This is a genomic window from Nocardia gamkensis NBRC 108242, from assembly GCF_001612985.1.
GTDB classification, from domain to species: Bacteria; Actinomycetota; Actinomycetes; order Mycobacteriales; family Mycobacteriaceae; genus Nocardia; species Nocardia gamkensis.
In genome coordinates this window covers 1-57,671 of the sequence record NZ_BDBM01000044.1, presented here as the reverse complement: position 1 = coordinate 57,671, position 57,671 = coordinate 1, and the positions used below count along the sequence as shown (strand labels likewise).

The following is a 57,671-nucleotide window of genomic DNA, read 5'->3' as shown; positions in this document are numbered from 1 at the left end:
CGGCGAGCATGCGCGGAGTTTCGTGATCGAAGATCGCGAACTGGTCCAGCGCAATTGCGAACTCTTCCCGCAACCGGTTCAGGACTTGCAGTCCGCTGATCGAATCACCGCCGATGTCGAAGAACGACTCGTCGGGATCGACGGTTTCCAGTCCCAGGACCAGCCGCCAGCTCTCATGCACGGCCTCCTCAACGGTACGCGATGGTGAGACGAGTTCCTGCGGCTCCACCGGCCCTGGCCAGTCGTCCGACTGCCCGGTGTCATCGATCCAGCAGCGGATCTGCTGGAACTGGTAGGGCGGCAACTCGATTCGCTGGCCGGCGGGCGCGCTGGGCGACCACTCCCAGTCAATTCCGCGCCGATAGAGGTCGGCGAGCAGGTGGGAGTACCCGTCGGGTCGGTCCGCTACATCGAGGACGGTGATGCCGGGGGTGGTGCGGGCCACGATCTCCGCGGAGACCGCAGCCTGCGGCCCGGCTTCTACGAACACGATGTGCTCACCGGCGATCTGGTCCAGTAGGCGGTCGACGCGGTAACTGAGGCTCGCGGGGGCCGGTGCGGCGCCGTTGCGATGCAGGGAGGTGTCTCTCAGGGCTGCCTCGAGTGTCACCCGCCCGCTGTCAGCGGCGGCGACATGCTTTCCGGCGCCATCGGGCACGATGTGACGGATCGGCAGCCCGATGGAACGGAACAAACCCACGATCGCGTATTGGAAGGCGAAGCCCGTGTCCAATTCGATTCCTGCGGTCAGGCTCGTGTGCTCGCACTCGCGGTACCGTTCGTCGAACACCGGGTGCTGGGCGCGCAGGGTGACGACGAGTTCCGCCGAGGCCAGGCATCGGTCCGACAAGATCGCCCCGACCGACGCCGTTGTCAGCTGCGCAGCAACGGTTTCCGGCGGCAAAGCCAGCGCGGCCCGCAGTTCGCCGACGTCACCCGCGACGACGCTGTACCGATACCGGTGGTGATCGCGGCCCGCGACGAGGGTGTGACTCAGATCGTCGAGACGGAGGTCTGGCCGCTCGTCGATCCAGCGGCAAAGCGCGTCGATGTTCGCCATGAGCGACGCCGGGCTCGCAGCCGAGATCGGCACCCACAACCGCCCCGGCCGCGGTGCGGCGGACCTGGCTCGTTCCGGGGCCTGCTCGAGAACCGCGTGGGCGTTGGTGCCCATCACCCCGAACGAGCTGACACCTGCGCGGCGCGGATGCCCGGCGGGCGGCCATGGGGTGAGATCGCGGGTGACCACCACCGCCGAGTTGTCGAAGTCGATCAACGGATTGAGCTGGTCCGAATGCACATTCGGGAACAGCTCTCCGCCGCGCAGCGCCAGGGTTGCCTTGACGATACCGACGAGCCCGGAAGCACTCCACGTATGACCGATGTTGGTCTTCACTGACGAAAGCGCGCAGAACCGCTTCCGATCGGTCGACCTGCCGAAGGCGCTGTCGATGGCCTCCACTTCGATCGGGTCGCCCAGCCGGGTCGCGGTGCCATGCGCTTCGAGATATCCAATAGTGGCTGGGTCGATCCCCGCCTTGCGCCAGGCGCGTTCGAGAACCTCGGCCTCGGCTTCGACGTCGGGCGCGGTCAGCGTGCTCGACCGTCCGCCTACGTTATTGACGGCGACGCTTTTGAGTACCGCGTGGACGTTGTCGCCGTCGCGGACAGCGTCGGCGAGGCGTTTGAGCACCACGACGACCACCGCTTCGCCGGATCCGGTGCCATCGGACTCCGCGGCGAAGGATCGGGCTTTGCCGTCGCGGGACCGGATGCCGATGTCGGTGCTGGTGTCGTCGAGACGATCGGCGAAGAGGTTGAGGCTCGCCGCACCGGCCAGTGCGATGTCGGCGTCCCCACCGACCAGGTCGTTGACCGCGAAATGGACCGCGACCAAGCCCGAGGAGCACGAGGTGTCGACCATCGCTGAGGGACCGGTCAGGCCGAGGAAGCGCGATAGCCTCCCCGCCGTCGCCGCGACGTGGCTGCCCATCACCATCGTCGCCTCCCGACGCGCGGCAAGCAGGTCGTATCCGATTCGGGTGTCGGCCATATACACCGAGCCACGTCGGCCGCGCATTGTGCTCAGCGGGTAACCCGCGTTGTCCACGGCTTGGACCGCCGCCTGCAGCAGGAGCCGGTGATGGGGCGACATGTTGTCGGCTTCGCCCTTCGAGTAGCCGAAGAAGGCGTGGTCGAACAAGTCGATCTCCTCGATATAGCCGCAGAGCTGGTAGCGCTCATCCGGCGGCAGCGAGGTACGACGCTTGCGGTCCTGGGACAGTTCCCGGACGCTGTCGCGCCCGGTTCGCAGGTTGTGGAGGAACTGTCCTAGGTCGTCGGCTTCCGGCAGGCTGGCCGCCATGCCGATGATGGCGACGTCGGTGGGGGCGATCTCCGCGTGGGCATCCGCGGCGCGGGAGTTGTCAGAAGTCATATTCGACCATCTCCGGAGTCGGCGAGAGTACTGGCGTGACGAGCGCGGCTTGACCGGCGATCGTTGGGCGCGAGAAGAGATGGGTGACGTTGAAGACACCCGGGAAGCGTTCCGAGAGCTTGGAATACAAGTGCAGCAGCTTCAGCGAAGTGCCGCCTAGCTCGAAGAAGTCGTCGGTTACGCCCGGGGCGGCCAGGTTCAGCACCGCAGCCCAGACCTCCTGGATCGCCGCTTCGGTGGCCGATCGCGGCTGCTGGTGGGTCGGGGTGACTGTCGCCTCCGCGGCGGGCAGCGCGGCTCGGTCGGGCTTGCCGTTCGGGGTCGTCGGGATCCGGTCGACCGCGACGAACGACCGTGGCAACATGGCCAAGGGGAGTCGGTCGGCGAGATGATCGCGCAACACGTCGGCGACCGAGTCGTGTGGCAGCCGCGAGACGACGTATGCGGTGAGCGCCGGCGCGGTAGCCAAGCGGTCGACGCGCACGACGCACTGCTCGACCGCAGGGTGCGTCGATACTGCGGATTCGACCTCGGCGGGCTGGATACGCACCCCGTTGATCTTGATTTGATCGTCGGCGCGACCGATGATCTCGAGGCGTCCGTCGGGCCGCAGCCGTCCGAGGTCGCCAGTGTGGTAAAGCAGGTCCTCGGGGTCGTCGCGGTGCGGATTCACGACGAAGGCCGCAGCGGTCGCTGCAGGATCGCGATAGTAGCCGTGGCTGCGCAACGGCGTCCGGATCAGCACCTCACCTGGCTCCCCGACACCGCAGTCGGTCGCCGCGCGCCGGATCAGGACCTGGGTATCGGGCAACGGTGTCCCCACCGGAAGTAGCGTGGGAAGGGGCGAGTCGTCGACCACGTGGGCCAGTTTGGCCAGGGTGGTCTCTGTCGGACCGTACAGGTTGACGATCCGCGAGACCCCCGCACATCTCGCCCGGAATGCCTCGACGACATGCGCTTTCAGCGGCTCGCCCGCCAGAAACACCCAGCGCAGCGCAGGCAGCGACACTGCCGACTGGAGGTCGCTGAGCCACGACTGCAAGACTGTCGGGACAGCGTGGAATGTGGTAATACGCTGCTCGGCGAACCAGGCGAGCATCGCACGCCCGTCGTAGCGATCCGATTCCCGTGGCACCACCAGAGTCGCCCCGCTGACCAGCGGCAGCAGGATGTCGCGGAGCACCACATCGAATGAAGCCCCGGTGAGTTGTGCACACCGATCACCCGGGCCCACCTCGAAAGTGCTGCTCTGCCACGAGAGGAAGTGATCGAGCCCGCGGTGCCCGCCGAGCACGGCCCGGGGTGTGCCGGTGGTGCCCGAGGTGAAGAAGATGTACGCCGGTGCGTCGGGCGGCGGCCATGCCAACGCCGCATCGGCCGCTGAGGCGGGCGGCGAGATCAGCAGGCCGGTCCGAGCATCGACACGATGCGTTGCCTGAGTGGGAGCCGGGCCATTGCCTGCGACGACACTCACTGCAGGCCGCGCGATAGCGATCAGGTGATCACGGCGTCGCAGAGGGAGTTCCGGATCCAGCGGCAGCACGATCGCGCCGGCGCGCAGTGCGGCGAGCAGACCGACGACGAAACCGATGCCGGGCGGTCCGGTCACGACGACGACCCGGCCACCACCAACACCGGACTCAACCAGGTGACGGGTAAGGGTCGCGACCCGGTTGGACAATTCGTAGTAGGCCACCGAATCCGTGCCGTGCTCGATCGCGATCAGATTCGGACGTGCCCGCGCGTGCCCGGCGATTGCATCGAGCGCGCGGCGCGGCGTCGGCACGGGCAGCGGCACGGCGAGGTCGACGTCGCACCCGGCGGATCCGGGTACACGCAGCGAGTAGTCCGCCAGTTCACGGTCGGGATCGGCGGCAATCTGATCGAGAAGGAACATCAGCTGTCCGACGATCGCCTCGGCGCGCACGGCGGCGAACAGGTCGCGCCGGTAAGCGAGTTCGACGTGCACATGCTCTCCGTCGTCCACGAAATAGAAGACCATGGCGAACTTCGCGTCGACGGCGAACTCGTGGCTGCGGAACTCGACGTCGACGCCGTGAAAGGACATGTCGGCCCGCATGTCGTTTTGGAAATTGACCAGCACATCGAAGATCGGTGTGCGGCCGACATTGCGTGGCGGGTTGAGCCGTTCGACGATCAGTTCGAACGGCGCGCTTTGGTGGTCGTAGGCCTCATGGATGTCCGTGCTGACCCTCGCGAGCAATTCGGCGAAGGTGCGCGCGGCGGTGAGGTCGGCGCGCAGGACCAGCGTGTTGAGGAACAGGCCGACGATCGAATCGAGTTCGGATTCATGGCGATTGCTGATCGGGAACCCAAGCGCTATGTCGTCCTGGCCGCTCAGCCGCGACAGCAGCAGATCCAGTGCCGACATCGCGATCTCGAACAGGGTGACCGACCGCGCGGTGGCCAGTTCGCGCAACGCCTGCGATGTCTGTGTCCCCATTGTCGCGTAGGTGCGGCCAGCGCCCCCGGGAGCCTGCGGGGCTGGGTCGGTGGCGAGTTCGAGCTGCGGGACACCGGATAGTCGCACCGTCCAGTACTCCAGATCGCGTTCAGTGCGTTCCGAACTATGTGCGATCCGCTCGGATTCGACATAGTCGATGTACTGCAGGCCGGGCTCGGCGGGGCGCTCGGTGACCGCACCGGTGTGGAACCCGTACAGCGCGGATAGTTCCTGGGCGAGCAGCTGCATCGATGAGCCGTCCCCGGCCAGGTGGTGCAGGACCACGAGCAAGTGATGCTCACGTGGGTTCTGCCGCAGCAGCCGGACCCGCAGGGGCAACTCTGTGGCGACATCGAATGGGGACGCGGCGATCGCGCGAGCGGTAACGGCGGGGTCGCCGTCGTCGAGTACGGCGAAGGGAACGGTGCAGTCGGTGCACACAGTCTGGAAAACTTGATCACCGACACGGGTGTAGGTGGTACGGAGGATCTCGTGGCGGGCGACTAGATCGACAACCGCGCGTTCGAATGCGGCGAGGTTCAGGCTCCCTGACAGATGGCAGAGCAGACTGATGTTGTAGGCGGCGCTCTCGGGTGCCAGCTGTTGCAGGAACCACACTCGCTCTTGCGCTGCGGACAGAGGATGGCGGTCTCGGCGCGGATAGCGGCACAGGGTGCGTCGCGCCACCTGGCCGGAGCGCCGCAGCTCGTCGATGTGGTCGGCTTGATCGGCGACGGTGCGCCTGGTGAACAGCGCCGACAGCCGCACCGTGACACCGAATCGTTCGGTGATTCGCGAGCGTAGCCGAAGGGCGCTGATCGAGTCCCCGCCTTTGGTGAAGAAGTCGTCGTCGGTGTCGAGGTCTCCTTCTGGCAGGATCGTCCGCCACAGGGCGAGCAGTTCACGCTCGACCGGCAGCACCGGGTCCGCGCGCCGATCGGCCCGGGGGGCCGATAGGGTCGCGAGCGCGCGGCGATCGGCCTTGCCGTTCGCGGTTACCGGGATGGCATCGATCACCAGCAGCTGGGCGGGAATCATGTGCGCAGGTAGCAAGCGGGCCACTAGCCGACGCAGCCGCTCGCCGTCAATGCCGGCCTCAGCGGTGACGAAAGCCTTCAAAAATTCTGTCCCTTCGGCGGTGCGGTCGAGCAGAACGACGGCGGCACCGACGCCGTCGACGTCGCGTAGGACCTGCTCGATTTCGCCGAGTTCGATCCGAAAGCCCCGCAGCTTGATCTGGTCGTCCCGGCGCCCGAGGTACTGCAGTCGGCCGTCGGCGGTCCATCTCGCGCTGTCGCCGGTGCGATAGAGCGTCCGGCCGTCGGCGAACGGGTCGGCGACGAAGCTCACCGCGGTTCGGCCTGGGCTGCCCAGGTAGCCGCGGGCCAACTGGACACCGGAGATGCACAGTTCGCCCGTGATCCCAATCGGCGCAGGCTGCCCCGCGCTGTCGAGTACGTATAGGCGGGTGTTGGGTGTGGGCCGCCCGATGGTGACGGGCGTGTCCGACTCGATCCGCGCCCAGCTCACATCGATGGTGGCCTCGGTGGGTCCGTAGAAGTTGTGCAGGTCGGTGGTCGGGGCGGAGGCGCAGAACGTCGCTGCAAGGTCGTCTGGCAGCGCTTCACCGCTGGTGACGCAGTGCCGGACGCCGTCGAATCCGCCCCCGGACACGGCGGTGAGGTATTCGGCGAGCATCGAAGGTACGAAATGGACGACAGTCACAGCGTGGTCGTCCATCGCGGTCCGGATGGTCTCCGGGTCACGTTCGCCGCCGGGGTCGAGCACTATCTGCCGAGCGCCGACCGTACCGGGCAGAAGGATCTCCCACACCGATACGTCGAAGTTGTAGGGCGTTTTCACCAGGAAGGTATCCGCAGCGCAGAGAGCCAGCCCCTCGCGCATCCATGCGAGCCGATTGAACAGTGCGGCGTGTTCGACCACTACGCCCTTGGGTCTGCCGGTGGAGCCGGAAGTGAAGATGCAGTACGCGGCGTCGGCAAGGGACACCTCCGGGCGATCCCAGCCGCGCTCCACACGCGGCAGCGACACACTTGGGCCCACGTCCAACGTCGGCGGTGCGCCCGGGCCGAGTTTCACCATCGCGACCTCCGGATCGTCGACGAGCACCACACCGGGCACGCCGTCCTCGATCAGCGACCGCACGCGTTCAGCCGGATCGGTGGTGCTCACCGGCATGTATGTCGCGCCTGCCTCGAGCACGCCGAGGACCGCCGCCACCATCCGGGCGGAGCGGTCCAGCATCAGCGCCACCCGGTCACCGCGGCGGACCCCGTAGCGGTGCACGAGCAACCAGGCGATGGCCTCGGCCTCGGCCGCGAGTTCACCATAGGTGCGCGCACCGAGACGGTCGACGACAGCCGTGCGGTCCGGGAACATGTCCGCTTGCTGCGCGAAGAGGCGGTGGACGGGCACCGGCGGCCCGAAATCGACTGCGGTGTCATTGAACTCGGCCAACACGCGGCGACGCTCCTCGACTGCCAGCAGCGCCAGACCTGCCACCGCGACGTCCGGCCGTGCGACGGCGTCGGCGAGCATCGTCGTGAAGTGGGTGAGCATCCGGTCGATGCGGTCGGCGTCGAAGATGTCGGCCGAATACTCCGCCAACACCCGGAGCCCCTTGTCGGTTTCTTTCAGGAAGAGGGTGAGATCCATCTTGCTGTGGGCGTTCGGGGCGAGTTGCTGTTCGATACGCAGGCCCTCAGGCGGGGACCCGGGATCTCCCCAGCCTGGGTCGATCATCACCATCACGTCGAACAGTGGATTGCGGTCGTGGGGTGTGTTGCCCCGCAGATCGTCGACCACGCGGTCGAAGGGGTAATCACCATGCCGCAACGCTTCAGTTACTGTGGACCGGGTCAAGCCCAGCAAGTCCTGGAAAGTAGTGGTCGAGGTGATGTTGTCGCGCAAGGCCACCGCATTGACGAAGTAGCCGATCTGGCTGTCCAGTTCGCCGCGCGGCCGGCCGAGGACCGAGGTGCCAATCGCGAAATCGCGCTGTCCGGTGTAGCGGTACAGCAATACCCGGACTGCGGCGAGCAGCCCGGCGAACAGTGTGGCGCTTGATTCTCGGCAGCGGAGGCGAAGCAGATCCAGCACCTGCTGCGGGACGATCGCCTGCGCGGTGGCTCCGCGAAAGCTACGTTCGAGCGGGCGAGGGCGGTCGGTCGGCAGCTCGAGGCGTTCGAGGTCGCCGCCGAGCTTGCTGAGCCAGTACTCGCGTGCCGTGCGCGCGCTCGATCCGGTCAGCAGGCTACGTTGCTGCCACACCGCGAAGTCCTTGTATTGCAGCGCAATCGGCTCCTCGGCTGGCTCGATGCCGACGCGCAGCCTGGAGTAGCGGCTGAGGATCTCCTCGATCAGCACGGTCAACGACCACCCGTCGGTCGCGATGTGATGCATAGCGACGGCGAGAACGTGCTGATGGGTATCCAGCCGGACCAATGCGGCCCGGAACAACTCGCCGCGTTCGAGATCGAAATCGCGAGTGACGAACTCGGCCAGGAAATCGTCGAGTTCGTCGGCGCCGCCGAATTGCCGCTCGGTCCAGTCCAATCGGTAGTCGAGCACAGGTCGCTGCATCGGTTGGTGGTCGATCGCGACGATGGCGGTGCGCAATGCCTCGTGCCGATCGAGCACACCCTGCAGCGCGCCGCGCAACGAAGTCGCATCCAGTTGTCCGCTGATCTGGTAGACCAACGGTTCGACGAACGCGGCGTGCGGCGCACCACCCTGTGCGAGCATCCACAACGATCGCTGCCCGGAAGACAGCGGGTACCACGGCGCCACGGGTACCGCCGCTATCGGAGACGACTCCCCCGCTGTACCGTGCATGGCGGCCTCATCGACCAAGGCCCGGATTGTGGTGTCCGCCAGCAGATGCGCGATCTCGACCGGCCTGCCCAGCACGTCACGCACACGGCGGGCGAGCACGGCGGCCTTGAGGCTGTCACCCCCGAGATCGAGAAAGGAATCATCGATGCCGACCCGGGTCCGCCCCAGGCATTGCTCGAATAGCGCGCATAGCGCCCGGTCGGTGTCGTCGCGCGGGGGCGTGTGGGGGCCATCGGTCTCCGTGCCGGTTCCTGGCGCGGGCAGCGCGTTCCGGTCGATCTTGCCGCTGCCGGTGAGTGGGAACTCGGACATGTGGATGTAATGGGTCGGGATCATGTATCCGGGCAGCGTTCGCCGCAGATTCTCCGTGATCGACCGCGCGTCGCCGTTGCCGATCCAGTACGCGGCCAGCTCCGGGCTACCGTCCAGATCGGCCACGACCACGACGCCGTCGGTGACGCCAGGCGTCGTGGTCAGGGCGTTCTCCACTTCACCCAGTTCGATCCGGAATCCGCGAATCTTCACCTGGTGGTCGAGGCGGCCGCGCAGGTCGATCTGCCCATCGGCCAGCCGGATGCCCAGGTCACCGGAGCGGAATACATCCGATACGAACCGCTGTGCGGTCAGCTCGTCCTTGTTGAGATAGCCGCGGGCCACGCCGACACCACCGATCCACAACTCCCCCGGCTCGCCGGGGGCACAGGTCGCCCCGCTTTCGCTGCGGATGTCGATCCAGGTGTTCGGCAGCGGGACACCGACCGAGATCGGGCCGCTGCGTGGGACCTCGCAGGCCGTGGCGTAGATGCTCGTTTCGGTTGGGCCGTACAGGTTGTACAGGGTGCAATCGCCGGTGATTCGGTAGAAGTCGTCGCGTAGCGCCGTTTTGAGCGGCTCGCCCGCGACCAGGCAACGCGCCACGCCCGGCAGCGGGTCGCCGTCCAGCGCCGAGATGTGGGTAGCCAGGGCAGACGGAGTGAACTGCACGAGGCCGACACCGTGCGCGACGATGGACTCACGGACGGCCTCCGGTGAAAGCTGGGCCTGCGGCGCGAGCAGCACCACGGTGGCGCCGGCGATCAGCGGCGCGAACAGCTCGAGCAGTGAAATGTCGAAGGTGAAGGTCGTCCGCTGCAGCACCACGTCGCCAGGACCGATGCCGAAGTATTCCTGGGCCCAGAACATGACGTTGAGGACGCCATGCTGGGTGAGCATTACCCCCTTCGGCCGACCGGTCGAACCGGATGTGTACAGGTAGTACATCAGCGGGTCGGCGACGATTTCCGGTCTTTGTACACTTGCACCGCCCACCTGGTGCGGCGGCGAAATGCGGATGTCGAGGACGGTCAGCTCCGGGGTCGTGGCCAGCTCGCTGTCGACGTTGGTGATCAGGAAACGGGCCCCGCAGTCGGACAAGATGAATCGGCCGCGTTCCACCGGGTGATGTGGGTCCAGCGGCACGCACACCCCGCCCACCGCCAGCACTGCCAGCAGGCAGGCGGGCAGGTCGGCGCTGCGTTCCATCAGGACCGCGACCGGCATCCCCGGTCGCATTCCGAAGCCGCGCAAGGTGGCGGCGATGTCGTCGACGCGATCGGCGAGTTCGCCGTAGCTGAAGCGCCGATCGGCGGCGATAATCGCCGTGTGGTCCGGACTGGCGTGGCAGCGGGCGAGTACCAACTCCGGCAGGGTCGGTGCGGTTGTGGCCAGAATCGTCGTTTCGTTCATGGGGTCTCACGACCTTTCGCATCGGAGGTTGTGGTCGATCGCCGGGCATCCGCGAGGTCCGCGGTGGCGATCGGGAACCATCCGGTCGTGGTCAGGCAAGCAAGCTGGAGATGGCTGTAGCGCTGCCAGTCGGGCAGCGATTGACGGACGAATGGGAGCACGCCGGTGAGGAATCGGTTCCCCGGATAGCCGGGCGCGTCGTCGTCGGGGCGATCCGGGGGTTTGGCCGACAGGTCGTCGATGGCTACCTCGCGTACGACTTTCGCGAACTGGGACCAGCGGACGAACGGAGTGTCGTGGGCGGACACGGCGTCGAACAGCGAGATCGCCGGGCCGCTGTCGGCCGGGACGATCTCGATATCGTCCAGCGACTCGGCGGGCACCCACGGCCGGTGCCAGCTGCACAGCTCGCCGCGGGCGGCCAGGCGGGCGCGCTCAGTCAGCTGCTCAGGCCGGGGCAGATCGAACTGCTCGGGCACGAGCCCGTTGGAGTACATGGGGACACTGGTGAATGGCCACTGTTCGCTCTGGCGAAGTAGCGCGATAAGCAGCACGACACAGATGGCGGTGCCGACCGCCGCCAGCACGTGCGCACCGAGGCCGGGCGCGGCCACGTACGAATCGGAATGCAGCAAAACCCCGGGCAGGGCCGCCCAGCTCATCAGGAGCATGTAGCACCACATCTGCACCCAGTAGGCGGGCATCATCACCAAAAGGATGCCGATGTGCAGGCAGATCCAGGCAAGCACGAAGATATTGCGCTGCCCGGGCAGCAGCAAGATCAGCGGCGCCGCGAGCTCGATCGCAACCGTGAGCCAGGCCAGTATCCGGCACAGCGCCGCCGATCCGGCGACTGCGCCGGCAATGCGTGGGGCGCGGGCAAAGGCAAGCGACTGGGTGATGTAGAACCTCAGCGACCGACCTGACAGCCAGGCCCGCCCGCCGTAGCGCAGTTTGGCCACGCCGCCCGCGAACATGATGTAGGCCACGAACACCATCAGCAGTAGGGCCGCGAAGCCCGAAGCCAGGACGGAATCTTGGCCCAGTAGCAGTGACCATCCGAATCGATCGGCCAGGTAGGTGTCCAACGACAGCGTGTCGTGGGATACACAGAAGGAGAGACTCAACAGGGCGAACAGCGCGGCGTGGGTGGAGTGATTAGCGCCGAGTGCCCCTGCGTTGACGGCGTGCAGGAACGCGAAGCCCACGAAGGTGAGCAGCCCGGCGACTGGTTGCCCGAATCCAGCGGCGGCGGCGACCCAGCACACGATCGTCGCCCAGCGCACGATCGTCAGTACAGGCGGTCGCACGTGCTCGAGGCCGAGGATCCGCAACACCGCGACCGGCGTGTAGAACTCAGGGGCGGTCCGGGCGACGAGTTTCGGAGCGTCCAGCGGGGATGGGTGATCGATCAGGCATAGGACGAGCAGCCCGCCGTAGAACACGGCCCGCACCGCGCCTGGGATCGGTGGCAGGGTGGTGATCCACCAGGAAGTCATGATCGCCCGCTCACCATCGCCCGGCTGCGGCGAAGAATTCGGGGACGCGAATCGATCGCCCGGCCGAGCGGGCACGCTCGTACACGAACGATCCGACAGCGATATCGAGCACACCCATGCCGAAGGGCGAGAAGATCAGTGGCTTGCCCGGCGGGACGGCAATCGCGTCGACCAGTACATCAGCCAGTGTCCCGGTAACGAAATCTCTAGAGCCGCAGAGCTGTTCGGCCAAATGCGGTGAGGTATTCGCTTTCAAGCAATGATCGATATCGTCGAGGATATTCGCCGAACCGAGAACCACCTCGGGCGCGATGTCGCGCAACGAGATGTTCAGCACGAGTTGCCCAGGCCGGAACGCTGTGCTGACATACGGTGTGGCCGCGGTGGTGGCGAAGACTACCGTGTCGGCGGCTAGCGCACCGTCGAGGTCGGTGGTCGTAGCTTGCTCGGACAGCCGTTCGGTCAGGTGCTGGACCAGCGCCTGACCCGACTGCGGGTTCAAATCGTGAACCAGGAACTTCTGTGGGCGGCAGCCGGCCGCGACCAGATGGTCGCAGATGGTGCGTGCGATGACACCGGCGCCGATCACTGCGATGGTGGATTCCCGATAGCCTTCGGGACGAAGCGTTTTCGCTGCCAGCGCCGCCGAAGCCGCGGTTCGCGCGGCACTGATTCCGGCTGCCTCCAGGCACGCGGCTGGGTACCCTGTCTCGTAGTCGTTGAGCACTAGAACTGCAGAGGCCCGCGGGACATCGTTGTCGATGTTCTCCGGGAAGCTCGATATCCACTTGATTCCAGCAGCGCGGATGTCGCCGCCGATGAACGCCGGTAACGCGATGATCCTTGCCGACTTCTTCTCCGGGAATTTCAAAAAAAGACTGTCAGGATTCACTGTCAGTCCATCACGATGTTGCACATATGTATTGCGGACTATTTCGAGAACCGCTCCTACATTATCGCGAAGCAATTCGCTCACGACAGAACTGGTGACAAGTTCGAAGTCAAAAATGATGCAATCCTTCTGTCTAATACGAAGATCGCCCGGGGATCGTCAGGGGATCGTCACGGACCGAGTCGAGAGCGGCTCCAGCGCCGCGGGACAGAAGTTCTCGAGCACCCATGCGTCGTTGTAAATGGTATCCAGATAGCGGTCACCGAAGTCGGGGGCGATTGCCACCGCTAGCAGTTCGCCAGCCGGATCGTTGTCTTCGAGCCATTGTTGTGCGCCGTGAACGACCGTTCCGGTGGATCCACCGAACAGCAGTCCGCGCGACGCCAGCGTCCGGCACATACGAACAGTGTCGGCTTCAGCGACCCGCACCACATCATCGATGAGGTCGCGGTCCAGCAGGGGCGGCACGATCCCTGCCCCGAGTCCTGGGATGAGCCGCCGCTGCGGGGGGTGACCGAAGGCGACCGACCCGACCGGGTCCACAGCCACGACGCGCACCCGACGACCCGAGTCGGCGAAGTACCGCGCGCATCCCATTGCGGTGCCGCCCGTTCCGACACCGACGAACAGCACATCCAGATCCGGCAGGCTTCGGTGGATACCGGCCGCGGTCCGATGGTAGTGGGCTTGCCAGTTTGCCTGGTTGGAGTACTGGTCAAGCCAGATGTAACGATCGTCCTCGGTGAGCCGCGCACGGATCCAGTTCAGGCGCGCAAGCAGCAGACCCCCGATCGGATCGGGTTCATCGAGTACGACCACCTGCGCGCCCATCGCCCGCATAGCGTGGATCGATGACCTATTGCAGCGGATGTCGGTTACGCAGACGAATCGCAGCCCCATGCTCGCCGCCGTAGCACTCAGAGCGATACCGAGGTTCCCTGACGAGGATTCTACGAGAATAGAGTCATTATCGAATGTAGAATTTGCGACTGCGGCACCAATCATCGCCGCAGCGGAGCGCATCTTGATCGATCCACCGAGATTCAGCCCTTCGCATTTGAGCAGAATTCTGCGACCGACGGCCGAACTGGCGTCAACATACAAATCCGAGTCGAAATCCTCGTACGGACTCGACAGTACCCCCATTGAAGGCCCCCCATTATTTGGCGTACAGCACGAAAGCGACCCCGTCTGCAACTCCCCCGTTTGCGTACTTCACTCGAAACAGTAGAGACATGTTCACGGAGCGTCCACCGACTCGAGAGTGATGCTCGTCACTCCAAACATTGCGCTCGGAGATGACCGGGATGAGGTGTAGGGTTCGGCGCTGGGGACTCGTGATCGAGCGATCCGGGGCGGCGGCTATCTGATTCGCCGACCTGGGGTCGACTGCGGTCGACGCAGGTAGTCATTGATTGGAGGGGGGATGTTTCGGTGTTCCGGCCGAAGGTGAGCGGGTCGCGTCTGCTGGCGCGAGAGGTCTTCCCGCTGAAGTGGGCGGCCACCGCCACCCTGGCGATTCTGCTGATCAGTGTATCCGCCACTCTCGTTGGACCGCTGATCGTTCAGCAGTTCATCGACCGAGCTCAGGTCGGTGGCACTTCGACGGCGCTGATCGGGACCGCCCTCTGCTATCTGGCTATCGGCGCGGTAGGCGGTCTTGCCCGGGCGACCGCGAGCTACCTCGGCGTCCGATTCGCGTGGCGCGTCGCCGACCGGCTGCGCTCGAAACTACTGCGGCACTTCACCGTCGCCACACCAGTGCTCGAGCTTGAACGCACTCCGACCGGTGAAGTGCTGGAAAAGGTAGAGGGCGCCGCCGATGTGGTCGCGCGGTCGATCTCGGACGCGGGCCTGCGCCTGGTCGGCAACATCGCAATCACCGTCGGCGTCCTGGGCATCCTGTTCGTCCAGATCCCCGGCGCAGGTGCGGGAATCGGGTTGCTCGTGGTGGTTACCTGCCTAGTGCTGACGAAGCTCGGGCGCATCGCAGCACGTCGCTGGGAGGTTGCGCGGGACCAGCAGACGGAACTGTTCGGCTTCATCGGCGACGTCCTCGGCGCCCGCACCGATCTGCGCGCACTCGGCCAGCAGGGCTGGGCCACCGATCGCACCAGCGCCGGACTGGATCAGCTGTATGGGAGCGAGGGCAAGGCATATATCGGCGGCCGGGCATTCTGGCCAGTGACACAGCTTTTCATCGCGGTGTCCTTCGGGCTCGGCTTCGGCTTCGGCCTGCAGCAGCTCGGCCACGGCGGCATGACCGTGGGCATGCTTACAGTCATCTACCTCTACGTGGACCTGCTACAGAAGCCAATGGAGGAGATGTCGTCACAAGCCGGGCTGCTACAAGAGATGGTCGCGGTCCTGACGATTGCGGCCCGAACCCTCGACATCCCCGCGGCGCCACCGCCCGCATCGGGTACACCGGTACTGCCCCCTGGCCCATTGGACGTCCGATTCGACGGGGTCACGTTCGGATATGGCGATCGGCTTGCGCTTACCGACGTGTCGTTCGACGTAGCCGCAGGTACGAGCCTAGGCATCGTGGGCCGCACGGGCGCCGGAAAGAGCACGGTGGTCAACCTACTGTGCGGGCTCGCCCGTCCGAACTCGGGACAGGTCTACATCGGCGGGGTCCCGGTGACCGACATCCCCCCTGCCGAATTCGCGCAACGGGTGACCGTGATGAGCCAGCGCGCGCACGTCTTCGCGGCCACAGTGCTGGAAAACATCACACTCTTCGACGACACGATCGACCGGGAATCAGTCTGGCAGGTGTTGCGGCGCCTGCGCGCGGCGGACTGGGTCCGTCTACTGCCCGACGGTCTCGACACCGTAATTGGGGCCGGCGGCCGAACCCTTTCGGCCGGTGAGCTACAGCTGATCGCTGGCGCACGGGCGCTCATCCGTCCCTATAGCCTGCTGATCGTCGACGAGGGAACCTCACGGCTGGACGCCGACATCGAGCAGAGTTGGGCGGATCTCATCGACGAAATCCGCCGTGACCGCACAGTCGTGCTGGTCGAGCATCGCGAACGCGCTCTCGCCCGAATAGACAGGGTGCTGACGATGCACGACGGGCGAGTCCTGGTCGTGGACAGCGCCATTACGACCGGCGACATGAAGGAAGCCAACGCGTGACCGAACATACGGACTCGCTCGTCGCGGTGCTGCGCCGCGGAGCCGGGCGGATGAAGGCGTCCTATGCCGGTGCGATGGCCGCGTGGATGGCGGTGTACTCGATTCCGCTCGCGGTCGGCGCTATGGTGTCGATCCTGTTGAACCGTGTTGACGGCGGAACCGTTGACACGACCGCTTGGTGGGTGCTCGCTACGGTCGTCGCGGCCATGGTCTCGCGCGCCGTCGTGCTCTACATCGGGCTGAACTCCACGTTCCGGCTGATCTTCCGGACCAGTGCGTGGCTGCGCGTCAGCGCCCTCGCGCACGTGCTGGGCACACCGACCACCCCGGACACCATGGCCGATGGTGAGATCCTGAACCGATTGCGCGACGATTCCGATGAGATCGGCGGCCTACTGGAGTGGACGACCGACCTCATCTACCGTTCGGTGCTTACCGTTATCGCGGTGGTCGCCCTGGCCGTGACCGACATCGTCATGACTCTGCCTCTCGCGCTTCTACTCGGCGGACTGCTCGTCTCAGTCGTGCTCAAACGGCGGGTGGCCGACTATCAAGTTCAGACCCGCGAGCAGCAGGGGATGATCGGGGCGGCGATCGCCGACACCCTCGACGGAGTCCGGGATCTGCGCCTGTCGGCAACGGTGGAGCAGCGGCTGACAGGGCTGGAGGAAGCGTTCCGCCGACGCCGTAGCGTGCAACTGCGCCAGCAGGTCTACACCGACCTGCTCTCGGACCTGTTCCGAAATCTGGTCACCGTCGGCACCGCGATAGTCCTGATCACCATGAGCCTCCGAATCGGAGCGAACGGACTCGAGATCGGCAAACTGGTGCTGTTCATCACATACTCGGGGTGGCTCGGCCAGCAGATGTACTTCTTCGGCAAGATCCTCGCCCGCTACGAGCGCGGGAAAGTGTCGCTGTCGCGTTTGGCCGATCTCGGGTTCGGCGGACCACAACCGCCCGACCCAGCCGAGCCGCTGCCCCGGTTGCAGCAGCTGTGTTGGACGAGCGCCCCGGATCCGTCACGGCCTACCACCGAATTCACCGTGAAACCGGGCGAGCTGGTCGTAGTCACCGGTGAGACCGGGGCAGGCAAGAGCACGCTCGTCCGCGAGATCGCGGCGTTGCAAGCGGTGAGACTCGGTTCGGTGCACTGGAACGGCATCGACGTCACCGGCGACCACGTGCGCCTGATTCCGCCGCGGATCGCCTACGCCGGGCAGGCGCCGAAGTTCGTACGCGGCACGATCGCCGACAACCTGGCCCTCGGGTCGTCAGGTATCGGTCCCGACCGGATCGAACGAACGCTCGCAACGGTACACATGCCGGCCGGTTCCGCCGAACTTGCCGACGGCCTCGGCACCCACCTCGATTCAGGTAGCGCGAGCCAGCTGTCAGGTGGGCAGCGGCAGCGGCTGGCCCTGGCGAGAATGCTGCTGCGATCGGCGGACCTCTACATCGTTGACGACTGCGATTCCTCTATAGACGCGCACACTGTCAGGGAGCTGTGGACTAACATGCCAGACCGCCGACGCGCCGCGTGGATAGTGGTGTCGCACAACCGCGACGTGATCGCCAAAGCAGACCGCGTGCTCGAGGTGCGCCGCGGGTTCCGGATCACCGAGGTCACCCGGTCCGAACGCGACCCGATTGGCGGCGGAGCTGGTGGGGCGCCCTAGTCACCCATGGGATGCGATAATAGAGCCTTAGGACGGCTTCGGCGCCAGACTCGAACATCAGCGTGGAGCCAGCCCGCCACGAGACGGTCGGTTATGTCACCACCTGCGAAAGTTTCCGCATCCGGAACCGACGAAAGCTCGCCTGCGGGACTCGGGGGTGGGTTGACGTTCGCTTTCTCAGCCTCGCACTCATCGGCAGCAGGCCAACGTCTCACAAGGTAGCTCAGTGGCCAGCGGGGCGCCACGCGCTGCCCGACTAAACACGCGCTGCCCGACTAAAACGGGTAATAGGCTTCGATCACCAACTGCCCACCCAAGAACAGCAGGTCATCCCCGTTCCCATCTTCGACACGCCCAGGGATGCCTTGGTTTCCAGTGTCTACTACTGGCTCGTCGCGGCCAGAGACAACTCGGCCGTCTGCCGCCGATCGGATCACGAGGATTGACCCAGTGACCACGTTGAGCTCAGACAGCACGCCTTGGGGGTCGTTGAGGTAGCGGTATCCCTCCACTGGGGGATTGAACTGGCCGAGTACGTTCGCCACGGCATCGCGTTCGGCTTCAGTGACCGGGATCCGGCGCTTGACGAGAGTGGCGCACAGCACGTCGACGAGCATCGCCCACTCACCCACGTCGCTATAGGTCCGGTAGCTTTCGACCAGGTCGGAAGGCAGACGGTCGGCGACACTTTCGAGAAGGTCTCGCGAGTCCTTGCTCATCTTGTTGAGCCGACGGTTACGGGCTTCGATGGCTTGCGGGTCCCGCTGACGCTTTCGCGCTTCTCGTGCCGCCCTGTCCGAATTCATCGCTCTCCTAGCCTATTTGATCGGGTCGCCATTCGCGTCGTTCCTGACTACACCCTCGCCGCCGATGGGGTAGCCGGTCACGACTGAGCCATCGGGAGCGACGATGACTTCGATTTGGACGCCGTTGCGGGTGCCGTTGACCTTCCAGTTGCCGTTGTCCTGGAGGACTGGCGGCTGGTCCGGGTTCTTCGCTACGTCGACTATTCGGTCGATGATTTTGTCGTCTTCCCAATCATCGGTGTCGGGGAACTCGGTCTTGTTGGGCATTCCAGTCCCGGGCGCGTGCCCACCGCCGTTGATGTCGTCACTCCCGTGCGAATGCCGAAGTCACCATGGCACGTCAATCGGGCAACCCCCTGCTTGCGGCCGCGGCGAGTCGAGTGACCAGTACAGCAATAACCCAGGAGCTGGCCGGGACGCCAGATCTCCTGCAACGCTACGAGACGGCCAGCGCGGCAGCACAGGCAGTGGTTCACGCAGTGATGGATGCCCGTAGGTTCGGGCACGGCGAATGGTTCCCGGAGGGGTTCCTGGCTGCTATCGCGCGCTGTTATCTCACCGGCGCCGATCGCCACAACACCGATGATGACCCATCCTGGTTCCAGGCAGCGGTCGCGAACCTGACCGGCCCAGGCCCGGCCAGCGGCCCAGTGCTGCACCGGAATCTCCTCGGCTATCGGCTGGATGACTTCCTGGACGAGACGGGCCGGATTCAACGCAGGTTCGAGTTCCCGCCTGCCGAGTTCTGGACCGTCGTCGCCGAGACCGAGATGCGTTCGGACAGCAAAACCCAGATGGCCGACGCCGCCGCCGAACGACTCGCACGACTCGCCGCGCACGCAGGTATGCCACAAGCACTGACCTCCCTGGCGCGCCTAGGGCGCCGTCGAAGTCCCGAAAAGAAGATGGCACTACTTCGTCAGGCTGCGGACCTGGGAGACTTAGAAGCATTCGAGTGGCTGGTGACTCTGCTGGAAGAAACCGGGGAGAAGGAGAGCGCGGAATCGGTCGCGCGGGAAGCCATCGAGCTGGGGTCATGGAGGGCGACGGTGTCTATCGCTGAATGTCGAGATTTCGACTTCCCCGACGAAGCGGAGCAGATGATTCGCGACTTGCCCGTAGAGATGCGGTGGGATGCGATGGCAGCACTGGCCGACTTTCGGGACAGCGTCGACGACTTCGAAGGCGCCGAGCAACTTGCGATGACCCTTGCGGGCTGCGGTCACCTTGACGCGCTCCTAGGACTTGCCGATGATCGACAACACAGAGGTGACAAGGAAGCGGCTCGGCGATTGCTCGCACGCGTGCCGCAGCCCAAGACGCCCGAGGACACATTGCGCGTGGCGCTTAGCCACGCGTGGGCAGGCGCCCACGACGCGGCCCGGGAGTTGCTGGCAGGACTGTCCGGTGCGCGTTACTCGGACGACCAGGTCGCGGCCATCGCCGACGCGTGGCCGCAGCTCATCAGGTCCCTGCATGACGTCCTGACCGCATTGGGCGAGCGGATCGCAGCCCACCGCTTGATCGAACAAACGGAGCAGCCACGCGAGTCGATGCCGAGCGATGGCGAGGACCTGCCGCCGGACTTCGCCGAAGAGGACGAGGAGCTCGCAACGGCGTACGCCACGCTCGCTGGATTCCACGCGCGACGCGGCGAGTTCGAGAAAGCGGAGCCTCTGGCCATGGCTGCCTCGGAGCTAGGAAACTCGACCGGACTGGTAGCCCTCGGCCAGGAAGTGCTGCAACGCGGTGACCGTGCCACCGCCGAACGGCTAGCGCTGTGCGCGATAAACACGCCAGAGTGGTCACCCTGGTCAGGAAGCCCAACCGCCGGAAGAACACTGGCCGAGGCACGTGGAGACGAGAACCTGCTCGTGTGGGGGCTCGAGGCAGACGGCACCACGGCCAAACCCTGGTAGGCAGGGCGCCGCGGTATCGACTGCTGCAGAGACTGCAGTGCTCATCACTAAGGCCAACTTGTACGTCGGCCAGCGCTCGTGATCCCGTCCCCCTGTTCGAATCTCCGCCCGGGGGAACGACGTGTGGGAGCGTGGACCGATCCGGCGAGCGCACCGCGATCATCAAACCGGGTACGTACCCGTGTGCCGGTACCGCATGGTTGCACGATCTATGCGCGGCCGCGGGGGAAGGAGGCGAATGTCAAAAGAGTATGGCGGGACACAGTTCTGGCTGCCGGAGGACGCGCAGAATCCGAACAGGCAGTGATTGCCGAGGCGATGGCGGCGTTGGCCGATAACCGGCCAGCCGCCTCGGTCCGCGGTAGACCTCGAATATCACACCGCAGTCCGATTCCATGTCATACCTGAGGGTTACGGGTAACGAGAATCCGGCCGATAGCTTCGTGGTATCGACATCGGCGCCCACTCCGACATCGACCGGCCGACATCGTCGACGGGCGGAGGTGGCGTCTGGCGACTCAACTCTCAGGAAGATCTATGACGACATCTGCCTTGGCCCCCGAGTCATCTCCACGGTCACCGCGGCGCGGCGCCGACGGTGACTACGCCCGTCTGTTGCGCCGGATCTCCGAGGCGGGGCTGATGAACCGGCGTCCCGTCTACTACGCCGTCCGGCTCGGCCTCGTCGGGGTCGCGTTCGCAGCGGGCTGGGCGGCGTTCGTCCTCATCGGCGATTCGTGGTGGACGCTGCTGGTCGCGGGGTTCATGGCCGTGACGTTCGCTCAAATCGCACTCGTCATGCACGATGTCGCGCACCGCCAAGTCTTCCGGCTACGGCAGCGGACAGAGCTGGTGGGACGACTCGTCGGCAACGCAGGCATCGGCCTGGGCTACGGCTGGTGGCAGGACAAGCACACCCGGCATCACGCCAACCCGAACCACGAGGAACTCGACCCCGATGTCGCGCCCGACATCCTGGTCTGGTCGCAACAGCAAGCACGGTCCAGCCGCGGTCTGCCTCGTCTCATCGGGAGGGCACAGGCGTTCCTCTTCTTCCCGTTCCTCTTGCTGGAGGGTCTGAACCTTCATGTGGCGGGTGTACGCGCGCTCAGAAATCGATCGATCAAACAGCGCGGATCGGAGGGTGCGCTGCTGTTCGTCCACTTCGCCACCTACCTGGCCGCGCTGTTCGCGGTTCTGCCCGCCGACAAAGCCTTCGCGTTCCTCGCTGTCCACCAAGGACTCTTCGGCCTGTACATGGGCTGCATCTTCGCCCCGAACCACAAGGGCATGCCGACCTTGACCGGCGACGACCGCCCCGACTACCTCCGCCGCCAGGTGCTGACCTCCCGCAACGTGCGAGGTGGCGCGTTGACCGACCTCGCCCTCGGCGGGCTCAACTACCAGATCGAGCACCATTTGTTCCCGAGCATGCCGACACCGAACCTGCGTCACGCCCAAGTGATCGTGCGCGACTACTGCACCGAAATCGGCGTGCCCTATCACGAAACCGGGCTGATCTCCTCTTACCGCGAGGCGCTGCGACACCTGCACCACGTCGGCGCTCCGCTGCGCACTCCCGATCGACACCCGGCTACCGAAGTGCCACCACGCGATCGTTGAACACAAGCCGGGCGTCACCACGTACCGGGGCTGTCGGTGGCGGCGGGGTTGGGCGTCCGCTCATCGGCAGGCGCGGACGGGAACGGTCGCCATACTCGTGGCGCGCGCAGTGGACTCGGCGGGTGCCCAGCCTTGTCGGCGAGTGCGGATTCCGGTCGCGGCCGGCACGTGCGCGAGCCCCGGTGAACAGGCCGGCCAGGGAACCGTTACCGCTGGACACGACCGGTGCGCATGGCCGACTATGACCAACATGTTGCTCACGCGCGAGGCTGATCTGTTCGAAAGCTCCAGGGGCCGCCTGGAAGCGATCGCCTACCGCTTGCTGGGCTCGGCCGGCGACGCCGAGGACGTGGTGCAGGAGACGTATCTGCGCTGGCAGGCCGCCGACCGCGCATACGTGGAGACGCCCGAGGCGTGGCTTACCAAGGTGCTCACCAATCTCTGCCTCAACCAGCTCACCTCCGCCCGCGCGCGCCGGGAAACCTATGTGGGGCAATGGCTTCCGGAGCCGGTGCTGGCCGGCGACCGAATGTTGGGCCCGGCCGACACCGTCGAGCAGCGCGAATCGGTGTCGATCGCCATGCTCACGCTCATGGAACGTCTCACCGCCAAAGAACGCGTGGTGTATGTCCTGCGCGAGGCCTTCGGCTATCCGCACCACGAGATCGCCGACCTCCTCGACATCACCGAATCCAATTGCCAGCAGGTCTATCGCCGGGCCAAACAGCACTTGGCCATGGAACGGGCGCGCGTCGAGGTGGACGAGACCGCCGCCCGCCGGATCGTGGAGGAATTCCTGGCCGCGGCGGTCAGCGGCCGAACCGACGAACTGGTGCGGTTGCTCACCGATGACGCCACTATCATCGGTGACGGCGGCGCCTTCTTCGCCACCTTGAACAGGCTGCTCGTCGGCGCCGAGCGCATCGCCATGTTCGTACGGCTCGCCATCAAACCTACGGGCGCCAAGTGGGACAAGCTCGGCGGCAAGCCCACGCCCTTCGCCGCGATCGTCAATGGCAGGCCCGCGCTGATCCTGGTGGCCCAGGATCGCATCGTCGGCGTCGTGGTGCTGGAGGTGACCGCCGATGGCGTCGCCGCCATGCACGCCCATGTCAACCCCGACAAGCTGGCGTTCGCCAATCGCCAGTGGGCCACCTACGCACCGGGAGCCCCCCTGCCCGATTTGTGGTGACCCACATCACAGCTCACTCCTGTCAGCATTCAACGCCGATCCCGACTTCGTCGAACGGGTGCGCCTGCACCAGCTCGCCGCCGGGCAGGACCTGCCGGTTCGTCCACTGCGCAAGATCTTCGCGGGCACCGGCGCCGAGGTGCGCATCGCATGGGTCGATTCGCTCGACGCGGACCGCAAGACCGTCGAACTGATCGGCGATCAGGGGCCGAGACCCTCGCCTACGACACACTCGTCTACGCCCTGGGCAGCACCGTCGCCGATTTCGGCGTACCTGTGGCGTTGTCGAGCACGCCCACCATGTGGCGAGCAAGCACGCCGCGCTGCGGCTGCGGGAACGCCTGAGCCAACTGCGGGCGGGCGAGACCGTGCTGATCGTGGGTGGTGGCCTGACCAGTATCGAGGTCGCCACCGAGATCGCCGAGGCGCGCCCGGATCTGAACGTCGCGATGGCCGCGCGCGGTGGCGTCGGCGACTGGCTCGACGAGAAGGCGCAAAATCACCTGCGCGGCGCGTTCGAACGCTTCGGTATCACCGTCCACGAGCACGCCGACGTCATCAGGGTCACCGCAGACGGTGTGGCCACCCGATCGGGAGCGGAGATCCTTGCGCAAATGACCGTCTGGACAGCGGGGTTCGCCGTGCACCCGATCGCGGCCGCCAGCACGCTCACCGTTTCCGAGGCCGGGCGGATCATCGTCGACGCCACCCAGCGTTCGGTCTCGCATCCGGATGTCTACGCCGTCGGCGATGCCGCGCACGCCGCGGGAGTGGGTGGCAGGACGTTGCGCATGGGCTGCGCCACCGCCTCCCCGATGACGTGGCTGGGAGGCGATGCCATTGCCGCTCGGCTGACCGGACGTGAAGTTCCCGATGCTCCCATCGGGTACAACAGCCAGTGCATCAGCCTCGGCCGCCGCGATGCCATCGTGCAGAAGGTGACCGAGGCGGATCAGCCGACCTCCAAGGTCGACGTCGGTCGCAAGGCCGCCCGCGTGAAGGAGCTGATCTGCTCGCTCGCGGCCTGGTGCGTGAAGCACCCGACCCTGCCGGCGCCGAGCCGACGTCGCCGGGCCGTCGCGACCGGCGCGGCGGCTCCGGTCGCGGCCTTCTGAGCGCGTGCGGAACCGGCACAGGTCCGCCCCGGCCAGACGGACTGGGGCGGACCGGGATACGGCAGACGATGGTGGGGTGGCCTGTGACGCCTACGGCTTGGCCGACGAGGTGATCGGCGGTCCGGCCGGAGCCCCGGAGTCCGCCACACCTGCGTAGTCGGGCAGCTCGACGCCGTTGATCGCGCGCTCGATCAACTCGGTAAACCATTCGCCGGCGAAATCGGGGCTCGGCTCGGCCTCCGGCGCGGGAACGGCGAGGCTACGCGCGTGCAACCGGCCGATCTCCTGGTTGGCCTCGACGAACGAGCGCATCCGCCGCTCGTATCCGGCGAACCCGGTCTCCGGGTCCCATCCGGCGGCGGCCAGCTCTCCGGCCAGCAGGTAGGCGCCGACCAGGGCCAGCCCGGTGCCCTGCCCGGACATCGGCGACGAGCTGAACGCCGCGTCCCCGAGCAGCCCGACCCGTCCGCTCGACCAGCGGTCCATCACCACCTGGGCGACCTGGTCGAGGTAGAAGTCCGGGGTGTCGTCCAGGTGCGCGAGGATCCGCGGGGTCGACCAACCCATCCCGGCCATCCGCTCGCGCAGCAGGCGCTTCTGGGCCGCGACGTCGCGGTAGTCGATGTCGAAGTCCCCCGAGGGGAAGGAGAACATGGCCATCGCCCGGGTGGCGTCCTGGATGGGCCGCAGGCCGGCCGAGCGACCGGACTCCTGGTAGTCGAGCAGCCAGCGGTCCAGCCCGAACTCGTTGGGCACACTGTAGAAGGCCAGCACGAGACCGAGGTGGCGGACGAATCGCTCGCGCGGCCCGAAGACCATCGCTCGCAGCGCCGAGTGCAACCCGTCCGCCCCGACCACCAGCTCGAAGCGCCGCTGGTCGCCGCTTGCGAAGACCACGTCGACCCCATCGGAGTCCTGAGTGAGCTCGGCGATCCGGTCGCCGAAGATGTACTCGACACCATCGCGGGTGTCGTCGTAGAGCACCCGGGACAGGTCCCCGCGCAGGATCTCGATCTCCGCGATGTACCCGTCGCCGCCGTCGTCGGCTGCGCGGAAGGTTTCCAGCACGTTCCCGTCCACGTCCACGGTGTGCGCGCCGGCGGTTTCGGTGCGGGCCGCGCGCACCGCCGCGTCCAGCCCCATCCGCCGGATGACCTCCTTGGTCACCCCGCGCGCGTCCACCGCCTGCCCACCGGGACGCAGCTCGGGGGCCCGCTCCACCACGGTCACCTCGGCTCCCCACCGGCGCAGCCAGTGGGCCAGCGCGGGCCCCGCGATACTCGCCCCCGCCACCAACACCCTGATACCGCTCACTTCGCCCCCTGCTCACCCGTCCGGATCACGGCCCGAATCATTTGCCCCTGCGCGGGATCATCGACGCTCATCATTGCCTCCGTGTGTTCTGCCCGCGCTGGACGGTCCCAGCACAGGCCCACCGATGTGGGTGTATCTACCGGTACCGACGACGGATCCCCACGAAATTCATCGGTGCAGCCGAAATGGTGTCCCAGCTCCTGCGACCTGAACTCGGCATCGACGGGCGTGAGTCGCCGTGGTTTCCGGCCGTACCGGGCGGACCCGGTTGCCGCTGGTTCCGGATCCCGGCCGCCGACACCTTTCCTGCCGAGGACACAAATTGCCCGACCCCCAAAGCTACTGACAAGACCGCCACGAACACTGTTGGCGGGATAGACCGCCGCGGCAGGCATTCGGGGAGTGTCCGGCCGGTAGCTCGAATGTCGGGCCGGGCTACGTCCCTGTCGTCGACGGCCAGGCTCGGTCGTCAACGGTGAGCCACGGTTCGGTGGCTGCGGAGGTGGGGGCTGTGCCGGTGAATTCGCGGATGTCGCGGTGGAGGTGGGATTGGTCGGCGTAGCCGGCGTCGGCTGCTACGCGGGAGGGAGGGTGTCCTTGGACGAGGCGGTGGACGGCATGGTCGAAGCGGACCAATTTGGCGGCGCGCTTGGGGGTCAGGCCGATTCGGGTGCCGAAGCGGGACCACAGTCGTTGGCGGCTCCAGCCCAGTTCGGCGGCGAGGTGCTCGACGCGGAGACTGCCGCGGCTGAGCTTGATTTGTCGCCATGCCCAGGCGACCTCCGGGTCGACGCGGTGGTCGTGCCGGAACCGCGCCGACAGCGCGGTGTCGACCAGGGCGAATCGGTCGGGCCAGTTCGGTGTCTCGTGCAGGCGCTCGCGCAGCCACCCCGCCTCGCGCCCCCAGAGGTCGTCCAGACCGATGATGGTTCCACCCGGCTCGGTGGGAGGGAGGCCGAGGATGGCTTGGGCGACAACCGGTTCCAGGCGAATCTGGACGCATTCGACGGCATGGACGCGGACCGGAAGCGCGGTGCGGGCGAGGCCGAGGGTCAGGCTGCCCGAATGGCTGCGGCCCGTCGAGTCGCGGACGTCGAAGCCGCACTCGCCGAACTCTACGATCACCGTGACCGCCGGATGCGGTATGACACGCACCTGCTCCGGGCCGTCGCCGTGGACATGGAATCCGGCCATGTCGACGCCGCGCAGGGCGGATGGCCGCGCAGGCCGCGCGATGTCCCAAGGCACACGTCGATTGTATGAGCGGCCGCGGACGCTGACATTTCTTCAAGACGCGACCCGCTGTCGTGCCCGAACGTGGTGACGTCCCAACCAATCGAAGGAGGAACCGTGGACGAAACCACCACCGCCGCAGGACGGAATCGGTGGCAGCACATCGGGCTGCTTATCGTCACCGCCCTGGTCGCCGCGCTCACCGGCAACACGACCGGGACGGCGAACGCCGAGACCGACGATTCGCACGAGCACATGGTGCACCTGCCGGGCGGAGACATCCACGTCGTCGCCGACGGAACACCCGGTGCTCGCGCGTTGGTGCTGCTGCACGGTCTGGGCGCCTCGACCGCCTACTGGGATCCGGTGTTGCCCGCCCTGCGCGACCAGTACGTCGTGCGCATCGATCTACTCGGCCACGGCAAGTCCGATAGACCCGACAGCGGCTACAGCACGTCCGAACAGGCGAGCCGAGTCGGGGCCGTGCTCGACCGGCTGGGCGTGCGCAAGGCGACCGTCGTCGGGCATTCCTCCGGGGGCTACGTGGCCACCTCGCTGGCCGAACAGCGCCACGACCTGGTGTCGGCGATCATGCTGATCGACTCCGGCCCCAGCCTGGACGCCGTCACCGACAACGGTCCGGTCGGCAACCTGCTGTTCGTTCCGGCGATCGGGCAGCCGCTGTGGCCGCTGCTCCCGGACGTCGTCCTCCGGCAAGCCATGAGCTCCGCGTTCACCCGGGACGTGCAGATCCCCGACCAGTTCGTCGCCGACCTGCGTGGCATGACCTACCGCAGTCTCACCGCGACCTCGACCGCGTCGGATGACTACCTGCGGGAACGCACCGAAACGGACCGGCTCACCGACCTCGGCGTGCCGACCATGGTGCTCTACGGCTCTCAGGACAAACGTTGGCAGCCGGACTCTTTCGAGGACTACCGCCGCGTCCCCGGCATTCGGATCGAGAGCCTCCACTGTGGCCACACGCCCATGGTCGAAGAGCCCGGCAGCACCGGCGCACTCATCCGCGACTTCGCCGGTCAGCCCTGAATTCCGGAAGCCGATGGCGGCCCCGGCCAGGCCCGCCCGCCGACGGACACCGCGTCCGCACCTGTCCCCCGTGTGCCTGCATGCGCCGGCTGTACGAGCCCGCGACGGGCAACGACCACAGCTGTCCTGTGGTCGGAGATCATCGGGTGCACAACGATATCCGCAGGAAAACCGCGCACTCGTCGCTATCCGATCGGCAGCGCGCTCAGTATCGGGCCGTAGGCCCAGTTCAACATGCGCGCGGCGTCGTCCTTCGCGGCGACGTCGCTGTCGGGTGAGCTGTGCAGGACCACACCGATCAGCGGTATCCCTGCCCTGACCGTCTCGAACAGCAGGCAGGTTCCCGCAGCATCGGTCCATCCGGTCTTGATGCCGATAGTGCCGGGATAGTCGCGCAGCAGCCGGTTGGTGGTCTGCCACGAGTGAGCGCGGTTGCCCGGCCCGGCGGGGAGGTGATAGCTCTGCGCACCGGCGACGTCACGGAACACCGGCAGGCTCATCGCGCGCAGAGCGAGGGCCACCAGGTCTGCCGGTGTGGAGTAGGTGGAGTGGTCGGTGGGGGCGGGCAGCCCGCTGGGGTCGGTGAAATATGTTCCTGCCAGGCCCATGTGACGCGCAGTGTCGTTCATTTCGGCGATGAAGCCGTCTTGACCGGGACCGTAGGCCTCGGCAAGGGCGTAGGCGGCGTCACAGCCGGAGGGCAACATCATCGCGTAGAGGAGCTGTCGCGCGGTGAGCACCTCGCCGGGGACCAGGCCTGCGTCGCTTCCGTCGTACTCGGCGCAGTAGGCGATGACTTCTCGCGGCACGGTGATGGCCCGGTCGAGGTCGCCTGCGTTGATCACGACCAGTGCCGTCATCACCTTCGTGATGCTGGCTATCGGAACCGAGATGTTCGGCTGTCGCGACCACAGCACCGTGCCGGTGATTCCATCCGCCAGCGCTGCTCCCGACGCCCGCACCGCGTCCAGCTCAGACGTCGGCCACGGCAACTGGATATGGGCGTCGCTCACAGCGGGGGCGGCCACGATGCCTTGGCCGACTACCACGACCAGCACCCCGGCAACGACAGTCTGCAACAATCTGGCAAATGTCCGCATCGCCATATTCTGCCGCTTGAAACCCTCAAACATCCGGATTTCACCGACCGATTCACACATCGCGAGATTCAGCATCCGAACAGCTATCTACATGTATCGAGCCGGTGGCCCATATCGTCTCGAGGTCCCGCCTCGGCCGCGCGCTCGCCCGAGGCGGCTCAGGGCCACCGAGCCGATTCCGAATTCGTCTGGCGCGCAACGACTACTGTCCTCGGTATGCGTTTGGCGGTCTTGGTAGGCGTGGTGCTGGTGGTCAGTGCGTGTTCGCAGAACCTGTCGGGCAATCCGCGGCCGGTGGAGGGTCCGGCGCCGGCGACGAGTCCACCGGCGCAGACATCGGCGAACAGCTTGCGGGATCGGATCGCGTGGGTCCGGCAGGGGTCGCCAGTCGATCTCGCCGCCTACCACTCCGCCACTGTCGAAGGTGGACCTGTGACCGATCTACGGGGCGATATCGCGTTCGTCAGCCCGACCCACAAGATCAGTTGCATTACCGGCGTCGAGTTCGATTTCGACGGGTTCGACTGCATGATCGAGCTGAAGGACCCGGCGCCCGCGCCGGGTGAGGGCTACGGACAGTGGTTCGGCGGATATGTGACCTACTCCGGTCAACGGTTGACGGTGGGCCAATTCCGAGGTGACCCAGGGCTTTTCATTCACGGCGAAGGCCCCACGCTGCCGTACGACAGCACCGTCACCTTCGGCGAATACCTCTGCCGCCTCGCGACGACCGGCCTCACCTGCGTGAACCCCGCTACGGGCAGTGGCGTCCAGCTGAGCAGTGAAGGCGTCGTTCCGCTCGGCTGCCTGCGCGAACTACCGGATGCGGAGCGCGAATCGGTTGTCGGCCGCGCTTACGCCTGCTGAGCTGTAGCACCCGATCCCCCGTATCAGCGCTCGGCGCATCTGCACAGCCGTGCGCCCCCGAAAACGCGAACGGCGCCGCCCCTTTCGGAGCGGCGCCGTTCCCAGCGATTCAGTGAATCACTTGATGATCTTCGTGACGCGACCGGCGCCGACGGTGCGGCCACCCTCGCGGATCGCGAAGCGCAGACCCTCGTCCATGGCGACCGGCTGGATCAGCTTGACGAGCATCTCGGTGTTGTCACCGGGCATGACCATCTCGGTGCCCTCGGGCAGGGTCACAACGCCCGTCACGTCAGTCGTACGGAAGTAGAACTGCGGACGGTAGTTGTTGAAGAACGGGGTGTGGCGGCCGCCCTCGTCCTTCGACAGGATGTACGCCTGGCCCTCGAACTCGGTGTGCGGGGTGGTGGTGCCCGGCTTCACGACGACCTGGCCGCGCTCCACGTCCTCACGCTTGATACCACGAACCAGCAGACCGACGTTGTCGCCCGCCTGGCCCTGGTCGAGCAGCTTGCGGAACATCTCGATACCGGTGACCGTGGTCTTGGTCTTCTCCGGGCGGATGCCGACGATCTCGACTTCCTCGTTCACGTTGATCACGCCACGCTCGACGCGACCGGTGACGACGGTGCCACGACCGGTGATCGTGAACACGTCCTCGACCGGCATCAGGAACGGCTTGTCGGTCTCACGAACCGGGTCCGGGATGGACTCGTCCACCGCGGCCATCAGCTCCAGCACCGACTCCGACCACTTCGGGTCGCCCTCGAGCGCCTTCAGACCGGAGACCCGCACGACCGGCGCGTCCTCGTCGAACTCCTGCGAGGCCAGCAGCTCGCGGACCTCCATCTCGACGAGCTCGAGGATCTCCTCGTCGTCGACCATGTCGGCCTTGTTCAGCGCGACCAGGATGTAGGGCACGCCGACCTGACGGGCGAGCAGCACGTGCTCACGGGTCTGCGGCATCGGGCCGTCGGTGGCGGCGACCACGAGGATGGCACCGTCCATCTGCGCCGCACCGGTGATCATGTTCTTGATGTAGTCGGCGTGACCCGGGGCGTCGACGTGCGCGTAGTGGCGCTTCTCCGTCTGGTATTCGACGTGGGAGATGTTGATCGTGATACCACGAGCCTTCTCCTCCGGCGCCTTGTCGATCTGATCGAACGCGAAGCTCTCGTTCAGATCCGGGTACTTGTCAGCCAGCACCTTGGTGATCGCTGCGGTCAGCGTGGTCTTGCCGTGGTCGACGTGACCGATGGTGCCGATGTTGACGTGCGGCTTCGTCCGCTCGAACTTCGCCTTCGCCACTGTTTGTCCTCCTGGACTTGTTGGTGCGTGCAGTTGCAGCAGTGCGGGGTCATCCCCGCGGAGACGGGGAAAGGGGTATTACAAACGCCCGGGAGCCATTTACTCGCCGGTCGCCTTGGCGATGATCTCCTTCGACACGTTGGCCGGAACCTCCGCGTACGAGTCGAACACCATGGAGTAGTTCGCCCGGCCCTGGGTCTTCGACCGCAGGTCACCGATGTAGCCGAACATCTCCGAGAGCGGAACCAGCGCCTTGACGACACGGGCACCACTGCGTTCCTCCATGGCCTGGATCTGACCACGGCGGGAGTTCAGGTCGCCGATCACGTCGCCCATGTAGTCCTCGGGCGTGGTGACCTCGACCGCCATCAGCGGCTCGAGGATCACCGGACCGGCCTTGCGAGCCGCTTCCTTGAGCGCCTGCGCACCTGCGATCTTGAACGCCATTTCCGACGAGTCGACGTCGTGGTAGGCACCGTCGAGCAGCGTGACCTTCATGTTCACCAGCGGGTAGCCGGCGAGCACACCGTACTGCATGGCGTCCTGGGCGCCGGCGTCCACCGAAGGGATGTATTCCTTCGGCACACGGCCACCGGTGACCTTGTTCTCGAATTCGTAGTGCGCGCCGTCTTCGCCGACGAACGGCTCGAGCGCGATGATCACCTTCGCGAACTGGCCGGAACCACCGGTCTGCTTCTTGTGCGTGAACTCGAGCTTCTCGACCCGCTTGGTGATCGTCTCGCGGTAGGCCACCTGCGGCTTACCGACGTTCGCCTCGACCTTGAACTCGCGGCGCATGCGGTCGACCAGGATGTCGAGGTGGAGCTCGCCCATACCGCCGATGACGGTCTGGCCGGTCTCCTGGTCGAGCTTGACCGAGAAGGTCGGGTCCTCTTCGGACAGGCGCTGGATCGCGGTGCCCAGCTTCTCCTGGTCGGACTTGGTCTTCGGCTCGATGGAGACCTCGATGACCGGGTCCGGGAAGGTCATGGACTCGAGCACGATCTGGTTCTGCGGATCGCACAGGGTGTCACCGGTGGTGGTGTCCTTCAGACCGATGACCGCGTAGATGTGGCCCGCCGATGCGGCGCCGACCGGGTTCTCCTTGTTGGAGTGCATCTGGAACAGCTTGCCCAGACGCTCCTTCTTGCCCTTGGTCGAGTTGATGACCTGGGCGCCGGAGTCGACCTTGCCGGAGTACACCCGGACGTAGGTCAGCTTGCCGAAGAACGGGTGCACCGCGATCTTGAACGCCAGGGCCGCGAACGGCTCGTCGGCGCTCGGCTTGCGGGTGAGCAGCTCCTCTTCCTTGCCGGGCACGTGGCCGGTGGTGGCCTCCACGTCCAGCGGCGAGGGCAGGTAGTCGATGACCGCGTCCAGCATGGGCTGCACGCCCTTGTTCTTGAACGCGGAGCCGCACAGCACCGGGTAGAGCTCGGAGGTCACCGTCAGCTTGCGGATGGCGCCCTTGATCTCCTCGATGGTCAGCTCTTCGCCGCCGAAGAACTTCTCCAGCAGCGCCTCGTCCGACTCGGCGACGGTCTCGAGCAGCTCCTGGCGGTACTGCTCGGCCTTCTCCTTCAGGTCGTCCGGGATCTCGACGACCTCGTACTGCTCACCGAGCTTGGTCTCGCCGCGCCAGACCTTCGCGTTGTTCTCGACCAGGTCGATGATGCCCTCGAAGGTGTCCTCCGCGCCGATCGGCAGCTGGATGACCAGCGGCTTCGCGCCGAGGCGGTCCTTGATGGTCTGCACGGTGAAGTAGAAGTCCGCACCGAGCTTGTCCATCTTGTTGACGAAGCAGATCCGCGGCACGTCGTACTTGTCCGCCTGACGCCACACCTGCTCGGACTGCGGCTCGACGCCTTCCTTGCCGTCGAACACCGCGACGGCGCCGTCGAGCACGCGCAGCGACCGCTCCACCTCCACGGTGAAGTCGACGTGCCCGGGGGTGTCGATGATGTTGATCTGGTTGTCTTTCCAGAAGCACGTGGTAGCCGCGGAGGTGATGGTGATACCACGCTCCTGCTCCTGCTCCATCCAGTCCATCGTGGCGGCGCCGTCGTGGACCTCACCGATCTTGTAGGTGATGCCGGTGTAGAAGAGGATGCGTTCGGTTGTGGTCGTCTTGCCCGCATCGATGTGGGCCATGATGCCGATGTTGCGGACCTTGTTCAGGTCGGTGAGCACGTCCTGTGCCACGGAAATCTTCCCCGCTCGTAGCTAGTTGGGATTATCGGGGACGACCCTGTGGTCGCCTCTATGTCAACGCCGGACGCGGCCGGTGAGTGCCGCGTTCCGGCTGTGCCTCCCGACCCAGACGGCGGGCCGGGCAGACGTCACCAGCGGTAGTGCGCGAAGGCCCGGTTGGACTCGGCCATCTTGTGGGTGTCCTCGCGACGCTTGACCGAGGCGCCGAGGCCGTTGCTGGCGTCGAGCAGTTCGTTGGCCAGGCGCTCGACCATGGTCTTCTCCCGGCGAGCCCGCGAGTAGTTGACCAGCCAGCGCAGCGCCAGGGTGTTGGAGCGGCCCGGACGGACCTCGACCGGCACCTGGTAGGTGGCGCCACCGACGCGGCGCGGCTTGACCTCGAGTGCGGGCTTGACGTTGTCCAGCGCGCGCTTGAGCGTGACGACCGGATCGGTGCCGGTCTTCTCGCGCGCCTGCTCCAGCGCGCCGTAGACGATGCGCTCGGCGGTGGACTTCTTGCCGTCCAGCAAGATCTTGTTGACCAGCTGAGTGACCAGCGGCGACCCGTAGACCGGGTCGTTGATCAGCGGACGCTTGGGTGCGGGGCCCTTGCGTGGCATATCAGCTCTTCTCCTTCTTGGCGCCGTAACGGCTGCGGGCCTGCTTGCGGTTCTTCACACCCTGGGTGTCGAGCGAGCCACGGATGATCTTGTAGCGGACACCGGGAAGGTCCTTCACACGACCGCCGCGCACGAGCACCATCGAGTGCTCCTGCAGGTTGTGGCCCTCGCCCGGAATGTAGGCCGTGACCTCGACCGAGCTGGTCAGGCGAACACGCGCGACCTTGCGCAGCGCGGAGTTCGGCTTCTTCGGGGTCGTGGTGTACACGCGGGTGCACACGCCACGACGCTGCGGGCTCCCCTTCAGGGCCGCGGTCTTCGTCTTGGAGACCTTGTCGCGGCGACCCTTGCGGACCAGCTGGTTGATGGTTGGCATAGACCGGCTTTCCTTATTAGTTAACGCGGTGTGTGGACTTCATGTCTGTTATGAGTTCGCGGCGCTCCCGGGGCCCGTCGTGGAAGCAAGCTTCCATTTCCGGGCCCGTCGTTCACACCGCTGTCATCGAGCTTTCACTCGCACGTCCGGCCACGTTTCTCGCGTCCCGAGGTCGGGCGTGTCGCGCGCGGCGCGGAGCCCTTAATCCGGGCACGCTGGAGTCGTCGGCCGCTTTCGCTGGCCTACGGTCACGCACGAACTTGCCCGTATGCTTCCGGGCACAGCGATCCACGATACCCGTGGCCGGGACACAGGGTCAAAGCGGGTCGGTTCGAGGATCGTCTACCTGGCCAGGTTCAGGGTCATTTCCATCAGCTTCTTCGCCGCGTCGCACGGATCGGGGTGGCCCGAGCCGGGCCGGTAGTTGATCCACCAGCCGATCACGCCGTTGTCCGGCGCACTCGCCGTCACACCGCAGGAGTCCGGGTCCTTCGGCCTGCGGATCTGCAATGCCAGCGAACTCTGGATGGTGATGTTGGTGGTTTCGTAGCCGAGCTTGCTGTTCGTCTGCTTCTCGTTGCTCAGCGTCCCGTTCTCGTACCAGTTGAGCGTGGCCATCCCGTTACCGCCGGGCGCGCCGATCAGGTCCCACATGCAGACGGCGCCGAAGAACGAGTCGCTGACCTGGACGCTCTCACCGATCGCCTCGCCGATCTGGTCGTGGGAGAGGATCTCGCATTCCCGCAGCAATTTATCCAGCCTGGTGTTGACCGGCTGGCTCGCGCCCACGGGCTGCGCGGTTCCGGAGATCACCTGGCCGCACCCGCCCACGAACAACGCGAGGGCAACCGCGGCGGCAGCGGCCGCGCCGCGCCTGCACAGGTCTCGGCCGACGTTCACTCGTCACCCCTCACTGAATCCGTTGCAGAGTCAGCTCGGCCAGAGCGCGGCTCCGGTCACACGGGTTGCCGGACACCGCGCCGAACGAGCCGATGTTGGTGGACCACTCGAAGAAATCGTCGCCGAGCTGCACCGCCAGATCGCAGATCACGCCGGTGGGATCCAGAGCGGCGAAGCCATCCCGCCCACCCACTTTTATCGGATCGGGCGCGCGTCCGTTGACCGTCACCCACGCCCGTTCCCGTTCGATGGGACTGCCCCGGTAGGAAGCGAATGTGATACTCGGCGAACCGATTCCGGCCGACTGCCAGTTGCAGCCGATGGCGTTGCGGAACACCCCGGAGATCCGGCCGAGGCCACCGAGAGTGCGCACCTCGTCGTCGGTCACGTGACCACACTCCCCGACGAACGGTCCGAGCGCCACCACTTTCGGCGCCGGACGGGACGGACCCGAGTCCTCGGTCTCCTCCCCCGAACCGCAACCCGCCAGTGCGAGCACCAAGGCTGCCGTGATGCCGACTGCCGACTTGATCCGCATGAAAAGAACTCTACCGACGCACTCGCCGAAGATGCTCGACAAGATCGCCCGCCCCGATCACAGATTTCCCCTGGCCTCCTGCTCGCGTTCGATCGCCTGGAACAGGGCTTTGAAATTGCCCTTGCCGAAGCCGAGGGAGCCGTGGCGCTCGATCAGTTCGAAGAAGACCGTGGGGCGGTCGGTGAGCGGCCTGGTGAAGATCTGCAACAGGTAACCGTCCTCGTCGCGGTCGACCAGGATGCCACGGCGCTGGAGTTCCTCGACCGGGACGCGGACCCGGCCGATGCGGGCGCGTAGTTCCGGGTCCTCGTAATAGGCGGCGGGTGTCTCCAGGAATTCGACGCCCTCCCGGCGCAAGGCGTCCACGCAGGTCAGGATGTCGCCGGTGGCGAGCGCGATGTGCTGGACGCCGGGGCCTCGGTAGAACTCCAGATACTCGTCGATCTGCGAGCGCTTCTTGCCGATGGCCGGCTCGTTGAGGGGGAACTTCACCCGGTGGTTTCCGTTGGCGACGACCTTGCTCATCAGCGCCGAGTACTCGGTTGCGATGTCGTCGCCGACGAATTCGGCCATATTCGTGAACCCCATGACCCGCCGGTAGAACTCGACCCACTCGTCCATCTGGCCGAGTTCCACGTTGCCCACGACGTGGTCGATCGCCTGGAACAGCCGGGCGGGCGCGCCGTCGCGTCGTTGATAGTGGGAGCGGCGGGCGACATAGCCGGGCAGGTAGGGTCCGAAGTAGCCGGACCGGTCGACCAAGGTATGCCTGGTCTCGCCATAGGTGGCCAGCGCGGCCGAGCGGACCGTGCCGAAGTCGTCGGTGTCGTCATGCGGTTCGACCAGCACTTTCGCGCCGTGTGCGCGCGCCCACGCGACACACCGGTCGACGTCGGGCACTTCGAGGGCGATGTCGACCACGCCGTCGCCGTGCCGATCGTGGTGGGCGACCAGCGGACTGTCCGCATGCACCGCTCCGGTGATCACGAAGCGCGCCGCGCCGCTGCGCAGAACGAACGCCTTGTGGTCGCGATTGCCGGTCTCCGGACCCGAATACGCCTCCAACCGCATCCCGAAGGCGGATTCCAGGAAGTGCGCGGTCTGCGTGGCGTTGCCCACCACCCAGACCAGGGCGTCCCACCCGATGACCGGAAACGGGTCACCGCTGTCGTCGTGGTCTACCAACCCCACGAGCGTGCGCAGCTCGCCGTCGCTGGGGACGGCGCCGGACCGGGCGCCCGGCAAGTGCTCGATGGTCATGGACCAAGGAAATCGCCGGGTCCGCCGGATAGGCAACAGCATCTGATCCGGATAGGCAGGGTGGCGAATTCGTCTAGCAAATGGCGGATGATGCTGGACAATTTGAATAGCATCGAGGGGACGGGCAGCAAGCCCCTCCCGGTGCTCGAACGGAGGCCGCCATGGCGCGCACATCGGCGAAGCTCGACGAACTCGACCTCGCCATCCTCACCGCGATGCACGAGTACCAGAAAGCGGGCATTCTCGAACTGTCCCGCCGGACCAGGGTCGCCAGGGCCACGGTGCAGTCCCGGATCGCGCGCATGGAGGAGTCGGGCGTGATCGCCTCCTACGACCCGCAGATCGACGTCACCGCGGCGGGGTTCGACGTGCAGGCGTTCGTCACGCTGGAGATCGCCCAGGGCGCGCTGGAGGCGGTGGCCGCCGAACTCGACGCCATCCCCGGCGTGCTGGAGGCCTACGCCACCACCGGCACCGGCGACGTGCTGTGCCGGATCGGCGCCGACTCGCACGCCGGGTTGCAGGCCGTGCTGCTGAGCATCGACCGGACCTCCTCGGTGGTGCGCTCGCACAGCGTCATCGTGCTGTCCACCGTGGTCGAACGCCGGGCGCTGCCGCTGTTGCGCACGCTGAGCCCGACCGGGACCACCAAGGCGCCCGCCTACCGTCCGGCCCGCGAGCCGTAACCGATCCGGCTCAGGGGCGCAGGTCGGCGCCCACGTCGAGGATTTCCACGCTTCCCCGCTTGCCCTCCTCCGAGAAGGTGAGCAGAGCGTGGGCCTCGGCCTCGACCTCAGCGCGCTCCGCGTTCGTCCAGCTCCGGGTCGGGCTGATGCGCAGCCGGGCGGACTTCGCATCCGCGAAGACCTTGTACAGGCCCGCGAGAAAGCCGTCGACCAGCACCGGAGAGACCTGAGCCGCGAACGCGCGCAGCGGAGGAGCGGCGCCGTCGGGCACGATCCGCGTCCGATCCTGGTGCGACAACAGAACGTTGTCGTACCACCCGAGCAGCCGCACCGGAGCGGGGGTGTCCGGATCGGCCAACGCGCCGTCGGCGACGTCGTAGAGCGTGCGGCCGCGATCGTCGGTGTAGGTGCGCACCCGATCGCCGAGTTCCGCGACGGCCTTCTTCATCCCGGGCAGCTTCGACCAGGTCTGCATGTCCATGGTGCTCGCCGGACCGAACGCACGTAGGTAGCGAAAGATCAGCTCCGCCAACGGATACGTGGGGTCCAGCGGCGCGCCCAACCAGGGCTCGACCCGCGACCAGATCGGCCTGCTGCTGTTCTTCCATTTCCCGCGCGGCGGGGTCTGCAACACCGGCAGCTGATACAGCCAGGTCTGCACGACCGCGCCCGGGTCGCGGTCGGGATAGCGCTCGGCGGCGTGGGCGCGCAGGTCCGCCGCCGACATCGGCTCGTCACCGAGCACCGCTTCGCCCTGCCCGCGCACTTCGTCCGGGTCGAGTCCGACCATGGCGCCGTAGTTGAAACCCTTGCGGAAGGGCGCTTTCTCCAGTTCCGGCTGCACATGCGGCGCGATCCGCAGCGCGTCGGGCGGCGTGACCAGATGAATGGTGCCGCGCATCAAGGTGATCCGGACCAGCGAGCGGTCCTCCAGCGCGTCCGACACCGTCGACGGATCGAAAGCCGCGATGCGGCTCCACAATCCGACGAACGGCGGCGGCGAATCCTGCGCCTGCAATCCGACGAGATGATCACACATTTCGTGCGCCGTCCGCGGCGAGCGCTCGAGCAGATGCTGGCGAGCCAGCAGTGTCCGGTTCAATACCCGGTTGGACAGTCTCATGACGGGCGGACCGGACGAGTCAGCGCAGGGTGACCACGACCTTGCCGGTGGCCGTCCGGTTGTCCAGCGATGCGACCGCCTCCGCGGCCTTGTCCAGCGGGTACAGCACCGGTTGCGGCGGCGCGATCTTGCCGGAGGCCAGCAGCGGCTCCACCTCGGCCCACTGCTCCTGCAGGTAGCCGGGATGCGACATCACCCATTCGCCCCACGCCGCGCCGGTCACCTCGACGTTCTTCAGCAGCAGCCGGTTGACCTTCACCGTCGGGATCTCCCCCGCGGTGAAGCCGACGACCAGCAACCGGCCCGCCGAGGCGAGCGAACGGATGCTGTCGGTGAAACGGTCACCGCCGACGGGGTCGAGCACGATGTCGACGCCGCGACCACCGGTCAGCTCCTTCACCGCCGCCAGCCAGCCGTCGGTCAGCACCACGTCGGTCGCGCCGTTGGCGCGCGCGACCTCGGCCTTCTCCTCGGTGCTCACCACGGCGATCACCCGGCCCGCACCGAGCGCGGCCGCCAGCCGCAGCGTCGAGGTGCCGATGCCGCCCGCGGCGCCGTGCACCAGCACCGTCTCCCCTTCCGCCAGCCTGCCCCTGGTCCGCAGGCAGAAGTGCACGGTCAGGTCGTTGAACAGGATGCCGGCGCCCGCCTCCAGCGAGACGTTGTCGGGCAGCCGGAACACCATCTGCGTTGGCGTGACGGCCGTCTCGGCCATCGCGTTGCCGAGCATGGTCAGCGCGACCACCCGGTCACCCGGCCGCACGTGCGCGTCCTCGGGAGCCTCCCGGACGACGCCCGCGACCTCGCCGCCCACGACGAACGGCAATTCGGGTTTCATCTGGTAGAGGCCGCGCGTCATCAGCACGTCCGGGAAGGCCACGCCCGCCGCGTGCACGTCGATCACGACGCCGCCCGGGAAGACCGCGGGCTCGGGGATATCGACGATCCGAACCGCTTCCGGTCCCTCCAGCTTGCTGACCTGGGCTGCGCGCATGTGCCGACCTCTCTGTCCTCGCACCGGCCTGATCCGCGCCGGCGCCACACCGACAACATAACGGGCGCCCCCCGAGCACGCCCGTCCGGACGCCCGATTTTGCTATGCTGGCCGCGACCTCGCGGTCGGGAGGGAAGGGGGATTCATGGTCGAGCAAAACCAGCCACAACCTGCGACGACGATGCAGGTCGACCCGGCGGCGCTGCGCTCCTTCGCGCAGACGCTGCGCACGGAGGCCACGTCGGTCACCGACCTCGGCGCAGGCGAGGGTCTCGGCGTCGCGGCGGGCGCGCTGCCCGGCACCGATTTCGGTCCGGTGGCCCAGCGCGCGAACGACGCCGCGCACCGCTGCCTGGAGCGGATCGGATCGCGCCTGACCACGATCGCCGACAGCCTGCACAACGCGGCGGGCAAGTACGAGCTGGCCGAGGACGACTTCGCGGCGAAGCTGCGCGCCATAGGGCTCCAGCTGCCATGACGCTCACCATTCCAGACGTCGAGAACTGGCAGCCGGAGCAGCTTTCGGCGGCGGGCGCGCTCGCCGAACGGATGTCGCAGGGGCTGGACAACGCGGTCGGCAAGGGCGCGGACGACACGAAGGCGCTCGCCGACACGAAGCAGTGGTCCGGATCCGCCGGCGACGCGGCGAACGCCCGGATGCAGACCGAGAAGACGCGCGCCTCCGCGGTGAGCGCCGCGCTGCTCGAGTTGAAGACCGCGCTCACCACCCAGGTGCAGAACCTGACCGAGGCGAAGGCCAAGGTACTGAGCCTGCGCGACGACGCGCTGAACCAGACGCCGCCCTTCGATGTCGCGCCCAACGGCACCGTCGATGCCAGGGCACGAATCGACTACCTCCGGGCGCACGCGGACAAGGCCGACGTCGAGGGGCTCGTGTTCCAGGAAGCGCTCCAGGCGGCCTCGCGGACGTGGGAGCTGACCAACGCCTTGAAGACCGCCGAAGACGTGGCGAACCGAGCCGAGACACAGGTCGACGGCGCGGCAGGCAAATTGGAGGCGGCGTTCGCCGGGCTCGGTGAGCCGAGCGCGAACGTACCCGCGGCCCCCGCCGCGCCCGCCGCCACCACACCGGCCGCCACGTCGGGAACCCCGGTCTCCGCGCCTTCACCGGATCGGTCGAGCCAGCTGATGTCCGGGCACCACGACTCGGGAACATCCCACGGCACGTCGTCGGGAACGCCGTATCTCGGTGGGCCGAGTTCGTCCGCGCCGACCGGCCCGCTGCCCAGCGGTGACGTCGCGCGATGGATCGCCGAGGCGAAGCAGAAACTCATCGCGATGGGGTACGACCCCGCCGACATCGATGAACGAGCCATCGCGCTGATCATCGAGCACGAATCCGCGGGCAATCCATACGCGGAGAACCGCTGGGACAGCAACTGGGTGGCCGGACATCCGTCGAAGGGTCTCATGCAGACCATCGACAGCACGTTCAACGCCTACAAGGCGCCCGGCCACGACGACGTCTGGAACCCGGTCGACAACATCATCGCCGGAGTGCGCTACTCCATCGATCGCTACGGGTCGCTCGGGAACGTCCCCGGTGTCGCCGCCGTCAACTCGGGCGGCGCGTACCAGGGCTACTGACCCGCTCACGGCCATGGCCTGCCCCCGCGGCTGCCGAGCGCACACGATTCCATCTGGTGCCGCGCACAGAAAACCCCATTCTTGCTGGCCCACGACCCGGCTGACGGACTATTAAGGAGGTAGGGACGGCTCGACGCGAGGGTGTGACGTACGCCCCGTAAAGTCGTCACAACAGCACCGCATGAAGAAACGCGGCACACCGTGCAGCGCGAGGAGCACAAGTGTCACTCGATCAGCCACTCGCCCCGCTTCCCCAGGAGGGCATGGGCTTTACTTCGGCGTGGCCCATCCGGGCTGGTGATGTGGATCCCTACGACCGGTTGCGGTTCGATGCCGTCGCCCGCTACTTGCAAGATATCGCCTGGGAAAACCTGCATAAGACGTTCTTCCATCGGACCGACCCGAACTGGATCATCCGGCGCACGGTCATCGACGTCATCCGGCCGATTCTGTGGCCCGACGAGGTGCAGTTGCTGCGGTGGTGCTCGGCGATGTCCACCCGCTGGACCAACATGCGCGTGCGGATCACCAGCGGAAACGGCGGCCTCATCGAGACCGAGGGCTTCTGGATCAATATCAGCGAGTCCACCGGCATGCCCGCGCGGATCAGCGACGAGGGCCTCGCCTACCTAGCGCGCACCTCCGGCGAGCACCGTCTGCGGTGGCGGCCCTATCTGACCGACGCCACGCCGCCGGAGTCCGACACCGACCTGCCGTTCCCGGTGCGCGCCACCGACATCGACCAGTACAACCACGTCAACAACGCCTGTTACTGGCAAGCGGTGGAACAGTTCCTGGTCGAATATCCCAAGCTGCTCGCGGGTCCGCACCGCGCGGTGATCGAATACGTGGCGCCGGTGCTGGCCCGCCAGCACGTGAGCGTGCGCAGCCGGTACGAGCCTGGAGATCGCACCGGGCAGCCGGTGCTCCGGCTGTGGTTCGTGGTCGGTGGGACCACCACCACCGTGGTCCGCATCATGCCTTTACCCGGCGCTCCCGCCTCTCCAGGGTTTTAGGCTCCCCCGCCTCTCCGGCTTTTCAGGCCATACCAGTCGGGGATACGGGATTCCCGTGCAGGTCCTGCGTCGGGTGCCGCTCGGGTTTCGGGCGTACCCGGCGAGTTACCCATGTTCTTGCGAAATCGGTGGCCGGTTCCGGCGAGACCCGGTCGGCGCAGTCGTGACGTCAGGCGACGAGACTTGCCGCACGGCTCGGTCGGCGCCAGGGGACCGGGCCGGTCGGAACGCGGTGTTCCGACCGGCCTCCTGGATCGTCAGCCGCGGGCGGCTTTGAGCAGGTCTTCGCGGGTGGTGAATTTGACGCGCGGGCGGCCCGTGGACTTGCCCGCGGTCTTCTCCGCCTGGTCGATCGCTCGCCAGCCCGCCCGGTCGACCAAGTCGGCCTGGCGCTCGGCGAGCATGGCCCTCAGCGCGGCGCGGTCGGCCTGCGGCGCGGCGAGCTTGCCCGCGGTGAAGTCGGCGAGCAGCAGCTCCACCGTCTCCTCGGAGTCGATCCGGTTCGAACCGATCACACCGCGCGGGCCACGCTTGATCCACCCGCTGACGTACACGCCGCCGAGCATGGATCCGTCGTCGCCGATGACCCGGCCGTGTTCGTTCGGCACGACGCCGCGCCGCTCGTCGAACGGCAGTTCACCGATCCGCTCGCCGCGGTACCCGATCGACCGCAGAACCAGCGAGGTGCCGATGCTCTCGGTGCGGTCGGTCGGCCGTGCGACGAGCTGACCGCCTTCCTCGAACAGCTCGTTGTGCACGATCTCGATGTACTCGACCCGGTCGGTGCCGGTGAGCGCGGTAGGCGAGGTGAGATAGCGGAACACGATCCGCTTGTTGCCTTCGGCCCGGCGACCGCCCGCGTATTCCTGGGCGAGGGTGTACTTCAGTTTCAGCGACGGCTCGACCTGCGGGTCGTCCAAGATCGCCTGGCTGGCGTGATCCAATGCCAGGTCGGTCTCCTCGACGATGACGTCGACGCCCTTCAGGTGCGCGAGGGCGAGGAACTCCGGGGAGGTGTAGGCCGCTTGCAGCGGGCCGCGCCTGCCCAGCACGACCACTTCGCGGATATTGCTCTGCCGCAGGGCGTCCAGGGCGTGGTCGGCGATGTCGGTCTTGGCGAGTTCGTCCGGGTCGACGGTCAGCACGCGCGCCACGTCCAGCGCGACGTTGCCGTTGCCGACGATCACCGCCCGCTCCCCGGACAGGTCGAAGGTCCGGTCGGCGTAGTCGGGGTGGCCGTTGTACCAGGCGACGAACTCGGTGGCGGAGTGGCTGCCCGGCAGGTCCTCGCCCGGGACGCCCATCTTCCGGTCGCTGGAGGCGCCGACGGCGTAGATCACCGCGTGGTGGTGGCGCAGCAGCTCCTCGTGCGAGATGTGGGTGCCCACTTCGACATTGAGGTAGTACTGCAGCGTCTCACGGCGGAAGGCGGACTCGAACATGCCCGAGACGGTCTTGGTGCCCGGATGGTCGGGCGCGACGCCTGCCCGGACCAGGCCCCACGGGGTGGGCAGCCGGTCGAACATCTCGATTTCCACGTCGGCCCTGCGCAGCAGTTCGTCGGCGGCGTAGCAGGCCGCCGGCCCGGCGCCGACGATCGCGACGCGCAGGGTGCCCAGCTCCTTCGGCGGACGCGCGGGGGTGACGATCGGGTCGAAGTTCGATTCCAGCGGATGCCGTTGGAAATAATCGGCGTTGATGTCGCGGAATCGCGCCAGCGAAGCGGTCAGGTCGTCCTCGGAGAAGATGGCCTCCACCGGGCACGCGTCGACACAGGCGCCGCAGTCGATACAGGTGTCGGGGTCGATGTAGAGCATCTCGGTCGTCGCGAACTCCGGCTGGTCCGGGGTGGGACGGATGCAGTCGACCGGGCACTCGGAGACGCAGCTGGCGTCGTTGCAACAACGCTGCGTGATTACGTAGGCCATATTGTGCTGATCCTCGAAGAAGTACGTGGGCCGTGGCCACCCATGGGGTTGTGGTGGACAGATGAGCGGCGTCCGTCACGTACGCCGCGGGGATCGCCCGCGGGAGCGCGTGATGTGATGCCGCTTTCAGTTTGCCTCGAGTGTGGTCGAGACCTCTCGCCCGGAGGCCTTACCGTATCTCCATGGCGCGGACTCTGATCCTCATGCGGCACGGTAAGTCGGCCTATCCCGAGGGCGTCGACGATCACGAGCGGCCGTTGGCGCCGCGGGGCAGGCGCGAGGCGGGACTGGCGGGTCGGTGGCTGCGAGCTACGCAACCGCCGATCGACGCCGTGCGCTGCTCCACCGCGACACGGACCAGGGAAACGCTGTCGGCCACCGGCGTCACCGCGCCTGCCGTCTTCGAACCCGGGATCTACGAGGCCGCGCCGGAGACGCTGATCGAACTGGTCCGCCTCAGCGAAGACGACGTGGCGACCCTGCTGGTGGTCGGGCACGCGCCCGGCATACCGTGGACGGCTTGGGAATTGGCGAGCAACCGCGACAGCGCCCCGGCCGTCGAACTCAGCCGGAAGTTCCCGACCTCAGCACTCGCGGTGCTGCGCTTCGACCGCGAGTGGGCGGACATCGATCCGGGGACCGGCGAACTGACGCATTTCCACATCCCGCGCTGACCGCACGCGGCTCGCGCGCGGTCAGCGCAGTAATCTGCCGCCGACCACAACGCCCGCACCGAGCACGAGCAGCAGCGCGAACGCGGCCAGACCGCCGAACAACCACCACACGACGCCGAGCGCGATCGCGAACGGCGCGATCGCGATCGCGGTGATCACCGGGCTTTCCCTGACCGTCGCCCAGGCCGAACGAGCCCTGATCCGGTCGATGTCCTTTCCAGGCATGTTCCCAGCGTATGCCGGAATCCGGGACTTTGTCGGCGGCTGATGGAATGCTCGCCGGATGGACTGGAAAATCGAGCTCGTCGCCATTCCGGTGACCGACGTCGACCGCGCCAAGGACTTCTACACCGAGATCGGTTTCCATGCCGATCACGATCACCGGGTCGATGAGAACCTGCGCTTCGTGCAGCTGACCCCACCCGGCTCCGGCTGCTCGATCTGCCTCGGCGAAGGCATCACCGACGCGGCGCCCGGCAGCGTCCGAGGCATGCAGATGGTGGTGGCCAGCGCCGAGGACGCCTACCAGCAGTTGATCGCCGCGGGCGTGGACGCCACTCCGGTCCAGGACCTCGGCTGGGGCTTGTTCACCTTCTTCGCCGACCCGGACGGCAACAAATGGGCGGTCCAGCAACTGCCCGACTACAGCAGCTGAACATACGGCCCCTTGCTTGGAGTGCACTCCAGGTGACTAGCGTCGTCGATGTTCCACGGGAAGGGCGAGTGCATGAGCGAAACCGCGCCATACGCGAGCGCACGCGAGGACAGGGAGCAGCCCCGGTACTCGATCGGCGAGGTGTCCGAGCGATCGGGACTGAGCCGGGACACCCTGCGCTGGTACGAGCGGATCGGCCTGATGGACTACATCGGGCGCGACCACACCGGCAAGCGGCGGTTCAGCGACCGGGATCTGGAATGGCTGGCGCTGATCGGGCGGCTGCGCACGACCGGCATGTCGGTGGCGGACATGCTCCGCTATGCCGAGCTGGTGCGGGCCGGAGACGCGACGTTCCCGCAACGGCTGGCGATGTTCCGGGATACCCGCGCCGAGGTGCTCGCCAAGATCGATGAACTTCGTCAGACTCTGGCCGTGCTGGACCACAAGATCGCCCTGTACGAAGGCAAGGGGCGAGCGATCGAGCCGGACGTGGTCACCGCGCACGACAGCGAAGAGATCAAGGTATGACAACGAGCCGGGAACACTTCCTCGAGAGCAGGAGACGCCCATGTCGACGTTGACGCTGAACGTTCGCTTCACCGCCAAGCCCGGTCGCGAGGCGGAACTGCGGGATCTGCTGCAAGGCATGATCGAGCCGACGCTCGCGGAGAGCGGCTGCATCCGTTACGAGCTCTACCTGCATCCCACCGACCCGAGCCGGATGGTGTTGCTGGAGGAGTGGGCCGATGCCGACGCCCTGGACGCACACTTCCGCACGCCGCACCTGAGGGCTCTCGCCACCGCGTTCCAGGAAGTGCTCGTCGAACCGTTCCAGCTGCGCCGGTTCACCGAGATCGAGTGACCGTGCGGCGGTCCGGCGGACCGGAGTCCGCTTATCCGGTGGCCTGCTCCGTGCCGTTCACCGGCGGCGACTAACATCCCACGAATATGAAGCCCGAAACGCCGCGTGACCGCGTCTGGATCGATAAGCAGACGCCGGCCGCGTTCCGCGCGCTCAACGGCGTCGCGAACGAGGTCAGGGCCGCGGGCGCGGCGGTGGGGCTGGATCGCCGGATCATCGAACTGATCAATTTGCGCGTCTCCCAGCTCAACGGCTGCGCGTACTGCCTGGACGTGCACTACCGCGCCGCCCTGGCCGCCGGGGTCACCGAACAGGAGATCGCGGTGCTGCCCGGATGGCGGCGCGGCGGCACGTACACCCCGTTCGAGCAGGCTGTGCTCGCGATCGCGGAAATCACGGCGACGCTTCCGGACGAAAACGTCATCGAGCGTGAGTACGCTTCGGCTCGCCGGCATCTGACGGATGATCAGCTGTCCGTCGTCATCTGGGTGGCCACCACGATCGGCGCGTTCAACCGGGTCTCGATTCTCAGCAGGCATCCGGTACGCGCCCGGAAGGAGAAGGGAACCATGAGCGAATCGACATCGGAGTCCGAGGTCGTCCGCAACGACGAGCGGCATCGCTACGAGGTGTTCTACGGCGGGAAGCTGGCCGGCTTCGCCGACTACGAGGAACGCGACGACGAGACGGTGTTCACGCACACCGAGGTCGACGGCGCGTTCTCCGGGAAAGGTCTCGGGTTCCGTCCTGGCCCGGAAGGCCATCGAGGACGCCGTCGGGCGCGAGCGCGTGATCCGGCCGGTGTGCCCGTTCATCAAGGCGTATCTGGACAAGCACCCTCAGTACGACGCCCACGTGATCGGCAAGGGCGTCGATCGGTGAGTGATCTGGATCCGCGCCCGGCCGAGACGCTCTGCGAACCGGCGACGGGTCCGGGGCCGGTCGCGGAGCGGTATCCGGCCCGTGAGGTGCCGCTCGGCGGGGTGCGCGGCGTCTTCGTCGAACGCGTGCTGCCGCAACGCGACCTGCCGACCGTCGGCGCGTGGTGCTTCCTCGACCGCTTCGGCGCGCCGACGGTCACCAAGACCGGTGCGCCGCCGGACATCGATCCGCATCCGCACATCGGCCTGCAAACGGTGACCTGGCCGTTCGAGGGCCGGATCCGGCATCGCGACTCGGTGGGCTCGGACGTGCAGATCGAACCCGGTCAGCTGAATCTGATGACCTCCGGACGCGGCATCGCCCATTCCGAGTACGCCGTCGCGGGCGCGCCCGCCGGACACGGTTTGCAGCTGTGGATCGCGCTGCCGGGCGACCGCACCGGCATCGCTCCGCATTTCGAGCAGCATCGGGAACTGCCCGTTGTCGAGGCGCCCGGCCTCCGCGCGATCGTGCTGATCGGGTCCCTGGCCGGGAAGACCTCACCCGCGATCGCCTACACACCCATCGTCGGCGCCGATGTCCGGTTGGCGCCCGAGGCCGAGGTCGGCCTCCCGCTCGACCCTCGTTTCGAGCACGCGATGCTGGTGATCGAGGGCGAGGTGACCGTCGCGGGCGAGGAACTGGCTCCCGGACCGCTGCTGTACCTGGGCACCGAGCGCGACGAACTCCGGCTCGCCACCACTGGCGGCGCGCACTTCGCCTTGATCGGCGGCGAACCGTTCGGTGAGGAACTGGTGATGTGGTGGAACTTCGTCGGCCGCAGCCACGAGGACATCCTCGCCGCCCGGGCGGATTGGGAGAACCACGACGTCACCCGGTTCGCCGACATCGCGGGCCACACCCCGCGACAACGCATTCCCGCGCCGCCCCTGCCCGGACTGCACCTGAAGCCGCGCAAGCGCCGGATCGGCCCGGCGCGGGACTGATCGCGGCACACTCTAGATTCCACCACTCGCCTCGACTCCGCCCACGCGACTCGCGAGCGGAGCCGAAGCGTCCTGGCTCAGCCGCGCGCGAGCAGTGCGTCCAGCGCGCGGTAGCTCTCGTTGAGCCCGGTCTCCATGCCCGACTGGAGCATGCCGTCGCGCTCCTGCGGCGTGTGGAACTGGCTGTCGGTGACCACCTTGGTGCGGCCGTCGCCGAGGTCGACGAAGCTGACGCTGTCGATCGCCACATGGGCGGGCATGCCGTCCCACTCGAAGGAGTACACGATGCGCTCCTGCGGGGTGACCTCGCGGAAACGGCCCTCGAAGCCATGGGCTCCCTCGTCGGAGTGCTCGACGAAGCGCCAATGCCCGCCCGGACGGAATTCCCAGCGCTCGATGTCCAGCCGATTGCCGCGCCCCCACCACTGGGCGAGCAATTCGATCCGGCTGTAGGCGTCCCACACGCGCTGGCGCGGGGCATCGAAGATCCGCTCGATGTGGATCGCGCGGTCGGTGTCGGTCGTGATGACCGCGTCGTTCGTGGTTGTGCTCATCGGTCCTGCTCCGTTCGCTCGAGGAATTCGCCGAGACGGTCCAGCCGCGCTTCCACCATCCGCCGGTAGCCCTGCATCCAGGCCACTTCGCGGTCGAAGACGTTCTCGCCGAGGCGGCAGTACCGCACCCGGCCGCGCTTCTCCGTCACCACCATGCCCGCCGCCTCCAGCAGCTGGATGTGCTTCTTGACGCCGGTGAGCGTCATCTCGAAGCGCTCCGCCAGCTCGCTGACGGTGGCGGGCCCACTGCCGAGGCGTTCCAGGATCCCACGCCGGGTGGGATCCGCGAGCGCCCCGAAGGAGGCGTCCAAGAAGTCATACTGAACCATCTAGTTCAGTGTTACGGAGATGAGGGCGGGCGTCAAGAGGGAAGTCACACCGCTCCGAAACCCGGCCGGACCAGCGACGCGACCGCCGATCCGGGACGTGCCGTCGGCGGATCCAGCCACAGCCGAAACCGCCCAACCGGCCCGTCCCCACCGTGCCGCGATGTGCGACAGAGGCTTTCGCGACCGAACTCGGCGAAGAACTGTCGCTCAGCCCCTTCTGATCGGGGCCGCCGAGCGGTATCTTTTCCCGACGAACCGGACACGGGGGCGGCACACGGAAAAGAGCACGATGAGGACCTCTCGATTCACCGCGACGACGCTGGTCGCGCTGGCGGCCACCGCACTCACCACGAGCGCCGCGCACGCACAGCCCGCGCCCACCGACGCCCCGCTCGACCTGCGCGGATCGTTCCACCAGGTCGCCTACGAGGTCGCCGCCACCAGCGACCGGCGCGCGGCCGTAGCCACCATCCAGGACGGGACGTTCGAATCTACCCACGACGGCCGGGTCGTGACGGTCTCCGATCGCGACGGCAATGTGGTGGCCGCGCTGCCGATGACCCTGCGCATCGGTGATCAGCGCGTGGTGCTGGACCCCGTCCTCGAGGACGCGGGCCACCGGCTCACCGTCGCACCGGTCGCGATGACCGACGCCCCACTGCGCGACATCGGCGCCCAGGAGCGGTTCTACGCCGAGGCCGAGAAGGCCATGCCGACCATCCTCGCGGGCGCGGGCATCGGCGCCGCCATCGGCTTCATCGTCGGATTCCCGCTCGGCCTGTTCGTGATCGACTTCATCACGGTACCCGCCGCCGCGGTGGCGGGCGCCGCGATCGGCGCGATGGCCGGATTCGTCATCGGCGGTGGGCAGCCCGCCGTCGACGCGGCGCTCGAGTACGTCACCGCGCCCTAGTCGAGCCCGGCGACGGGCGTCAGCCGCTGCGTGCCGATCACGCGCAGCAGGTCCAGCTTCTCGGCCGCGTCCGTGCCCGGACGCGGCAGGTAGACCAGCAGACGCTGGGCGGCGTTGGGCGTGAGCAACGTTTCGCAGACGACGTCGATCAGGCCGACCTGCGGATGCCGGATGCGCTTGGTATCCGAAAGCCGCACGGCCACTTGATGTTCGTCCCACAGCCGGTCGAACTCGGCGCTCGCGGAACGCAGCTCGGCCACCAGCTCCAGCACGTCCGCGTCGCCCGCACGGCGCGCGGCCGTGGCACGCAGATCGGCGACGTGGTTGCGGCCGAGCCGATCCCAGTCCTCCTCGGGGAAGATCGCGCGCGACGAAGTGTCGGTGAACCAGCGGTAGGCGTAGTACCGCTCCCACCCACGACGGTCACCGTGATCGCCGACGAGCAGGGTATGCATCCGGTTCTGCACCAGCACCTCGCCGAGATCGGTGACGACGGTGGCCGCGGTGTCGTCCAGCTTGGCGAGCAGGTGCATCAGCCCGGGGCCCACGTGCTTGTCGGTCGCATCGCGTCCCGGCGGCGCGTGGTCGCACAGATGGTAGAGATGGTCGCGTTCGTCGTTGTCGAGACGCAGGGCGCGCGCGAGCGAGGCGAGGACCTGGGTGGACGGACGCGGACCGCGCGCCTGCTCCAGCCTGGTGTAGTAGTCCGTCGACATGCCCGCCAGCAGCGCGACCTCGTCGCGGCGCAGTCCCGGCGTGCGCCGCCGGACACCCGGCGGCAACCCGACGTCGGCGGGGGTGAGCTGCTCTCGGCGGCGGCGCAGGAAATCGGCGAGTTCGGCGCGGTCCATGCCCTTACTGTCCTCGGAAACGGCGCCCTCAGCCAGGGATCGCCACTCCCCTGATAAACGGTCTCTCCCGCGGCGGCGGCGCACGATTCAGGCTGGTCCCATGACGACAACGAAAATCCACGAAGTGCGGCTCGGGGCCACCGGCCCGACGGTCGGCCGGATCGGCCTCGGGGCGATGGGCATGTCGGGCGCGTACGGCGCGACCGACGACGCCGAATCGACCGCGACCATCCACGCGGCGCTGGATTCCGGCGTCAACCTGATCGACACCGGCGATTTCTACGGCGCGGGACACAACGAGACGCTGATCGGCAAGGCCATCGCCGAACGTCCACGCGAGGATGTGGTGCTGAGCGTGAAATTCGGCGCGCTGCGCGGTCCCGACGGCGCCTTCGCGGGCGTGGACAGCCGGCCTGCCGCGCTGCGCAATTTCCTGACCTACAGCCTCCAGCGGCTCGGCGTCGACTACGTCGACATCTATCGCCCCGCACGGCTCGATCCGGCAGTGCCGATCGAGGACACCGTCGGCGCCATCGGCGAGCTGATCGAAGCAGGGTACGTGCGCCATGTCGGCCTGTCCGAGGTCGGCGCGGACACCATTCGGCGTGCGGCGGCCGTACACCCCATCGCGGACCTGCAGATCGAGTACTCGTTGCTCTCCCGTGGCATCGAGGAGCAGATCCTGCCCGTCTGCCGCGAACTCGGCATCGGCGTCACGGCCTACGGCGTGCTCTCCCGGGGCCTGCTGAGCGACGCGATCGCGCCCGGAGCCACCTTCGCTCCGAACGATTTCCGCGCCCACAGCCCGCGCTTCCAAGGCGAGAACCTGGACCGGAATCTCGAACTGGTGCGCGCGCTGAACGAGATCGCGGCGCGCAAGGACGCCTCGGTGGCGCAACTGGCCATCGCCTGGGCGCTGACCCGCGGCGAGGACATCGTGCCGCTCATCGGCACCCGCCGCCGCGAACGCTGGGCGGAGGCGGTGAGCGCGCTGGACCTCTCGCTCACCGACGCGGAGTTGTCCACTATCGAAGCGGCCGTGCCCGCCGACCGGGTCGCGGGCGAACGCTACGCCACGCCGCTGATGGCGACGCTCGACAGCGAGCGCTGAGTCCGAAGCCCGGCGGATCGCACAGCCGATCCGGACCGGCCTCTCGCCGAGGCACACGGTTCGGCGAGAGGCCGAACCGTGTCGGAATGACCCAGGGCGGCATCACCGCCGAAGCGTGCCCACGTCGTGTGCCGGCAGCGTCATCCTGGCGGCCTCCGCACGACGCGCGGTGCCGTAGACGCGAATCATGCCCCGCTGAGCTTCTCGATGCGATCAGGCCCGGCGTGGACGCAGCACAGCCGTGAACATCGCTGCGGCCACGATCTTTCCGGCGCTGTCTGTGATGTCCACCGGCACGTCGAGTTCGAGCGGCACTCTCGCCTCGATGTCCGCCCGCATCTTCGCCAGCGTCTGCGCGGAGAACGCGGACGTGGCGCGGAACGGCCCCGCGTCCCCCTTCGCGCGGGCTTTGTATTCGATGCGTCCGTCCTTGGCGACGATGAAGGTCTCCCCCATCAGGTCGACGATCCCCGACACCGACGCACCCATGGCGGCGGTCTCCGCCATCCCGAACAACACGGCGGCGTGCAGATCTCCGTTGTGGTTCAAATGCCGCGCCCGCGGCGCGATCGACACCACGTTCCGCCCCGCCGCGAACTCCTCCCACTCGACCTCCGCGTACTGGATGAAACCGAGCTTCCGGAATCCGGCCACCACCAGATCACCCAACGCCGCGCCGTCCACCGCCACCTCCGAACAGAACTGAAACCTGTTCTACTTTCCTACTGCCTCCCACCCCGGTTGTCCACTACGGACCCGTCACCGAACGAATTCGGCCCCCGCTCCACAAGGAAGCGGGGGCCGAAGCTCGTTGCGACGGATTACCGGTAGTCGCTGAAGCCGTAGTCGTCGAGCGGGACTGCGGCGCCGGTGGTCTGACCGAAGCTGTCCGGGCTGTAGTAGGTGTCGTCGTAGGACGGCACCGCGTACGCGGCGGCACGGGCTTCCTCGGTCGGCTGCACCTGGATGTTGCGGTACCGGTTGATACCGGTACCTGCCGGGATCAGCTTACCGATGATCACGTTCTCCTTGAGGCCGATGAGCTTGTCGGAGCGGCAGTTGATCGCCGCGTCCGTCAGGACTCGGGTGGTCTCCTGGAAGGACGCCGCCGACAGCCACGAATCGGTGGCCAGCGACGCCTTGGTGATACCCATCAGCACCGGACGACCCGCCGCGGGCTCGTTGCCCTCGGCGACGACGCGGCGGTTGGATGCCTCGAACTCCGCGCGCTCGGTGAGCGAGCCGGGCAGGAACTCCGTCGCGCCCGAATCGATGATCGTCACGCGACGCAGCATCTGGCGCACGATCACCTCGATGTGCTTGTCGTGGATCGACACACCCTGCGAGCGGTAGACCTCCTGGACCTCGTGGACCAGGTGGACCTGGACCTGACGGGGCCCCATGATGCGCAGCACCTCGTGCGGATCCGCCGCGCCTTCCAGCAACTGCTGGCCGACCTCGACGTGGTCACCGTCCGAGAGCAGACGCTCGGAGCCGTCGTCGTGCTTGAACACCCGCAGACGCTGCCGCTTCGAGAGCTTGTCGTAGACAACCTCTTCACCACCGTCATCCGGGATGATGGTGATCTTGTAGAAGCGATCGTCGTCCTCCAGCCGCACGCGACCGGAGACCTCGGCGATGGGCGCCTTGCCCTTCGGCACGCGCGCCTCGAACAGCTCCTGCACACGCGGCAGACCGCCGGTGATGTCGTCACCCGCGACACCACCCTGGTGGAAGGTACGCATGGTCAGCTGGGTACCGGGCTCACCGATGGACTGCGCGGCGACGATACCGACGGCCTCACCGATGTCGACCAGCTTGCCGGTCGCCATCGAGCGGCCGTAGCAGGTCGCGCACACACCGGTACCGGTGGTGCAGGTCAGCACGGAGCGGACCTTCACCTCGGTGATACCGGCCTCCAGCAGCGCCTCCAGCGCCGGATCGCCGAGGTCGGCGCCCTTCGCCACGATGACGTTGCCCTGCGCGTCGACCGCGTCGGCCGCGAGCGTGCGCGCGTAGGTGGAGGTCTCCACGTGCGCGTCGCGGATGATCGTGCCGTCGAGCAGCTTCTCCGCGATCGGCACCACGATGCCGCGCTCGGTGCCACAGTCGTGCTCGCGCACGATGACGTCCTGCGAGACGTCCACCAGACGACGGGTCAGGTATCCCGAGTCGGCGGTGCGCAGCGCGGTGTCGGCCAGACCCTTACGAGCGCCGTGGGTGTTGATGAAGTACTCCAGAACCGTCAGGCCCTCACGGAAGGAGGACTTGATCGGCCGCGGGATGAACTCACCCTTCGGGTTCGTCACCAGGCCCTTCATACCGGCGAGGGTACGGGTCTGGGTGAAGTTACCCGTGGCGCCCGAGTCGACGATCGTGATGATCGGGTTGTCGGCCGGGTAGTGCGCGCGCAGCGCCCTACCGACCTCCTCGGTCGCCTCCTGCCAGATCTTGACCAGGGCGTTGTTGCGCTCCTGGTGATCGAGCGCACCACGCTGGTACTTCTTCTCGATCTGATCCGACTGCGCCTCGTAGCGCTCCATGATCTCGGCCTTCTCCGGCGGCACGAGCACGTCGGACATGGAGACCGTCACGCCGGAACGCGTGGCCCAGTAGAAGCCCGCGTCCTTGAGCTTGTCGACGGTCTGCGCGACCACGATCATCGGGTAGCGCTCGGCGAGATCGTTGATGATCGTCGCCTGACGCTTCTTCGGCATCTGCTCGTTGATGAACGCGTAGTCCACGGGCAGCAGCTCGTTGAACAGCACCCGGCCCAGCGTGGTCTCGGTGGTCCACGCGTCGCCACGACGCCAGCCCTCCGGGAACAGCTCCGCCTCGACGTCCTTCGGCGGACGCTGGTCGGTCAGCCGGACCTTGATCAGCGAACGCACGGTGAGCTCACCGCGGTCCACCGCCATCTGCGCCTCGGCGGGCGAGGAGTACACGCCCCGCTCCGGACCGTCGGCGGTGGCCGGCTCGTAGGAACCCTTCGCGCCCTCTTCCAGACGGGTCAGGTAGTAGAGGCCGGTCACCATGTCCAGACGCGGCATGGCCAGCGGCCGACCGGAGGCGGGCGACAGGATGTTGTTCGACGACAGCATCAGCACGCGTGCCTCGGCCTGCGCCTCCGCCGACAGCGGCAGGTGCACGGCCATCTGGTCACCGTCGAAGTCGGCGTTGAACGCCTCACAGACCAGCGGGTGCAGCTGGATGGCCTTGCCTTCCACCAGCTGCGGCTCGAAGGCCTGGATACCGAGGCGGTGCAGCGTGGGCGCACGGTTGAGCAGCACCGGGTGTTCGGCGATGACCTCTTCGAGGACGTCCCACACCTGCGGCCGCTGCCGCTCCACCATCCGCTTGGCCGACTTGATGTTCTGCGCGTGGTTCAGGTCGACCAGGCGCTTCATCACGAACGGCTTGAACAGCTCCAGCGCCATCAGCTTGGGCAGACCGCACTGGTGCAGCTTCAGCTGCGGGCCGACGACGATGACCGAACGGCCCGAGTAGTCGACGCGCTTACCGAGCAGGTTCTGCCTGAACCGGCCCTGCTTGCCCTTGAGCAGGTCGGACAGCGACTTGAGCGGACGGTTGCCCGGTCCGGTGACCGGACGGCCGCGGCGGCCGTTGTCGAACAGGGCGTCCACGGACTCCTGCAGCATCCGCTTCTCGTTGTTGACGATGATCTCGGGCGCGCCGAGGTCGATCAGTCGCTTGAGACGGTTGTTGCGGTTGATCACGCGACGGTACAGGTCGTTCAGGTCGGAGGTGGCGAAGCGGCCACCGTCGAGCTGAACCATCGGGCGCAGCTCCGGCGGGATCACCGGAACAGCGTCGAGCACCATGCCCATGGGCGAGTTGCCGTTGGCCTGGAAGGCCGCGACGACCTTGAGCCGCTTGAGCGCGCGCAGCTTCTTCTGGCCCTTGCCGGAGCGGATGGTCTCGCGCAGCGACTCGGCCTCGGCCTCGATGTCGAAGCTCTCCATCAGCTTCTGGATCGACTCCGCGCCCATGGCGCCGGTGAAGTACTCGCCGTAGCGGTCGACCAGCTCGCGGTAGAGCACCTCGTCGACGATGAGCTGCTTGGGCGCCAGCTTGGTGAAGGTGTTCCAGATCTCCTCCAGCCGGTCCAGCTCACGCTGGGCGCGGTCGCGGAGCTGGCGCATCTCCCGCTCGCCGCCGTCCTTCACCTTGCGGCGGACGTCGGACTTGGCGCCTTCGGCCTCGAGCTCGGCCAGGTCGGCCTCGAGCTTCTGGGCCCGGGCCTCGAGGTCGGCGTCGCGCTGATCGGCGACCGCCTTCTTCTCGACCTCCATCTCGGCCTCGAGCGTGGAAAGCTCGTTGTGCCGCAGTTCCTCGTCGACCGCCACGATGACGTAGGCGGCGAAGTAGATGATCTTTTCCAGATCCTTCGGCGCCAGGTCGAGCAGGTAGCCCAGGCGCGAGGGCACGCCCTTGAAGTACCAGATGTGGGTGACCGGAGCGGCCAGTTCGATGTGGCCCATCCGCTCGCGGCGCACCTTGGCGCGAGTCACCTCGACGCCACAGCGCTCACAGATGATGCCCTTGAAGCGAACGCGCTTGTACTTGCCGCAGTAGCACTCCCAGTCCCGGGTGGGACCGAAGATCTTCTCGCAGAACAGGCCGTCCTTCTCCGGCTTGAGCGTGCGGTAGTTGATGGTCTCCGGCTTCTTCACCTCACCGTAGGACCACTGACGGATGTCCTCGGCGGTGGCCAGGCCGATCCGGAGTTCATCGAAGAAGTTGACGTCTAGCACGTAACTTCCTTTCCCCTGTGCGGGTCGAATTCGAGCAAAAGTTCACTAGTGAGTGTCTGCCGAGACTTCGCTCGGCCGAGCACGTCCGGTAATCCGCGCGGTGCGGGCCGGATGCCGCCGGTGACGGCATCCGGCCGACCGCCTAGTTCGCCAGATCGTCGACGGTGGCCGCTTCGTTCCTCGACAGGTTGATGCCGAGATTGGCCGCCGCACGCTCCAAGTCCTCGTCGTCGCCGTCACGCATCTCGATCGCGGCGCCGTCGGACGACAGCACCTCGACGTTGAGGCACAGCGACTGGAGTTCCTTGAGCAAGACCTTGAACGATTCCGGAATGCCCGGCTCCGGGATGTTCTCGCCCTTGACGATCGCCTCGTAGACCTTCACGCGACCGACGACGTCGTCGGACTTGATGGTCAACAACTCCTGCAGCGTGTACGCCGCACCGTAGGCCTGCATGGCCCAGCACTCCATCTCACCGAAACGCTGACCACCGAACTGCGCCTTACCACCCAGCGGCTGCTGAGTGATCATCGAGTACGGACCGGTCGAACGCGCGTGGATCTTGTCGTCGACCAAGTGGTGCAGCTTCAAGATGTACATGTAACCGACCGCGA

At 66.9% G+C, this 57,671-nt stretch carries 46 protein-coding genes (1 of these 46 running past the window's edge); 19 read left to right on the top strand and 27 right to left on the bottom strand.

The annotated features are described in order from the left end of the window. The 5 genes in view from NG1_RS27460 to sbnA are tightly spaced (at most 42 nt apart) and all read right to left on the bottom strand, a layout consistent with a single transcriptional unit that may run on beyond the window. Positions 1-2,437, bottom strand: partial view of a non-ribosomal peptide synthetase gene (locus NG1_RS27460; protein ID WP_062975543.1) — the start only. The gene continues 4,514 nt to the left of window position 1, outside the view; only the first 2,437 of its 6,951 coding nucleotides appear in the window; its start codon is at positions 2,435-2,437; its stop codon lies beyond the left edge, outside the window. Then, on the bottom strand, positions 2,427-10,481 hold the full coding sequence (locus tag NG1_RS27455) for a non-ribosomal peptide synthetase (protein ID WP_062975541.1): 8,055 nt from the start codon (positions 10,479-10,481) through the stop codon (positions 2,427-2,429). Before NG1_RS27455 ends, NG1_RS27460 begins: the two co-directional genes overlap by 11 nt. Continuing rightward, positions 10,478-11,980, bottom strand: a complete 1,503-nt coding sequence (locus NG1_RS27450) for a hypothetical protein (RefSeq protein WP_157114261.1) — start codon at positions 11,978-11,980, stop codon at positions 10,478-10,480. Before NG1_RS27450 ends, NG1_RS27455 begins: the two co-directional genes overlap by 4 nt. A gap of 10 nt (positions 11,981-11,990) precedes the next feature. Beyond that, a complete protein-coding gene (sbnB, locus tag NG1_RS27445; protein WP_062975536.1) occupies positions 11,991-12,989 on the bottom strand; it encodes a 2,3-diaminopropionate biosynthesis protein SbnB in 999 nt (332 codons plus the stop codon). Positions 12,990-13,031: 42 nt separating this feature from the next. Beyond that, positions 13,032-14,018: a 2,3-diaminopropionate biosynthesis protein SbnA gene (gene sbnA, locus NG1_RS27440; RefSeq protein WP_062975535.1), complete on the bottom strand. Its 987-nt coding sequence runs from the start codon at positions 14,016-14,018 to the stop codon at positions 13,032-13,034. A gap of 288 nt (positions 14,019-14,306) precedes the next feature. On the opposite strand from sbnA, the gene NG1_RS27435 reads away from it, so the two are divergent. Together NG1_RS27435 and NG1_RS27430 are read left to right on the top strand one after the other, a co-directional pair. Beyond that, complete coding sequence (locus tag NG1_RS27435) at positions 14,307-16,016, top strand: ABC transporter ATP-binding protein (RefSeq protein WP_062975534.1); 1,710 nt, start codon at positions 14,307-14,309, stop codon at positions 16,014-16,016. Next, a complete protein-coding gene (locus NG1_RS27430) occupies positions 16,013-17,695 on the top strand; it encodes an ATP-binding cassette domain-containing protein (protein WP_063910450.1) in 1,683 nt (560 codons plus the stop codon). Before NG1_RS27435 ends, NG1_RS27430 begins: the two co-directional genes overlap by 4 nt. 275 nt (positions 17,696-17,970) lie before the next feature. Here NG1_RS27430 and NG1_RS27425 read toward each other — a convergent pair whose 3' ends face one another. Together NG1_RS27425 and NG1_RS27420 are read right to left on the bottom strand one after the other, a co-directional pair. Then, positions 17,971-18,501 carry a hypothetical protein gene (locus NG1_RS27425; protein ID WP_157114260.1) on the bottom strand — a complete coding sequence of 177 codons (531 nt, stop codon included), beginning with the start codon at positions 18,499-18,501 and terminating at the stop codon, positions 17,971-17,973. A 12-nt stretch (positions 18,502-18,513) separates the two neighbouring features. Next, on the bottom strand, positions 18,514-18,768 hold the full coding sequence (locus NG1_RS27420) for an EndoU domain-containing protein (protein WP_062975529.1): 255 nt from the start codon (positions 18,766-18,768) through the stop codon (positions 18,514-18,516). A 113-nt stretch (positions 18,769-18,881) separates the two neighbouring features. Here NG1_RS27420 and NG1_RS27415 point away from each other — a divergent pair, with 113 nt between their 5' ends. The 4 genes from NG1_RS27415 to NG1_RS27395 all read left to right on the top strand — a co-directional run bounded on the left by NG1_RS27415 (position 18,882) and on the right by NG1_RS27395 (position 24,350). Continuing rightward, entirely contained in the window at positions 18,882-20,420 is a 1,539-nt protein-coding gene (locus NG1_RS27415; protein WP_062975527.1) for a hypothetical protein, read from the top strand. A gap of 537 nt (positions 20,421-20,957) precedes the next feature. Further along, the gene (locus NG1_RS27410; protein ID WP_062975525.1) at positions 20,958-22,043 is read left to right on the top strand and encodes a fatty acid desaturase family protein; all 1,086 of its coding nucleotides are present in this window, start codon (positions 20,958-20,960) and stop codon (positions 22,041-22,043) included. A 250-nt stretch (positions 22,044-22,293) separates the two neighbouring features. Continuing rightward, on the top strand, positions 22,294-23,235 hold the full coding sequence (sigJ, locus tag NG1_RS27405) for an RNA polymerase sigma factor SigJ (protein WP_062975555.1): 942 nt from the start codon (positions 22,294-22,296) through the stop codon (positions 23,233-23,235). Positions 23,236-23,537: 302 nt separating this feature from the next. Then, positions 23,538-24,350 carry an FAD-dependent oxidoreductase gene (locus NG1_RS27395; RefSeq protein ID WP_062975521.1) on the top strand — a complete coding sequence of 271 codons (813 nt, stop codon included), beginning with the start codon at positions 23,538-23,540 and terminating at the stop codon, positions 24,348-24,350. Between the two features lie 90 nt (positions 24,351-24,440). Here NG1_RS27395 and NG1_RS27390 read toward each other — a convergent pair whose 3' ends face one another. Together NG1_RS27390 and NG1_RS27385 are read right to left on the bottom strand one after the other, a co-directional pair. Beyond that, positions 24,441-25,664 (bottom strand): FAD-dependent monooxygenase, encoded by a 1,224-nt coding sequence (locus NG1_RS27390; protein ID WP_062975519.1) that lies wholly within the window; start codon positions 25,662-25,664, stop codon positions 24,441-24,443. A gap of 435 nt (positions 25,665-26,099) precedes the next feature. Beyond that, positions 26,100-26,912, bottom strand: a complete 813-nt coding sequence (locus NG1_RS27385) for an AraC family transcriptional regulator (protein WP_062975518.1) — start codon at positions 26,910-26,912, stop codon at positions 26,100-26,102. 102 nt (positions 26,913-27,014) lie between these two features. Here NG1_RS27385 and NG1_RS27380 point away from each other — a divergent pair, with 102 nt between their 5' ends. After that, positions 27,015-27,947 carry an alpha/beta fold hydrolase gene (locus NG1_RS27380; protein ID WP_245660082.1) on the top strand — a complete coding sequence of 311 codons (933 nt, stop codon included), beginning with the start codon at positions 27,015-27,017 and terminating at the stop codon, positions 27,945-27,947. A gap of 185 nt (positions 27,948-28,132) precedes the next feature. Here the strand turns inward: NG1_RS27380 and NG1_RS27375 are convergent, their stop codons facing one another. Further along, complete coding sequence (locus tag NG1_RS27375; protein WP_245660081.1) at positions 28,133-29,005, bottom strand: D-alanyl-D-alanine carboxypeptidase family protein; 873 nt, start codon at positions 29,003-29,005, stop codon at positions 28,133-28,135. Here NG1_RS27375 and NG1_RS37580 point away from each other — a divergent pair. Next, on the top strand, positions 28,982-29,914 hold the full coding sequence (locus tag NG1_RS37580) for a hypothetical protein (RefSeq protein ID WP_168434267.1): 933 nt from the start codon (positions 28,982-28,984) through the stop codon (positions 29,912-29,914). The two genes, NG1_RS27375 and NG1_RS37580, sit on opposite strands and share 24 nt — an antisense overlap. Before the next feature lie 117 nt (positions 29,915-30,031). Here the strand turns inward: NG1_RS37580 and tuf are convergent, their stop codons facing one another. The 7 genes from tuf to hppD all read right to left on the bottom strand — a co-directional run bounded on the left by tuf (position 30,032) and on the right by hppD (position 37,106). Continuing rightward, complete coding sequence (tuf, locus tag NG1_RS27365) at positions 30,032-31,222, bottom strand: elongation factor Tu (RefSeq protein ID WP_040870253.1); 1,191 nt, start codon at positions 31,220-31,222, stop codon at positions 30,032-30,034. Positions 31,223-31,321: 99 nt separating this feature from the next. Continuing rightward, a complete protein-coding gene (fusA, locus tag NG1_RS27360; protein WP_062975514.1) occupies positions 31,322-33,424 on the bottom strand; it encodes an elongation factor G in 2,103 nt (700 codons plus the stop codon). 137 nt (positions 33,425-33,561) lie between these two features. Further along, positions 33,562-34,032 carry a 30S ribosomal protein S7 gene (gene rpsG / locus NG1_RS27355; protein WP_040739280.1) on the bottom strand — a complete coding sequence of 157 codons (471 nt, stop codon included), beginning with the start codon at positions 34,030-34,032 and terminating at the stop codon, positions 33,562-33,564. Between the two features lies 1 nt (position 34,033). Continuing rightward, positions 34,034-34,408, bottom strand: coding sequence for a 30S ribosomal protein S12 (rpsL, locus tag NG1_RS27350; protein WP_040870256.1), 375 nt, complete (start codon positions 34,406-34,408; stop codon positions 34,034-34,036). Between the two features lie 342 nt (positions 34,409-34,750). After that, positions 34,751-35,308 carry a DUF3558 domain-containing protein gene (locus tag NG1_RS27345; protein WP_062975512.1) on the bottom strand — a complete coding sequence of 186 codons (558 nt, stop codon included), beginning with the start codon at positions 35,306-35,308 and terminating at the stop codon, positions 34,751-34,753. Between the two features lie 10 nt (positions 35,309-35,318). Continuing rightward, positions 35,319-35,846, bottom strand: coding sequence for a DUF3558 domain-containing protein (locus tag NG1_RS27340; protein WP_040870258.1), 528 nt, complete (start codon positions 35,844-35,846; stop codon positions 35,319-35,321). 57 nt (positions 35,847-35,903) lie between these two features. Beyond that, the gene (gene hppD / locus NG1_RS27335) at positions 35,904-37,106 is read right to left on the bottom strand and encodes a 4-hydroxyphenylpyruvate dioxygenase (protein WP_062975510.1); all 1,203 of its coding nucleotides are present in this window, start codon (positions 37,104-37,106) and stop codon (positions 35,904-35,906) included. 161 nt (positions 37,107-37,267) lie between these two features. Between hppD and NG1_RS27330 the strand changes: the two genes are divergently transcribed. Next, a complete protein-coding gene (locus NG1_RS27330) occupies positions 37,268-37,792 on the top strand; it encodes an Lrp/AsnC family transcriptional regulator (protein ID WP_062975508.1) in 525 nt (174 codons plus the stop codon). 10 nt (positions 37,793-37,802) lie between these two features. On the opposite strand, the gene NG1_RS27325 is transcribed toward NG1_RS27330, so the two are convergent. Both NG1_RS27325 and NG1_RS27320 read right to left on the bottom strand, forming a co-directional pair. After that, entirely contained in the window at positions 37,803-38,831 is a 1,029-nt protein-coding gene (locus tag NG1_RS27325; RefSeq protein WP_312038725.1) for a winged helix DNA-binding domain-containing protein, read from the bottom strand. 103 nt (positions 38,832-38,934) lie between these two features. Then, entirely contained in the window at positions 38,935-39,909 is a 975-nt protein-coding gene (locus NG1_RS27320; protein ID WP_062975504.1) for an NADPH:quinone oxidoreductase family protein, read from the bottom strand. A gap of 145 nt (positions 39,910-40,054) precedes the next feature. Between NG1_RS27320 and NG1_RS27315 the strand changes: the two genes are divergently transcribed. From NG1_RS27315 to NG1_RS27305, 3 genes are all read left to right on the top strand, one after another. Then, positions 40,055-40,387, top strand: a complete 333-nt coding sequence (locus tag NG1_RS27315) for a type VII secretion target (RefSeq protein ID WP_062975502.1) — start codon at positions 40,055-40,057, stop codon at positions 40,385-40,387. Next, on the top strand, positions 40,384-41,517 hold the full coding sequence (locus NG1_RS27310) for a transglycosylase SLT domain-containing protein (protein ID WP_062975501.1): 1,134 nt from the start codon (positions 40,384-40,386) through the stop codon (positions 41,515-41,517). Before NG1_RS27315 ends, NG1_RS27310 begins: the two co-directional genes overlap by 4 nt. A 221-nt stretch (positions 41,518-41,738) precedes the next feature. Beyond that, entirely contained in the window at positions 41,739-42,533 is a 795-nt protein-coding gene (locus NG1_RS27305; RefSeq protein WP_040870270.1) for an acyl-[acyl-carrier-protein] thioesterase, read from the top strand. A gap of 257 nt (positions 42,534-42,790) precedes the next feature. Here the strand turns inward: NG1_RS27305 and NG1_RS27300 are convergent, their stop codons facing one another. Continuing rightward, positions 42,791-44,461, bottom strand: a complete 1,671-nt coding sequence (locus tag NG1_RS27300; protein ID WP_062975500.1) for an FAD-dependent oxidoreductase — start codon at positions 44,459-44,461, stop codon at positions 42,791-42,793. A 182-nt stretch (positions 44,462-44,643) separates the two neighbouring features. Between NG1_RS27300 and NG1_RS27295 the strand changes: the two genes are divergently transcribed. Next, the gene (locus NG1_RS27295) at positions 44,644-45,135 is read left to right on the top strand and encodes a SixA phosphatase family protein (RefSeq protein WP_062975499.1); all 492 of its coding nucleotides are present in this window, start codon (positions 44,644-44,646) and stop codon (positions 45,133-45,135) included. Between the two features lie 21 nt (positions 45,136-45,156). Here NG1_RS27295 and NG1_RS27290 read toward each other — a convergent pair whose 3' ends face one another. Further along, positions 45,157-45,360 carry a hypothetical protein gene (locus tag NG1_RS27290; RefSeq protein ID WP_040870275.1) on the bottom strand — a complete coding sequence of 68 codons (204 nt, stop codon included), beginning with the start codon at positions 45,358-45,360 and terminating at the stop codon, positions 45,157-45,159. A gap of 58 nt (positions 45,361-45,418) precedes the next feature. On the opposite strand from NG1_RS27290, the gene NG1_RS27285 reads away from it, so the two are divergent. From NG1_RS27285 to NG1_RS39265, 4 genes are all read left to right on the top strand, one after another. Next, positions 45,419-45,790: a glyoxalase superfamily protein gene (locus NG1_RS27285; protein WP_062975497.1), complete on the top strand. Its 372-nt coding sequence runs from the start codon at positions 45,419-45,421 to the stop codon at positions 45,788-45,790. Positions 45,791-45,862: 72 nt separating this feature from the next. Then, positions 45,863-46,321 (top strand): MerR family transcriptional regulator, encoded by a 459-nt coding sequence (locus NG1_RS27280; RefSeq protein WP_062975495.1) that lies wholly within the window; start codon positions 45,863-45,865, stop codon positions 46,319-46,321. A 40-nt stretch (positions 46,322-46,361) separates the two neighbouring features. Further along, the gene (locus NG1_RS37575; RefSeq protein WP_062975493.1) at positions 46,362-46,655 is read left to right on the top strand and encodes a putative quinol monooxygenase; all 294 of its coding nucleotides are present in this window, start codon (positions 46,362-46,364) and stop codon (positions 46,653-46,655) included. Positions 46,656-46,741: 86 nt separating this feature from the next. After that, positions 46,742-48,523: a pirin family protein gene (locus NG1_RS39265; RefSeq protein WP_245660080.1), complete on the top strand. Its 1,782-nt coding sequence runs from the start codon at positions 46,742-46,744 to the stop codon at positions 48,521-48,523. A gap of 77 nt (positions 48,524-48,600) precedes the next feature. Here the strand turns inward: NG1_RS39265 and NG1_RS27265 are convergent, their stop codons facing one another. Then, complete coding sequence (locus NG1_RS27265) at positions 48,601-49,077, bottom strand: SRPBCC family protein (protein WP_062975491.1); 477 nt, start codon at positions 49,075-49,077, stop codon at positions 48,601-48,603. Continuing rightward, positions 49,074-49,406, bottom strand: coding sequence for an ArsR/SmtB family transcription factor (locus tag NG1_RS27260; protein WP_062975489.1), 333 nt, complete (start codon positions 49,404-49,406; stop codon positions 49,074-49,076). The genes NG1_RS27265 and NG1_RS27260 overlap by 4 nt, the downstream gene beginning before the upstream one ends. 289 nt (positions 49,407-49,695) lie before the next feature. Between NG1_RS27260 and NG1_RS27255 the strand changes: the two genes are divergently transcribed. Further along, a complete protein-coding gene (locus tag NG1_RS27255; RefSeq protein WP_062975487.1) occupies positions 49,696-50,319 on the top strand; it encodes a DUF8020 domain-containing protein in 624 nt (207 codons plus the stop codon). Here the strand turns inward: NG1_RS27255 and NG1_RS27250 are convergent. Further along, the gene (locus NG1_RS27250; protein WP_062975485.1) at positions 50,316-51,170 is read right to left on the bottom strand and encodes a helix-turn-helix transcriptional regulator; all 855 of its coding nucleotides are present in this window, start codon (positions 51,168-51,170) and stop codon (positions 50,316-50,318) included. The two genes, NG1_RS27255 and NG1_RS27250, sit on opposite strands and share 4 nt — an antisense overlap. Positions 51,171-51,270: 100 nt before the next feature. Here NG1_RS27250 and NG1_RS27245 point away from each other — a divergent pair, with 100 nt between their 5' ends. Beyond that, positions 51,271-52,281: an aldo/keto reductase gene (locus NG1_RS27245; protein WP_062975483.1), complete on the top strand. Its 1,011-nt coding sequence runs from the start codon at positions 51,271-51,273 to the stop codon at positions 52,279-52,281. Between the two features lie 213 nt (positions 52,282-52,494). Here NG1_RS27245 and NG1_RS27240 read toward each other — a convergent pair whose 3' ends face one another. From NG1_RS27240 to NG1_RS27230, 3 genes are all read right to left on the bottom strand, one after another. Beyond that, a complete protein-coding gene (locus tag NG1_RS27240) occupies positions 52,495-52,971 on the bottom strand; it encodes a PaaI family thioesterase (protein ID WP_245660079.1) in 477 nt (158 codons plus the stop codon). Between the two features lie 131 nt (positions 52,972-53,102). Continuing rightward, positions 53,103-57,056, bottom strand: a complete 3,954-nt coding sequence (locus tag NG1_RS27235) for a DNA-directed RNA polymerase subunit beta' (protein ID WP_062975481.1) — start codon at positions 57,054-57,056, stop codon at positions 53,103-53,105. Between the two features lie 142 nt (positions 57,057-57,198). After that, positions 57,199-57,671, bottom strand: a 473-nt coding sequence (locus NG1_RS27230) for a DNA-directed RNA polymerase subunit beta (RefSeq protein ID WP_501193577.1), incomplete at its 5' end; no start/stop codon positions are given.

Bases quoted from the DNA above. Each gene is read 5' to 3' on its own strand.
- NG1_RS27455 (WP_062975541.1), bottom strand. From the start codon at position 10,481: ATGAACGAAACGACGATTCTGGCCACAACCGCACCGACCCTGCCGGAG.
- NG1_RS27265 (WP_062975491.1), bottom strand. From the start codon at position 49,077: ATGAGCACAACCACGAACGACGCGGTCATCACGACCGACACCGACCGC.
- NG1_RS27420 (WP_062975529.1), bottom strand. From the start codon at position 18,768: ATGCCCAACAAGACCGAGTTCCCCGACACCGATGATTGGGAAGACGAC.
- NG1_RS27425 (WP_157114260.1), bottom strand. From the start codon at position 18,501: ATGAATTCGGACAGGGCGGCACGAGAAGCGCGAAAGCGTCAGCGGGAC.
- NG1_RS27410 (WP_062975525.1), top strand. From the start codon at position 20,958: ATGACGACATCTGCCTTGGCCCCCGAGTCATCTCCACGGTCACCGCGG.
- NG1_RS27315 (WP_062975502.1), top strand. From the start codon at position 40,055: ATGGTCGAGCAAAACCAGCCACAACCTGCGACGACGATGCAGGTCGAC.
- sbnA (WP_062975535.1), bottom strand. From the start codon at position 14,018: ATGGGGGTACTGTCGAGTCCGTACGAGGATTTCGACTCGGATTTGTAT.
- NG1_RS27255 (WP_062975487.1), top strand. From the start codon at position 49,696: ATGAGGACCTCTCGATTCACCGCGACGACGCTGGTCGCGCTGGCGGCC.
- NG1_RS27450 (WP_157114261.1), bottom strand. From the start codon at position 11,980: ATGACTTCCTGGTGGATCACCACCCTGCCACCGATCCCAGGCGCGGTG.
- NG1_RS39265 (WP_245660080.1), top strand. From the start codon at position 46,742: ATGAAGCCCGAAACGCCGCGTGACCGCGTCTGGATCGATAAGCAGACG.
- NG1_RS27320 (WP_062975504.1), bottom strand. From the start codon at position 39,909: ATGCGCGCAGCCCAGGTCAGCAAGCTGGAGGGACCGGAAGCGGTTCGG.
- NG1_RS27340 (WP_040870258.1), bottom strand. From the start codon at position 35,846: ATGCGGATCAAGTCGGCAGTCGGCATCACGGCAGCCTTGGTGCTCGCA.
- NG1_RS27285 (WP_062975497.1), top strand. From the start codon at position 45,419: ATGGACTGGAAAATCGAGCTCGTCGCCATTCCGGTGACCGACGTCGAC.
- NG1_RS27325 (WP_312038725.1), bottom strand. From the start codon at position 38,831: ATGTGTGATCATCTCGTCGGATTGCAGGCGCAGGATTCGCCGCCGCCG.
- rpsL (WP_040870256.1), bottom strand. From the start codon at position 34,408: ATGCCAACCATCAACCAGCTGGTCCGCAAGGGTCGCCGCGACAAGGTC.
- NG1_RS37575 (WP_062975493.1), top strand. From the start codon at position 46,362: ATGTCGACGTTGACGCTGAACGTTCGCTTCACCGCCAAGCCCGGTCGC.
- NG1_RS27260 (WP_062975489.1), bottom strand. From the start codon at position 49,406: ATGGTTCAGTATGACTTCTTGGACGCCTCCTTCGGGGCGCTCGCGGAT.
- NG1_RS27280 (WP_062975495.1), top strand. From the start codon at position 45,863: ATGAGCGAAACCGCGCCATACGCGAGCGCACGCGAGGACAGGGAGCAG.
- hppD (WP_062975510.1), bottom strand. From the start codon at position 37,106: ATGACCATCGAGCACTTGCCGGGCGCCCGGTCCGGCGCCGTCCCCAGC.
- NG1_RS27250 (WP_062975485.1), bottom strand. From the start codon at position 51,170: ATGGACCGCGCCGAACTCGCCGATTTCCTGCGCCGCCGCCGAGAGCAG.
- NG1_RS27290 (WP_040870275.1), bottom strand. From the start codon at position 45,360: ATGCCTGGAAAGGACATCGACCGGATCAGGGCTCGTTCGGCCTGGGCG.
- sigJ (WP_062975555.1), top strand. From the start codon at position 22,294: ATGTTGCTCACGCGCGAGGCTGATCTGTTCGAAAGCTCCAGGGGCCGC.
- NG1_RS27245 (WP_062975483.1), top strand. From the start codon at position 51,271: ATGACGACAACGAAAATCCACGAAGTGCGGCTCGGGGCCACCGGCCCG.
- NG1_RS27310 (WP_062975501.1), top strand. From the start codon at position 40,384: ATGACGCTCACCATTCCAGACGTCGAGAACTGGCAGCCGGAGCAGCTT.
- rpsG (WP_040739280.1), bottom strand. From the start codon at position 34,032: ATGCCACGCAAGGGCCCCGCACCCAAGCGTCCGCTGATCAACGACCCG.
- NG1_RS27330 (WP_062975508.1), top strand. From the start codon at position 37,268: ATGGCGCGCACATCGGCGAAGCTCGACGAACTCGACCTCGCCATCCTC.
- NG1_RS27300 (WP_062975500.1), bottom strand. From the start codon at position 44,461: ATGGCCTACGTAATCACGCAGCGTTGTTGCAACGACGCCAGCTGCGTC.
- NG1_RS27295 (WP_062975499.1), top strand. From the start codon at position 44,644: ATGGCGCGGACTCTGATCCTCATGCGGCACGGTAAGTCGGCCTATCCC.